The following is a 55,438-nucleotide window of genomic DNA, read 5'->3' as shown; positions in this document are numbered from 1 at the left end:
TGGGCCGCGCCGCGCCCTCCATCACGCGCTCGGCCAGCGCGTCCCGCTGGATGGCCATGGACAGTGCCTTGCGCACCCGGGGGTCGCGGAACGGGTTCTCCGGCAGCGGACGGCCGGCATGGTCGGTCACCTGCGGATGGTTGCCGTCGATCGAGTAGACGGGGGCCAGGAACATCGTCCGCAGGCTGGCCACTTCGCTGACGGTCACGCCGGGGTCGCGCCGCAGCCGCGCCAGGTCGCTGGTGGGGATCTGGTCGATCAGGTCGACATCGCCGGCGAGCAGCGCGGCGGTGCGCGCGCCGTCATTCGGCAGGAAGCGGTAGTCGACGCGGCTCCACGGCTCGGCGCCGCCCCAGTAGGCGTCGTTGCGCAGCAGCACGGCGGCGCTGCCGGCGCGGTACTCGCCCAGGCGGTAGGGGCCGGTGCCGATGGTGGCGCGGCCGGCATTGAAGTCCTCGGTGCCGGCGCCGGAGGCGGCATGGCGGGCGATGATGCTGACCGAGCCGAGATCGACCGGCAGCAGCGGGTGCGGCTGGCGCGTGTGCAGCCGCAGCGTGTGCGCGTCCACCGCCTCGGCGCGCGCGATCATGCGCAGGAAGGCGCCGAAGCCGCCCGGGCTGTTCGGCACAGCCGGCGCGCGCTCGAAGCTGAACAGCACGTCGTCGGCGGTGAAGGGGCGGCCATCATGCCAGGTCGCGTCGCGGCGCAGCCGGAACTCCCACAGCGTGGGGGAGAGCTGCGTCCAGCTCTCGGCCAGCGAGGGCTGCGGCCGGGCGCGCGCGTCGCGCTCCACCAGCCGGTCGAACAGGTGCATGGTCAGGGCGTTGTTCGGCCCGTTGTTGTGGAAATGCGGGTCGAGCGAGGTGGCGGGCGCGCCCACGCCGATCCGCAGCGTCTCGGCCACGGCCGGCGCGGCGAGGAGCAGGGCGCCACAGGCCGCGGCGCCGATGCGGGCGAAGGGTCCGCGGACACGGACGGGTTCGTCTGTCATGAAGCAACTCCCCGGATGCTTGTGCGTCTGGCCCCCCTGGCGCGCCATCCGGCGCGCCCTGGCCGGCGGAGCGGCGCGGTGCCGGTGGGGCAGCGGAACGAAGTATGGGTCATGCGGGTCCCTCCGCCGCAAGGCGGCGATTCCGCTCGCCGGAATTGCGGCGCCGCGCCGGGCACGCAGGGGTGAGCGGCGCCGGGCTCCCGCCCCGCCGGCGGCGCTGCTAGCCTCCGCCCCAAGGCAACCGGGAGGAAAGACGTTGAAGCATCACCTGGCCGTTCTCGCGCTCGCGCTCGGCATCGGCGCCGCGCAGGCCCAGACTCCCTCCACCGCCACCCCGCCCACCTCCGCCCCGCCGCTGCAGGTGCGCGAGATCGGCAGCCTGCATGTCGGCGGCCGGGTCCGCGCGCTGGACGGGATGCCGGTGCGCGAGATGGTGCCCTCCCCCGGCGCGCCGCCCATCCGGGTCGATCCCAATGGGGAGTTCATGGTCGAGGGGATGTACGCGCAGTATGTGAAGCTGGCGGCGCCGCGCGCGCGCCAGCCCCTCCTGCTCTGGCATGGCGGCGGGCTGACCGGCGTCACCTGGGAGACGACGCCCGACGGGCGGCCGGGCTGGCAGATGTACTTCCTGCGGCAGGGCCACGACGTCTATGTCAGCGACGCGGTGGAGCGCGGCCGGGCGGGCTGGGCCCGTTACCCGGAGATCTTCGCCGGCGAGCCGGTCTTCCGCACCATGGGCGAGGGCTGGGGCCTGTTCCGCGTCGGCCCGCAGGAGGGCTGGAGCCGCGACCCCGCCCGCCGCAAGGCCTTTCCGGACACCCTCTTTCCGGTCGCGGCGTGGGATGCCTTCGCGCGGCAGTCGGTGCCGCGCTGGTCGACCACCGACAGCCAGATCCAGGCGGCCTACAACGACTATGTGGAGAAGGTCTGCCCCTGCGTCATCGTCGTGCACAGCCAGGGCGGCAACTTCGCCTTCAACGCCGCGCTGGCGGCGCCCGGCAAGGTGCGGGCGGTGGTCGCCATCGAGCCGTCCGGCACGCCCTCCGCGATGACCGACGCTTCGCCGCTGAAGGACGTGCCGCACCTGATCGTCTGGGGCGACCATTTCGGGGACTCGCCCTTCTGGCAGCGCATCCGCGGCAATGTCGAGCGCTGGGCCGGCGCCATCCGCGATGCCGGCGGCACGGCCGACATCCTGGACCTTCCCGCCGAGGGGGTGCGCGGCAACAGCCATATGCTGATGATGGACCGCAACAGCGACGAGGTCGCCGCGCGCATCCAGAGCTGGATGGAGCGCCGCGGGCTGATGCGCTGAGCCCGCGGCGGGCCGGGCCTAGCCGGCCCGGCTGCGATGCGCGTGCAGGGCCGGGGCGAAGTCCATCTCGTCGAGCGGGAAGAAGGGGCGTGCCACGGTGAAGGGCAGCTCCTGCACCCGGTAGGAGGTCATGCCCGGCGTGTCGACGGTGATGCACTCGCCGGTCGCCGCGAAGTTCAGCGTGAAGTGGTAGCCGGAGCGGGTGACGACCACGCCCATCCGCGCCGGGTCCACCCCCATGGCGCGGAAATAGTCGGGGTCGAGGTAGGAATAGGGCTGGTCGGTCAGCAGCACCTGCACATTGCCCAGGCCGAGCAGGGCATAGGCGCCGAGCCGCGCCTTGTAGCCGGCATCGGCCGGGCCGTCATAGGTGATATGGGCCTCGGTGCCGAGGCCCAGCACCTCGCCGGTCACCTCCAGCGGCGGCGCCACGGTGGAATGGCGGCCGCCGACCGTCAGGGTCACGCGGGCGCCCTGGCCGGCGGCGTGGCAGGCGCGCACCGCCTCGGGGTCGGTCAGCGGCACGACGGAGGGCGGCAGCTTCGGCCGGGCCAGCAGGGCGCGCAGGACATGGGTGCTGTCGCCGGGGCCGCCGCCGGCCACGCGGTCGCCCTGGTCGCCCAGGATCAGCGGCCGGGGCGTACCCTGCTCCGCCCGGTCCAGGCAGGAGTCCAGCGAGGGATAGGTGCCGATCAGCGCCCGGCGCTGGTCCCACAGGCTCTGCGCCAGGTCCAGGGCCAGGGCGTCCGGCGCGGCATCGCGGCCGTTGCCATAGGCGAGCACCCACTGCCCCAGCCCCGGCACGTCGAGGAACTGCTGCGCGTTGAAGATCGAGACGTCATAGGCGGCGCCGCTCTCCACCGCCGCCCGCGCGCGGGCCTGCAGGCCCTGCAGCGGCTCCTCGTCGGTGCGGTCGTTGCCGAGCGTCAGCATCGGCACATGCACGGCGGAGAGCACCGGGCGCAGCCGGCCCGAGAGGATGTCGAGCGCGGCGCGGGTGGCGCGGCGGCCGGTGGCCCCCTGGTCGCCATGCGGGTTGGTCAGGTAGCCGGCCAGCAGGTCGCAGGTGTCGAGGATCTCGGGCGTGACATGGGCGTGCAGGTCGAAGGCCGCCGTCATCGGCAGCTCCGGGCCGGTGATGGCGCGCAGCGCCGTCATCAGCGCGCCCTCGGGGTCGTGCAGCGTCGGCGTCAGCATGCCGCCATGCAGCGGCAGGACGATGGCGTCGAAATCGCCGCGCCGCGCCGCGTCGCACAGGATGTCGCGCATCTCGGCGAAGACCGCATCCTCCACCGGGCCGCCGGACTGGGCGCGGAACAGCGTCGGCACGATGACCTCGACATCCGCCTCGGCCGCCGCGTCCAGGATGCCGCCGAGCAGCGAGTTGCTGCCCCGCGCGCCGGCGATGGCGGCGGCGCCGGACTGGATGTTGAAGCGCTCCCGCCCCGTCGGCACCGGGTTGAAGCTGTGCGATTCCTGCGCGATGCCGCCTGCCAGGATCCGTCTTCTGCCCATTGCCCGTCTCCGCTTCCTGTCCCGTGCCGGCCGTGCCGCGCGGGAGTTTGTTCTGTCGTGGCAGGACAGCCCGGCAAGGCGGGCCGCGCAAGCGGGGGCGGCCGGGCTGGCCACTATCCTGCCCACCCGGCCGCCAGAGCCGCGCTCTAGTAGGTGGGCGGCGTGATGGCGCTGACGATCTCGCTGACGCCGGGATCGACATTGCGGAAGCTGTGCGGCAGGCGGCTGTCGAAATAATAGGCGTCTCCCTGGCGCAGCACCTGGCTGCGGCCTTCCACCGTCACCTCCACCGCGCCGCGGGTGACGATGCCGGCCTCCTCGGCATTGTGCGTGATCATCAGCTCCGTCTCGGCGCCGGGCGCGTAGCGCTCGGCCAGCATCAGCATGCGGCGGTTGGGATAGTCCATGCCCACCAGCCGGTAGGAGATGCGGTCGGCGCGGCCGATCTCGGCCAGCTCCTCGGCCTTGTAGAAGGGACGGCTCGGCAATCCGCTCTCCAGGTCGGCGAAGAAGGAGGAGAAGGTGGTGCCGAGCGCGGCCAGGATGGCGCCCAGCGTGTCCACCGACGGACTCATCCGCTCCCGCTCGATCAGCGAGATGGCCGAGTGCGACACCCCCGAGCGCAGCGCCAGCTCCCGCATGCCGAGACCACGCCGCTGCCGCAGCGCCCGCAGCTTCGCCCCCACCATGGCCATGCCCGTCCCTCCTTTACCTCTGCCCGCGGCCAGGGTGGAGCCGGTCAGAATGCTCGACAAGGCCCTTCCACCCGCCCCAGGGAAGCCAGCAGCGGCAGGGGTGCTCCCTTTCCCCGCTGTTCAGTATTCTCATCACCCCGGCCCAGGTCGGCCTTCCGGCGCGGAAACTCTGCCAGACTGCCGGCAAGCGCCGCGACGACGACGCGGTGGAGGCTGACCGCAACCGGAGGAACCAAGAATGAGCCTGAGACGCCGCAACCTGATGCTGGCCGCAGCGTCCCTGCCGCTGGCCGGCGCCACCCTCGCCCGCCCTGCCCTGGCGCAGAGCCGGCGCGCCGCCACGCTGCGCCTGGTGCCCTCCACCGACCTCGTCTCGCTCGACCCGGTCTTCTCCACCGCCCTCGTCGCCGTGCAGCATGGCTACCATGTGTTCGACACGCTCTACGGCGTGGACGCGAAGATGCGCCCGCAGCCGCAGATGGCCGAGGGCGCCTCGGTCAGCGACGACGGCCGCGTCTGGAGCATCCGCCTGCGCGAGGGGCTGCGCTTCCACGACGACACGCCGGTGCGCGCCGCCGACTGCGCCGCCAGCCTGGAGCGCTGGAGCCGGCGGGACACCTTCGGCCGCGCCTATGCCGCCGCGGTGGACCGCTACGACAGCAGCGACGACCGCGTGCTGCGCATCCATCTGAAGCGCCCCTTCCCCCGCCTGCTGGACGCCATCGGCAAGCCGCACTCCTCGCCCGCCTTCATCATGCCGGAGCGGCTGGCCCGCGCGGCGCCGGACCAGCCCGTCACCGAGATGGTCGGCTCCGGCCCCTACCGCTTCCTGGCCGATGAGCTGGATTCCGGCAACCTCGTCGCCTATGCGCGCTTCGACGGCTACAAGCCGCGCGCGGGCGCCCCGGAATGGACCTCCGGCGGCAAGGTGGCGCATTTCGAGCGCATCGAGTGGCGCATCATCGCCGACAAGGCCACCGGCGTCGCGGCGCTGCAGCAGGGTGAGGTAGACTGGGTGGAGAACCTGCCCGCCGACCTCGAGCCGCTGGTGGCGCGCAGCCGGCAGGTGAAGGTGGAGAATGCCGACCCGCTCGGCACCGAGCTGGTGATGCGCTTCAACCACAGCGTGGCACCCTTCAACAACCCGGCGCTGCGCCGCTTCGTCATGGCCGTGGTGCAGCAGCCAGACTATCTGGCCACCGTCACCGGCGGCAACAGCCAGGATTGGCGCGAGTGCAAGGCGATGTTCCCCTGCACCATCCCGGGCGTCGAGGAGCTGGGGCGCGAGGATTTCGGCAGCCTGGCCGGCGACCCGGCCCGCATGGCCGAGGCGCTGAAGCGCACAGGCTATGCCGGCGAGAAGGTGGTCATCATCAACGCCGCCGACAGCGCCGCCATCGCCCCGCTCGGCCTCGTCACCGCCGACCGGCTGCGCCGGGCCGGGCTGAACGTCGACCTGCAGGACATGGACTGGGGCACGCTGCTGCAGCGCCGCCTCTCCAAGGCGCCGGCCGACCAGGGCGGCTGGAGCATCTACCACAGCACCTGGCCCGGCATCGCCATCGCCAACCCGGTGCTGAACACCACCATCCGCGGCGAGGGCGCCGCCGGCTGGCCCGGCTGGTACGAGAGCGCGGAGATGGAGCGGCTGACCGCCGAATGGCTCTCGGCCACCGCCGATGCCGAGCGGGAGCGCCTGATGGGCGAGGCCCACGCCCTGGCGCTCCGCGACGTGCCGAGCCTGCCGCTCGGCATCTACTTCCCCAAGACCGCCTACCGCGCCGACCTGCAGGGCGTGCTGGGCGGCTCCGTCCGCTACCCCTGGAATGTCCGCCGCGTCTGACCCGCGCCGCGCACCGCCCACAACCGGAACACTGGCATGCCCTTCCCCGATGATTCGCTGACCTACCTCAAGGCGGCGCGGCGCAACTCCTTCCAGGACAATGACGCGCTGGCCGGCACGGTGAAGACCGTGCTGGAGGATGTCCGCGCCCGTGGCGACGCGGCGGTGCGCGACTACGGCCGTGCCTTCGACAAGTCCGACCTCGAGCGCTTCGAGGTCAGCGCCGCCGAGCGCGCCGAGACCGTGGCGCGCATGGACGGCGCCGCGCGCGAGGATGCCGAGTTCGCCATCACCCGCGTGCGGGATTTCGCCGAACGCCAGCGCGCCACCATGCTGCCGCTGGAGGCCGAGGTGCTGCCGGGGCTGCATCTCGGCCACCGCGTCATCCCCATCGCGCGGGTGGGCGCCTATGTGCCGGGCGGGCGCTACCCGCTGCTCTCGGCGCCGGTGATGACCATCGTGCCGGCGCGCGTGGCGGGCTGCGACGAGGTGGTGGCCTGCCTGCCGCCCACCGCGCACCCGGACATGGTGGCGGTCTGCCATCTCTCGGGCGCCGACCGCATCTTCCGCATCGGCGGCGCGCAGGCGATCGCGGCGATGGCCTACGGCACGGAGAGCGTGCCGGCGGTGGACAAGATCTTCGGCCCCGGCAACGCCTATGTGAACGAGGCGAAGCGGCAGGTCTTCGGCACAGTGGGCATCGACCAGCTCGCCGGGCCCAGCGAGATCTACGTGGTGGCCGACGAGACGGGCGACCCGCGCATGATCGCGACCGACCTGCTGGCCCAGGCGGAGCACGACGTGATGACGCGTGTCGGCCTCATCACCACCGACCGCGCCCTGGCCGAGGCCACCATCGCCGAGGTGGAGCGCCAGCTGACCGATCTCTCCACCGCGGGCGTCGCCGGCCAGGCCTGGCGGGACTATGGCGAGGTGGTGCTCTGCGCCGACACGGCGGCGATGCTCGCCTGCTCCGATCGCATCGCGGCCGAGCACCTGCAGGTGCACACGCGCGACCCGCACGCCACGGCGCGGCAGCTGCGCAACTACGGCTCGCTGTTCATCGGGCCGCTGGCCAGCGTGGTCTATTCCGACAAGTGCTGCGGCACCAACCACACCCTGCCGACGCTGGGGGCCGGCCGCTACACCGGCGGGCTGTGGGTCGGTTCCTACCTCAAAGTCTGCACCCACCAGTGGCTGGAGCCGGCCGGTGTGGCGGCGGTGGCCCCGCCGGCCATCCGGCAGAGCGCGCGCGAGGGACTGGAAGGCCACCGCCGCGCCGCCGCCCTCCGCACGGAGCTGAACAGCGTGACGGCCTGACGCGGCGCCAGGGCGCGGTCAGGGCACCGCGCCCGCCTGCGCGACCGCGAGGAAGCGCTCCAGGGTCGGGGAGGTGTCGCCGGCCCGCCAGACGATCCCGGTCTCCAGGCAGGGCGCCGGCCCTGCCAGGTCCACGTATCGCACCCCCGCCCGCGCCAGGTTGCGCAGCGAGGCCGGCACCATGGCGACCCCCATGCCGGCCGAGACGAGGCTGATGATCGTCTGCATCTGGATCGCCTCCTGCACCACATGGGCGCCGCCCACATGCGCGGCGAAATAGCCGGTCACGAGATCATGGAAGACCGGCGCCGAGCGGCGCGGGAAGATGATCAGGGGAAGCCCGGCCAGCGCCTCCGGCGGCAGGCGCCCGGCGGCGAGGGAGAGGCGCCCCTCCCGCAGCCAGCTCTCGGGCAGGGCCATGACCAGCGGCTCCGACACCAGCGGCCGGTAGCGCAGCGCCTCCGGCAGCGCCATGCCGGATGGCGGGATGATCAGGCCCGCATGCTGCCGCCCGGCCAGGAGGGCGGCGATCTGGACGTCGCTGGTCGCCTCCGTCAGCACGATCTCGACGCCGGGGCAGAGCTGCGCGTAGCGGCGCACCAGGTCGGGGAGGATGCTGTAATCCGCCGTGCTGATGAAGGAGAGCTCCAGCCGCCCCGCCTCGCCCTCGCGCAGGCGCCGGGCGATCTCCGGCAGCGCGTTCATCCGCTCGAGCGCGGCCCGCGCATGGGGCAGCCATGCCGCGCCGAACGGCGTGAGGGAGACGGTGCGTTTCGTGCGGGTGAACAGCGCTGCCCCCAGCGCTTGCTCCAGCGACAGGATGGACTGGCTGAGCGGCGGCTGCGTCATGCCGAGGCGCTCCGCCGCGCGGCCGAAATGCAGGGTCTCCGCCACGGTCACGAAATGCCGGAGTTGCCGGACGTCCATCGGTGATACGCCTTGCGACTTAATCGGGCCCCTAAAATATATTTCACAGTCTGAACGCGGCAAGCTACCGCTGCGCCGCTCAACAGATTCGGGGTTCCCCATGCCGGCCTACCGCTCCCGCACCAGCACCCATGGCCGCAACATGGCGGGGGCGCGCGGCCTCTGGCGCGCGACCGGCATGAAGGACAGCGATTTCGGCAAGCCCATTATCGCCATCGCCAACTCCTTCACCCAGTTCGTGCCCGGCCATGTGCACCTGAAGGACCTCGGCCAGTTGGTGGCGCGGGAAATCGAGGCCGCCGGCGGCGTGGCGAAGGAATTCAACACCATCGCCGTCGATGACGGCATCGCCATGGGCCATGGCGGCATGCTCTACAGCCTGCCCTCGCGCGAGTTGATCGCCGACAGCGTGGAATACATGGTCAACGCGCATTGCGCCGACGCGCTGGTCTGCATCTCCAACTGCGACAAGATCACGCCCGGCATGCTGATGGCGGCGATGCGCCTGAACATCCCGGTGGTCTTCGTCTCCGGCGGCCCGATGGAGGCGGGCAAGGTCGTCCATCGCGGCGTCCGCCGCTCGGTCGACCTGGTCGATGCGATGATCGCCGCCGCCGACAGCGACATCACCGACGCCGAGGTGGCGGTGATCGAGCGCTCGGCCTGCCCGACCTGCGGCTCCTGCTCGGGCATGTTCACCGCCAACTCCATGAACTGCCTGACCGAGGCGCTGGGCCTGGCGCTGCCCGGCAACGGCACGGTGGTGGCCACCCATGCGGACCGGCGCGGGCTGTTCCTGGAGGCCGGGCGGCTGATCGTCGACCTCGCCCGCCGCTACTACGAGCAGGACGACGCCGCCGCCCTGCCCCGCAACATCGCGACCTTCGCCGCCTTCGAGAACGCGATGACGCTGGATATCGCCATGGGCGGCTCCACCAACACCGTGCTGCACCTGCTCGCGGCGGCGCAGGAAGGCGGCATCGACTTCACCATGCGCGACATCGACCGCCTCTCGCGCCGCGTGCCGGTGCTCTGCAAGGTGGCGCCGGCGGTGGCCAATGTGCATGTCGAGGACGTGCACCGCGCCGGCGGCATCATGGGCATCCTGGGCGAGCTGGACCGCGCCGGGCTGATCTCCCGCGATGTCGGCACGGTGCACGCCGCCACCATGGGCGAGGCCCTCGCGCGGTGGGACCTGAAGCGCACGGAGAGCCGCGGCGTGCGGGAGTTCTTCTGCGCGGCCCCCGGCGGCATCCCGACCACCGAGGCCTTCAGCCAGTCCGCCCGCTGGGATGCGCCGGACCTCGACCGCGCGGCGGGGGTGATCCGCGACGCGGAGCATGCCTTCTCGCGCGATGGCGGCCTCGCCGTGCTCTACGGCAACCTCGCGGAGGATGGCTGCATCGTGAAGACGGCGGGCGTCGATGCCTCGATCCTGGTCTTCGACGGGCCGGCGCGGATCTTCGAGAGCCAGGACGCCGCGGTGGAGGGAATCCTGGGCGGCCGTATCGTACCGGGCGACGTGGTGCTGATCCGCTACGAGGGGCCGAAGGGCGGACCGGGGATGCAGGAGATGCTGTACCCGACCAGCTACCTGAAGTCGAAGGGGCTGGGGAAGGCCTGCGCGCTTGTCACCGATGGCCGCTTCTCCGGCGGCTCCTCCGGCCTGTCGATCGGCCACGTGTCGCCCGAGGCGGCGGAAGGCGGGCTGATCGGCCTGGTGCAGGATGGCGACCGGATCGAGATCGACATCCCGAACCGCGCCATCCGCCTGGCTGTGCCCCAGGAGGAACTGGAACAACGCCGCGCGGCCATGGAGGCGCGGGGAGCCCAGGCCTGGCAGCCGGTGAACCGGGACCGGCCGGTCTCCGCGGCGCTGCGGGCCTATGCGGCGCTGACCACAAGCGCCGCCCGTGGCGCGGTGCGCGACGTGGAGCAGCAGAGGCGGCGATGATCCGCTACTCCGGCACCACGGCACCGGCGGTGTTGTCATCCCCGCATGCTCGGACAGGGTCATGTCGTTGACGTGGCACCGGTGAACCGTGAGGGGGCGGCCTCCGAGCGCGCTGTACGGGTGGCCTCGTCGGGTGGGTGAACCAGGCCGGAAGTGCGTGGAGGACAGCCTGGGAATCCGGGCCGGAGGCGAGCGTCGTCACGCCAAGGTCCGGACGAAGGCTTTCGCCATGCTGTTGCTCTGCGGGCTCTGGGCGGCGTGATCCGCGAGATGTCGCGGGCGATGTCGCAGTTCCCGTGACTGCCGGAGCATTCGGCCGGGTCCGGCGGGGCTGATGTGGCCGAACCGGCGCTTGGCCGCCTCCACCATCAGGTTGCGGGCATGCTCCGGGGTCGATGCCGCCGGCAGGATCGGCGAAGGGGACGGCTTCCCGGCCGCGGCAGCCGAGGGTGAACGCCACCCGGACCCGCTCGCCGCAGTCGCAGGCGGCGTCGGACTCGTCCAGGCATCCTCGGGGGCTGCGGGCCTTGGCGGCGGGCTTCGCCGGGGGCCATCCGGCGGCAGCACGAATCCCTGCGGCAGCAGGCCTCCTTGCGGTCCGACCCGCTAGAAGGCTTCCTCGATGGAGCCCGCCTCCAGCCTGCTGTGAAGCGGCGCTTCACACCCTTGCAAGCCCGGAGCTTCTGCCCGGCACTGTCGCGGTCGCAGCCGGCTATGATTTGTACGCGCGCCGGGTCGGCCGGCATAGGCGTAAGCCTGCGCCATCGGCGGCTATGTCCGATGCCCCGCCGAAACAGGGGCCACTCCAGGCTCTGCTTCCGCCATCGGCGGAGCATGGGAATGAGCGATTGACATGCATCAATGCCGCTTGAGCATCATTGAATGCATCTAGGCGTAAGCGTCCTGGAGGCTGCTCCGCGGAACCCGGCCTACGATGAGGCAACGGTAACGGTCAGGTCTGGTCCGACTGGCAGATGGCGCCGCTGCCAAGATCAGCCTGCTTCCGTGTGCGTGCCCACTTCGCAGAAGGGCGGTGCACAGGAGCCGCGTCAATCCCGAGGAGAAGATACCGTGGCTATCACGACAATTGCGCTCCATGTCGAACCCGGCGCTTCGGAAGCAGTGGACGCATGCCTTGCGCTGCCGATGTCGATCGCCGAGGCCCACGCCGCGCATGTGACCGCACTCGTGTTCGGAGCAGGCGCGTTTCGCGACGCATCCGGCGCGGACACGACCTTCCTGACTGATCAGGACCTCATTTCCCGCGAGGAGAGGGTGGCCGCGCATGTCCAGAAGGTTCTGGATTCGCGGGGAATCCGGTTCGAGGTGCGTGGCCGCAGCAACTTCGCCTACGGGGTCGGTGAAGTCCTTGCTGACCAGATGCGGGTCAGCGACCTTGGAATCGCGTCGTTCGGCCCGGGCGTCGATATCGGTAAGCGCTTCGTCGTGTCCGGCGGAATCTTCTTGTCCGGGCGGCCGCTGCTGCTCGTGCCGCCCGGCCACGCCGCTTCCTCCTACCCCTCGCGCGTCATCCTGTCCTGGGATGCTTCGCCTGCGGCGGTTCGCTCGGTCCACGGAGCGCTTCCGTTCATCAAGCGCGCGGAAGAGGTGACCGTTGTGAGCGTCACGGATGACAAGGAGTTCCGGCCCGGCCAGTCTGGGGTCGAGTTGGTGCATCTGCTGGCGCGTCACGGTGCGCACGCAACCTTCCGCCCCGTCCAACGAGGCCGCCGCGGCGTGGTTCACGCCGTCATGGATGTTGCACGCGAGATCCAGGCCGACATGTTGGTGATGGGGGCCGTTCGCCACGCTTCTCTGCACAATCTGGTGTTCGGCAGCGCGACGATGGATCTGCTCGACCAGGGCCCCGCACTACCCACGCTGGTGGCAGCGTAGGATTGTCGGCCGGTCGATCCACTGGCTTGGTCCGCCCGGTCGCTCTGGGCCGAGCGGAGGCCAGAAACCGGGCGGCCGCGTTGATTTCTCCACTGCCATGAACAATGGCGGGATGTGCCTCGATAGGCACCCAGCCCATCGTCATCGCCTGCAGATCATGGAAGGCCGGGCGTCAAATTCCTCGGGCTGCCACACCCGCCGGGCCCTCCATGCCGGAGGCGCATATGGCCGGCCGTGGCGGCTCCTCCGGATCGAGTTGCATGAACGGTCCGCAGGGGCCGGCGGCCGCTTGAAGCACCCCCCATCCGAAATGGAAGTACCAGCCGTGCAGCATGAGGTTCCTCTGCGCCACACGCTCGGCAACGAAGGGATAGGCCGCAAGGTTCCGTAGGCTTGCCAGGATTGCCGCCTGCTCAGCCTGGCGCGCGACAGAAGCATGGTCGGCCTCGGTGACCAGACCCTCCATCTCCTCGCGCACCGTCCGTACCACATCGACCCAGTCCGAGACGTACTCGAAGCGCCCGGCCCCGTGATCATGTTCCAGCAGGCAGCGTATGCCGGCGCAGAAGGAATGGCCCAGCACCACGACATGGCGCACGCCGAGCGCCCTGACGCCGAACTCGATGGCTGCGGCGGTGCCATGGGGCTGGCGGTCCGGCGTCGGCGGTGGCACCAGGGCGGCGACATTGCGCACCACGAACAAGTCCCCGGGGCGCGCGCCGCAGATGATCGCAGGGTCGGTGCGGCTGTCCGAGCAGGCGATGACCATCACTTCCGGATGCTGGCCTTCCAGCAGGCGGCTGTAGAGTTCCTCATCCGCCTCGAAATGCTGGTGCCGGAACCGGTTGAAGCCGCTCACCAGGCGACGCAACGCCGCATGGCCGGCGGGCGAGGCGCAGGCGGCGCTGCCCGGCGCCGGGCCGCCGGCGGAAGGAGGCAATGCCCGGCCGGGCTGGCTGCAATCGCAGGCGTCAGGCCAGTGGCTGCTCCGTGCCATGACGATACCGCTCCTAGGCCGGGGCAACGGCAGGCAGGCCCGGTGCCCGGCAGGCCTCGGCCGCCTGCGCCAGCACGAAATCTGCCAGCGCGCCGATGTCGGACGAGGGGAGGAAGGGCACGGGCGCTGCCACCGGCGCACTGCCGGTGACGGCGCAAACCGAGGCGTCGTCCATTGCCTGCAGACGCCGGTCCTGCCCCGCCCGCACGGCCTCCAGCTTGGGGTAGGGCGAGAGCCGGAAGCCTTCCAGCAGCACCACGTCCACCGGCAGCAGCCGCGCCAGCAGGGCATCGACATCCGGCTCCGCCTCCATCGCCGGCAATTCGCGCATCAGGATCTGGCGCGTGCCGCTGGCCAGGATGATCTCCTGCGCGCCGGCCTCGCGCTGCGCCCAGCTGCCCGTGCCCGGCCTGTCGAGGTCGACATCGTCCGGCACGTGCTTGATGGTGGAGACCCGCAGCCCCCGCGCCGACAGCTCGGCGACGAGGTTGCGCGCCAGCCCTGCCTTGGCAGCGCAGCCGCCGATGATCCCGAAGACTTTCATGGCGAGGGTATCTCCAGTGTTGAAGCCGCCGCCCGGTGGGCCACCCGTGGCAGCTCCCCTCGGTGGACGGCCATGCCCAGCTCAAGGCTGCGGGCGATCCGGTGCGCGCGCTCCATCAGGTAGGCCGCCGCCGCAGGTCCGCAGACCGCCTCCGCCGTCTGCCCGAAGAGCGCCAGCCACTGGGCGAAGTGTTCCGGCCGCAACTCCATCGCCGCATGCGCGGCCATGGGCTGGCCGTGGTAGCGCCCGCTCATCAGCGCCACCGAGGACCAGAAATCGCGCAGCCGGGCGATATGGGCCTCCCAGTCCGTGACCCCGGCAAAGAGCGGGCCGAGCAGCCTGTCGCGCCGCGCCTCGGCGTAGAAGGCGCGGAGCAGCCGCTCCAGCATGGCCTCGTCCAGCCCTGCCGGGCGTGGCGCCGGAGGGGCTGCCGCCATCCGGCGAGCGATCAGGGCGGCGGCGCGGGTTGCGGGGCCTTCCGGCCCGTGCGTCGGGCCGCTCATGCCAGCGCCTCCCCTTCCGCGCCGAAGGGCAGCACGTCCAGCGCATCCCCCGGCCGGAGCTCCTGCAGCCCGGCCTCCAGGAAGGCCAGGCCGGACGCGCCCAGCAGGGGCGACAGCCGGCCGGAGCCGTCCGGCCCCGTGCGCGCCGCCTCCAGCACGCCGTCGCGGCTGTGCAGGCGGACGGGCAGGAACTCGGCGCGCCCCGGCCTGCGGCGCAGGGCGAAGCCGGCGCGCGACACCACGGGGCGGGGCGCCGGCGTCCCCGCCATGCGGGCCAGCAGCGGGCGGAGGAAAGCCAGCGCGCCGGCCAGGGCCGCCTGCGGGTTGCCCGGCAGGCCGAGAAAGAGGGCATCGCCGATCCTCCCCGCCGCCAGCGGCTTGCCCGGCTTCATGGCCACCTTCAGCACCGCCAGCTCGCCGCCCAGCGCCCGCAGCGCCTCGCGGACATGGTCCTCGTCGCCCACCGAGATGCCGGCGGTGGTCAGCACGAGGTCGGCCTCGCCCGCGGCCGCGTGCAAGGCATCGCGCATGGCGCCGGCCTCGTCGGCCACGGCCGGGCGGCTTTGCACCGCCACGCCCCAGCTCCGCAGCAGCGCGCGGAGCATGGGCGCGTTGGAATCATGGATCTGCCCGGGCGCCAGGGGCTGGCCTGTCCCGCGCAGTTCCCGCCCGCTCGAGAGCAGCACCAGCCGGGGATGGCGCCGCACCGGGACGGCCTCCACGCCCTGCGCGGCCAGCAGGGTGACGTGCCGCCAGTCCAGCCGCGAGCCGGGATGGATGAGCACCTCGCCCGCGCCGATGTCCTCGGCACGGCGCCGCAGGTTCGTGCCGGGCGCCGGCAGCCCGGCCAGCTGGATGAAACCCTCCCGCAGGACGACATGCTCCTGCGCGATCACCGCGTCCGCCCCCTCCGGCAGCGGCGCGCCGGTGAGGATGCGGTGGGCCGTGGCGGGCGCCAGCCATCCCGGCGCCTCGCCCGCCGCCGTCCGGCCGGCGACGGGCAGCCAGGCGCCCGGCAGGGCCGCGCCCGTGGCGATGGCGTAGCCATCCATGGCCGACTGGTCGAAGCGGGGCAGGTCGAGCCGGGCCTGCAGGGGGGCGGCGGCGATGCGGCCGCAGCACGCCTCCAGCGGCACCGTCTCGGCGGGCAGAGGCGCCGCCGCCAGGGCCAGGACGCGCGCCCGCGCCTCCTCGAACGGCATGCCGCCCCCGGGGCAGGTGAGGTCAGCGCGGGCGAAGCCGGGGGTGATGGCGTTCATGCCGGCACCCGCGTGATGCGGACGCGCACCGGATCGGGGAAGGCCTGGCGCAGCAGGCGCTCCACCGCGGCGGCGGCGGGCTGCGGCGAGGCGGCCATGGCGCCCATCAGGTCCAGCCAGATCTCCTCGCCGCCATGCTCCACCAGGTGCCGGATCCTCTCTGCCAGCAGCGGCCCGGCCGCCACGCCTTCCGCCCGCGCCGCCTGCCCGACGCGCTCCCGCAGCGCGGAGGGGCCGACGATGGCGAGGAACGCCTCGGCCCGGCCGGGATCGGTCAGGCCCTCGAGAATTGCGCCGAGCATGGCGGCCCCTTTCCTCACTGCACCAGCGGCGTCGCCGCGCCCGGCATGTCGAAGCCCTCGATCCGGGCCTGCCCGGCCAGCAGGGCGACATACTGCGCGACGGCGCGGCGCCAGGAATGTTCCTCCAGGTAGCGCGCGATCGTCGCGCGCACCTGCGCGAAGGGCAGCGCCTGTCCCTCCACCTTCCGCTCCAGCCGCAGCACATGCACGCCGTAGCGGGTGCAGACCGGCGCGGCGCAGGTCTCGCCCGGCCGCAGGGCCAGCAGCGCGGCCTCGAATTCCGGCGTGGTCTCGCCGCGCGCGACCTGCCCCAGCCGGCCGCCCTCGGCCGCGGAGGGGCAGTCCGACAGGGCGCGGGCCAGGGCCTCGAAGCGCTCCGGGTGGCCTGCCACCTCGGCCAGCACCGCGCGCGCCCGCGCCTCCGCCACGGCATGGGCGGCGGCATCCTCGCGCGCGGCCTTGAACAGGATGTGCACCGGCTCGAACAGGTCAGGGGCGCGGAAACGGGCGGGGTTGGCCTGGTAGTAGCGGCGGCAGGCCGCCTCATCGGCCTGCGGCGTGCGGATCTCGGCCTGGAGGAGGGCCTGGATCAGCCGCTCCTCCTCCGTCTCGCGCGGGCCCTCGCCCGGCTGGGGCGCGGCGACCACGCCCAGGGCCCGGGCGCGCTGCGCCAGCAGCGCACGGACGACCAGCGCCCGCGTGGCGGCATCCCAGGCCTGCCGGGCGCTCTCCCCGGCATGGTGCTGCACCTCCTGGGCGATGGCGGCATGCGCGATGACATGGCCATTGACGGCGACGGCAGGCGGCGGCGGCGCCGCCTCGCGGAGGGTGACGCGGCGCATGGCTCAGTTCCCCCCGGCCGGCAGGGCAGGCACCTCGGCCACGGGCTTCCGCCCGGTGCTGCCGGCCACGGCCGGCGCGGCATCGGCCATGGCGCGAGCCACCGGGCGCCGCGTGCGGACGACCTGGTAGCCGGTGCGGCCCAGATACCAGACGGGCGCACTCCAGACGTGCACCAGCCGGGTGAAGGGGAACACGACGAACAGCGTCATGCCGAGGAACAGGTGCAGCTTGAAGATCAGGCTGACATCGGCGACTTCCGCCGCCACGCCGGGCTGCAGCGTCACGATGCCCTGCGCCCAGGTCATGAACTTCACCATCTCATGCCCGTCCATATGCTGGGCGGAGACAGGGATGGTGAGCAGGCCGAGCGTCAGCTGCGCCCAGAGCAGCAGCAGGATGGCGGTGTCGCTGACGCTGGAGGTGGCGCGGATGCGCGGGTCCAGCAGCCGCCGGTGCGCCAGCAGCGCGATGCCTGCCCAGCAGGCGATGCCGGCGATGCCGCCCACCAGCATCGCCATGCCCTGCTTGAAGCCATGGCCGATGCCGAGCGCGTCGAACACCGCCACGGGCGTCAGCAGCCCCACCAGATGGCCGCCGAAGATGACGAGGATGCCGAGGTGGAAGAGGTTGGAGCCGAGCCGCAGCTGCTTCCGGCGCAGCAGCTGGCTGGAGCCAGCGCGCCAGGTGTACTGCCCATGGTCGAAGCGCAGCAGGCTGCCCAGCAGGAAGACCGCCAGCGCGACATAGGGATACCAGCCGAACAGGGCGTTGTTGATCCAGTTGCCCATGGTGTGTGCCTCCTCAGGCCGCCGCGGCATCGCGCGTCGCCGCCCGCAGGCGGGTGCGCAGCCGGTCCGTTCCACAGCCGTCCAGCGCCTCTCCGGGGCCGAAGCGGACGGCCGCCTCCTCCCAGGCCGCGTCGAGCGCGGCGAGATCGTCCGGGTCCTCGTCCGGGATGGCCGAGGCGCCGGTAGCCGGCGCCCGCGCCAGCGTGGCCACCGCCTCCATCACCGCCGCATAGCCGGCATCGCGCGCCGCCAGCCGCCCGGCCAGCGCGCGCAGGATGGCGGCCGGCTCGGCCAGCAGCGCCTGCGCCTCGGCCTCCGGCAGCAGGGAGAGGAACTCCAGGAAGAGCGGCAGGAAATCCGGCAGCTCGCCCGGCGCCATCTCCAGCCCGTGCTGCGCGTAGAGGCCGATCAGGTCGGCCATGGCCTGGCCGCGGTCGCGGCTCTCGCCATGCACATGCTCGAACAGATGCAGCGAGACGGCGCGGCCGCGATCGAACAGGTCTACGTAGCGCTCCTGCAGCGCATAGATGTCCTGCGCGGCGAAATCCCGCAGCAGGGCCGCCAGCGCGGTGCGGGAAGCCTCAGGCAGCATCGCCTCGGCCTCGAGCGCGGCGGCGATCTCCGGCACGGCGGCCCGCATCGCCTCGGTGGGGTAGGAGAGCAGTGCCGCGAGGGCGCGATAGGTGCGGGCCATCACTCGACCTCCATCGGGGTCTTGCCGGCAGATTTGCCGCCGAACAGGCTGAAGCCGGTCTTGCCCGAGCAGCCATCGCCGAAGGAGAAGCCGCAGGAGCCGCGCAGCTGATAGGCATCCTCCCCCGTCTCGCGGTGCGCGGTGGGGATGACGAAGCGGTCCTCGTAATTGGCGATGGCCATCAGCCGGTACATCGCCTCGATGTCGTTCCCGGTCAGGCCGACACGCTCGGCGAGGCTGTCGTCCAGCACGCCATCGACGGTCTTGCCGCGCATGTAGGCGCGCATGGCCAGCATCCGCTCCAGCGCCAGCTCCACGGGCTTCGTGCGCCCGGCGGTCAGCAGGTTCGCCAGATACTCGACAGGGATGCGCAGCGACGCCACGTCCGGGATGCCGCCCACGGCACCGAGGTCGCCCTTGGCGGCGGCGGACTGGATCGGGCTCAGCGGCGGCACGTACCAGACCATCGGCAGGGTGCGGTACTCGGGGTGCAGCGGGAAGGCGATCTTCCAGTCCATCGCCATGCGCCACACGGGCGAATGCTTCGCGGCTTCGAGCCAGGCGTCGGAGATGCCGTCCAGCCGCGCCTGGGCCTGCACGCGCGGGTCCGCGGGGTCGAGGAAGACCTTCAGCTGCGCCTCGTAGAGATCGCCCTCGTCCGGCACCGAGGCCGCCTCCGCGATGCGGTCGGCATCATACAGCACCACGCCGAGGTAGCGGATGCGGCCGACGCAGGTCTCGGAGCACACCGTGGGCAGCCCTGCCTCGATGCGCGGGAAGCAGAAGGTGCACTTCTCCGACTTGCCGGAAGACCAGTTGTAATAGACCTTCTTGTAGGGGCAGCCGGAGACGCACATGCGCCAGCCGCGGCACTTGTCCTGGTCGATTAGGACGATGCCGTCCTCCTCGCGCTTGTAGATGGCGCCGGAGGGGCAGGCCGCCGCGCAGGCCGGGTTGAGGCAGTGCTCGCACAGCCGCGGCAGGTACATCATGAAGGTGTTCTCGAAGGCGCCGTAGATCTCCTTCTGCACGCCCTCGAAATTGGCGTCCTGGCTGCGCTTGCTGAACTCGCCGCCCAGGATCTCCTCCCAGTTCGGACCCCACTCGATCTTCTCCATCCGCTGCCCGCTGATGAGCGAGCGCGGGCGGGCGGTCGGCATGGCCTTCGCCTCGGGCGCCTTCTGCAGGTGCTCGTAGTCGAAGGTGAAGGGCTCGTAATAGTCGTCGATCTCCGGCATGTCGGGGTTGGCGAAGATCTTGCTCAGCACGCGCCACTTGGCGCCGATGCGCGGCTCGATCCGGCCGTCCTCGCGGCGCACCCAGCCGCCCTTCCAGCGCTTCTGGTTCTCCCAGTCCTTCGGGTAGCCGATGCCGGGCTTGGTCTCGACATTGTTGAACCAGGCGTATTCCACGCCCTCGCGGCTGGTCCAGACGTTCTTGCACGTCACCGAGCAGGTGTGGCAGCCGATGCACTTGTCGAGGTTCAGCACCATCGCGATCTGCGCGCGAACCTTCATCACACGATCTCCTTCGCGGCGGTATCCTCGAGCCAGTCCACCTTGTTCATCTTGCGGATGACGATGAACTCGTCCCGGTTGGCGCCGACCGTGCCGTAGTAGTTAAAGCCGTAGGATTGGTGCGCGTAGCCGCCGATCATGTGCGTCGGCTTCAGCACCGCGCGGGTGACGGAGTTGTGGATGCCGCCGCGCTGGCCGGTGACCTCGCTGCCCGGCATGTTCACGATCTTCTCCTGGGCGTGGTACATCATCACCATCCCCGGATTGACGCGCTGCGAGACCACCGCCCGCGCCACCAGCGCACCATTGGCGTTGTAGGCCTCCACCCAGTCATTGTCGGCGATGCCGGCGCGCTTCGCGTCCTCCTCGCTCATCCAGATCACCGGGCCGCCGCGGTTCAGCGTCAGCATCAGCAGGTTGTCGGAATAGGTGCTGTGGATGCCCCACTTCTGGTGCGGCGTGATGAAGTTCAGCACGATCTCGGTGTTGCCGTTGCCGTGCCGGCCGCGCACCGGGGCCACGGCCTTGGTGTCCACCGGCGGGCGCCAGGTGACGAGGCTCTCGCCGAAGCCGCGCATCCACAGGTGGTCCTGGTAGAGCTGCTGGCGCCCGGTCAGCGTCCGCCACGGGATCAGCTCATGGACGTTGGTATAGCCGGCGTTGTAGCAGACCTTCTCGCTCTCCAGACCCGACCAGGTGGGGGAGGAGATGATCTTGCGCGGCTGCGCCTGCACGTCGCGGTAGCGGATCTTCTCGTCCTCCTTGGGGAGCGCGAGATGCGCGTGGTCGCGGCCGGTGAAGCGGCCGAGCGCCTCCCACGCCTTCACCGCCACTTCGCCATTCGTCTCCGGCGCCAGGCTCAGGATGGCCTCGATGGCGTCTAGATCGGCGTCGAGCCTGGGCTGGCCGTTCGGCGCGGTGCCGTTCAGCGCACGGAGGAACTCCACCTCGTGCCGGGTGTCCCAGCCGATGCCCTTGCCGCCATTGCCGAGCTTCTCCAGCAGCGGGCCCACCGAGGTGAAGCGCTCGTACAGTGCCGGATAGTCGCGCTCGACGATACTGACGGCCGGCATGGTGCGGCCGGGGATGGGCGGCACGGCGCCGGTCTTCCAGTCCTGCACGTCATAGGGCTGCGCCAACTCGCCCGCCGTGTCGTGCTGGATCGGCGTCAGCACGACGTCGGTTTCCTTTCCCAGCACCTCGGGCGCCACCTCGGAGAAGCTGCGGGCGATGCCCTTGTAGATCTCCCAGTCCGAGCGCGCCTCCCAGGCCGGGTCCACCGCCGCGGAGAGCGGGTGGATGAAGGGGTGCATGTCGGAGGTGTTGAGGTCGTTCTTCTCGTACCAGGTGGCCGTCGGCAGCACGATGTCCGAGTAGACGCAGGTGGTGGACATGCGGAAGTCCAGCGTCACCAGCAGGTCCAGCTTGCCCTCGGGCGCCTTGTCGTGCCAGCGCACCTCGCGCGGCGTCTCGTGCCCTTCCTCGCCCAGATCCTTGCCCAGCACGCCATGGCTGGTGCCCAGCAGGTGCTTGAGGAAATACTCGTGCCCCTTGCCGGAGGAGCCCAGCAGGTTGGAGCGCCAGACGAACATGTTGCGCGGCCAGTTCGCCGGATCATCCGGGTCCTGGCAGGAGAGCTCGAGCTCGCCGGACTGCACGGCCTGCGCCACATAGTCCTTGGGCTCCATCCCCGCCGCGCGCGCCCTGGCCGCGATGGTCAGCGGGTTCTGCCGGAGCTGCGGCGCGGAGGGCAGCCAGCCCATCCGCTCGGCGCGGACATTGTAGTCGATCAGTGCACCGCTCCAGTCGCCCTCGGGCGCGGTGGGCGAGAGGATCTCGGAGACGCCGAGCGTCTCGTAGCGCCACTGGTCAGTGTGGGCGTAGAAGAAGGAGGTGGAGTTCTGCTGCCGTGGCGGGCGGCTCCAGTCCAGCGCGAAGGCGATCGGCGCCCAGCCGGTCTGCGGCCGCAGCTTCTCCTGCCCCACATAATGCGCCCAGCCGCCGCCGGATTGCCCGATGCAGCCGCAGAAGACCAGGAGGTTGATGATCCCCCGGTAGGCCATGTCCATGTGGTACCAGTGGTTCAGCCCCGCGCCGAGGATGACCATGGAACGGCCCTTGGTCTTCTCCGCGTTGGAGGCGAATTCCCGTGCCACATGGATGATCTGGTGCCGCGGCACGCCCGTCACGCGCTCCGCCCAGGCGGGGGTGAAGGGCTCGTCCGTGTCGTAGGAATGCGCCACATGGCCGCCGCCGAAGCCACGGTCCAGCCCGTAATTGCCGCAGAGCAGGTCGAAGACGGTGGTGACCAGCGCCTCGCCGTCACGCAGTTGCAGGTTGCGCACGGGGATGTTGCGGACCAGCACGTCCGGGTGCTCGGTCGCCGTGAAGCCGTTGGTGGCGGCGCCGCCGAAATAGGGGAAGGCGACGCGCGCGGTGGGGCCATGCCCCGCCAGCGTCAGCGCCAGGGTGACATCGGCGCCGCCGCTCTCGCGGGCTTCCAGGTTCCACTTGCCCTGCTCGCCCCAGCGGAAGCCGATGGAGCCGTTCGGCACCACCGGATTGCCGGCGGCGTCGAAGGCCACCGTCTTCCAGGCGGGGTTGTTCGCCTCGCCCATCCCGTCCACGAAGTCGTCGGCGCGCAGCAGGCGCTCGGCCACGTAGCGGTCGCCCTGCCGCACCAGGCGCACCAGCATCGGCATGTCGGTGTAGCGGCGGGCGTAATCGTCGAAATAGGGCACGGTGCGGTCGAGGTAGAACTCGCGCAGCATCACATGGCCCATGGCCAGCGCCAGCGCCGCGTCGGTGCCCTGCTTGGGGTGCAGCCAGAGATCGGCGAACTTGGTGGCCTCGGCGTAGTCGGGCGAGACGACGACGCTCTTGGTGCCCTTGTAGCGCACCTCGGTGTAGAAATGCGCGTCCGGCGTGCGCGTCTGCGGCACGTTGGAGCCCCAGAGCATCAGGTAGCCGGCATTGTACCAGTCGGCGCTCTCCGGCACGTCGGTCTGCTCGCCCCAGGTCATCGGGCTGGCGGGCGGCAGGTCGCAGTACCAGTCATAGAAGCTCATGCAGACGCCGCCGAGCAGCGACAGGTAGCGCGAGCCGGCGGCGTAGGAGACCATCGACATCGCCGGGATCGGCGAGAAGCCGATCACGCGGTCCGGCCCATAGGTCCTGGCGGTGTAGGCGTTGGCGGCGGCGATGATCTCGTTGACCTCGTCCCAGCCCGCGCGCACGAAGCCACCCAGGCCGCGCTTCTTCGTGTAGCTCGCGCGCTTCTCCGCATCCTCCACGATCGAGGCCCAGGCGGCGACGGGGGTGCGGATCGCCCGCGCCTCGCGCCACAGCTTCAGCAGGCGGCCGCGCACCATCGGGTGCTTCACGCGGTTGGCGGAGTAGAGATACCAGGAATAGCTGGCGCCGCGGGCGCAGCCGCGCGGCTCGTGGTTCGGCAGGTCCGGGCGCGTGCGCGGGTAGTCCGTCTGCTGCGTCTCCCAGGTGACGATGCCGCCCTTCACGTAGATCTTCCACGAGCAGGAGCCGGTGCAGTTCACCCCATGCGTCGAGCGGACGACTTTGTCGTGCTGCCAGCGCTTGCGGTAGCCGTCCTCCCAGGCGCGCGGCTCGTTGGTGACCACCCCGTGGCCGTCGGCAAAGGTGTCGACCTGCTTCCGGAAGAAGGTCAGCCGGTCAAGGAAGTGGCTCATCCCTGGATTTCCTGCGGTATGCGGTGCCTCGGGCAGCGAGGACCGCGAAGCGTGCCCAGGTTATGGATGAGCTCAGGCGTGGCATTCATTGATCTGAGTCAAGGAACCGGAGTGATCAAAATGCATAATCGGATTGATACAAATCACGCCAACGGGCCCGACGATCAGCGCTCCGCGGCACAGCGAAAGACCTCTTCGGTGGATGCCACGATGCCGCATGACCCTGCGGAGACCGCAGGGGCGGCCCTGTCCGAGAGCGGCACCGAGCCCGCGACGCCCCGGGAGGCCCTGGCCGCCACGCCCTGGCTGCGCGCCGTGCCGGAGGCGCTCCTGGACCGGCTGGCGAGCCTGGCGATCCTGCATCGGCTGCCGGTCGGCAGCGTGGTGTTCGAGCAGGCCGAGACGCCGAGCTTCGCGCAGGTCCTGATCGGCGGCAGCATCGAGCTGCTGGGGATCCGTGGCCGCGAGGAGGCCTTTGTCGAGCTGGTCCGTCCGGTCGACCTGCTGCTGCCGGCTGCCGTGCTGAACCGCCAGCCCTACCTGCTGCGGGCCCGCGTGCTCGGCGAGGCGCGCCTGCTGCTGATCCAGGCGGAGATCTTCCGCGAGGCGGTGGCCTCCGACCACGCCTTCTGCCTGGCTGTCCTGGCCTGCCAGGCGGCGCAGTTCCGCCGCCAGGTGAAGCTCGCCAAGAATGTGCGGCTGCGCTCGGCCGAGGAGCGGGTCGGCTGCTATCTGCTCCGCCTCGCCGAGGCCACGCCGCCCGGCCAGGCGGCGCGCCTGCCCACCGAGAAGCGCCTGATCGCCTCCGAGCTCGGCATGACGCGGGAGACCTTCTCCCGCTCCCTCGCCGCGGTGGCCCGCCATGGCCTGCGCGTGGAGGGAGACCTCCTGCACGCCGAGGACCTCGTGGCGGCCCGCGCCCGCTTCGCCCTCGATCCGCTGATCGACGGCCCCGAAACCCTCCATCCGCTCCTGGCAAGGGGAGTTCCAAGATGACGACCGCTCCGGTCGCCCCAGCCGATCAGGGCCGCGCCCTGTGGCTGTCCACCTTCGCCTTCACGGTCTGCTTCGCCGTGTGGACGATCTTCGCCATCATCGGCATCCAGATCCAGAAGGATCTGGGCCTGACCGACACGCAGTTCGGCCTGCTGGTCGGCACGCCGATCCTGGTCGGCTCGCTGATCCGCCTCATCCTCGGCGTCTGGGCCGACCAGTATGGCGGGCGGGTGGTCTTCACCCTCACCATGCTCTCGGCCGCCGCGATGACGGTGCTGCTGACCTTCGCCTACGACTACCCGACCTTCCTGCTGGCCGCGCTCGGCGTCGGCCTCTCGGGCGGCAGCTTCTCGGTCGGCGTGGCCTATGTGGCCAAGTGGTTCCCGAAGGAGAAGCAGGGCACCGCGCTCGGCATCTTCGGTGCCGGCAATGTCGGCGCGGCGGTGACGAAGTTCGCCGCCCCCAGCGTCATGGTGGCCTATGGCTGGCAGAGCGTGGCGCTGATCTGGGCGGCGGCGCTCGCCGTCACGGCGGTGCTGTTCTTCCTGCTCACCCGCGACGATCCGGACCTGGAGCGCCGCCGCGCGGCGGGCGCCCGCCCGGAATCCCTGGCCGCGATGCTGGCGCCGATGGCCAATGTCCAGGTCTGGCGCTTCTCGCTCTATTACTTCTTCGTCTTCGGCGGCTTCGTCGCCCTGGCGCTGTGGCTGCCGCGCTACCTGATCGGCGTCTACGGGCTGGACATCAAGACGGCCGGCATGATCGGCGCCGTCTACTCCATCCCCGCCTCGGTGTTCCGCGCCTATGGCGGCCACCTGTCGGACCGCTATGGCGCGCGGCGGGTGATGTACTGGTCGCTCCTTGTCGGCGTCGCCTGCGCCTTCATCCTCTCCTACCCGCCCGCGCACTATGTCATCCAGGGCATCCGCGGCCCGGTGGCGTTCTCGGCCCGCCTCGGCATCGCGGGCTTCATGGTGGTGGCCTTCGTGCTCGGCTTCTTCATGAGCCTGGGCAAGGCCGCCGTCTACAAGCACATCCCCATCTACTACCCGGACCGCGTGGGCGCGGTGGGCGGCATGGTCGGGCTGGTGGGCGGGCTGGGCGGCTTCCTGCTGCCGATCGCCTTCGGCCTGCTGAACGACCTCACCGGCATCTGGCAGAGCTGCTTCTGGCTGCTCTTCCTCGTCGTCGCCTCGGCCCTGCTCTGGATGCACCTGGCCATCCGCCGGATGGAGCAGGCCGCCGCCGAGGCCGGGCTGCCCGCACGCAGCCTGCCCGAGCTGCCCGAGATGCAGCCGATCCACGGCACCGCCCAGCAGGGCGCGCTGGCCGCGAGCGGCGCCATCCGTGACTGGCGGCCGGAAGACGCCGATTTCTGGGCCACGGCCGGCCGCCGCATCGCGCGCCGCAACCTGTGGATCTCGGTGCCCTGCCTGCTGCTCTCCTTCGCGGTGTGGATGGTGTGGTCCGTGGTGGTGGCCAAGCTGCCCGCCATCGGCTTCGCCTTCAGCAACGAGCAGCTCTTCTGGCTGGCCGCGCTGCCCGGCCTCTCGGGCGCCACGCTGCGCGTCTTCTATTCCTTCATGCCCGCCATGTTCGGCGGCCGGCTGTGGACGACGCTGACCACCTGGTCGCTCGCCCTGCCGGCGCTCGGCATGGGCTTCGCGGTGCAGGAGCCCTCCACCCCCTACTGGATCTTCCTGGCCCTGGCGCTGCTCTGCGGCCTGGGCGGCGGCAACTTCGCCTCCTCCATGGCCAACATCTCCTTCTTCTTCCCCAAGGCGGAGAAGGGCAACGCGCTGGCCATTAATGCCGGGCTCGGCAATCTCGGCGTCAGCGTGGTGCAGTTCGTGGTGCCGCTGGTCATCACCACGGGCGTCTTCGGCTGGCTGGGCGGCGCGCCGCAGGCCGCCCTCGCGGGCGGCGCGCAGGCCTCGCTGTGGCTGCAGAATGCGGGCTTCGTCTTCGTCCCCTTCATCGTGGCCAGCGCCATCGCCGCCTGGTTCGGCATGGACGACATCGCCACGATGAAGGCCTCCTTCGCCGACCAGTCGGTCATCTTCCGCCGCTCGCACAACTGGATCATGTGCTGGCTCTACACCGGCACCTTCGGCTCCTTCATCGGCTTCTCGGCCGCCTTCCCGCTGCTGACGAAGATCCTCTTCCCCGAGGTCAACGCCCTCTCCTATGCCTTCCTTGGCCCGCTGGTCGGCGCCCTGGCGCGCGCGGCGGCGGGGCGGCTGACGGACCGTGTGGGCGGCGGGCGCATCAGCCTGTGGGTGTTCGTGGCGATGAGCCTCGGCACGCTCGGCATCCTCTACGCCATCGGCATGAAGGGCAGCGCCTCGGCCTTCCCGGCCTTCTTCGGCAGCTTCCTCTTCCTGTTCGCCGCCAGCGGAGTCGGCAACGCCTCCACCTTCCAGATGATCCCGGCGATCATGCGCAAGGAGGTCGCGCGCCTGAACCCGGGCCGCCCGGCGGCGGAGCTGGTGAAGCAGGCGGACAAGGAATCGGCGGCGATCATCGGCTTCACCTCGGCCGTGGCCGCCTATGGCGCCTTCTTCATCCCGAAGTCGTTCGGCAGTTCCATCGCGGCCACCGGCGGGGCGGAGCTGGCCCTCTACGGCTTCCTCGGCTTCTACGTCAGCTGCATCGCCATGACCTGGTGGTTCTACACCCGGCACGGCGGCCTGCTGCACGACGTGGAGCGCGGCGGCCGCAAGGCGCCCGTGCCTGCGCCCTCCCCGGCGGAGTAGGCACGCCCGCGCGGGAGGATGGCGCCACGCCTCCCCCACCAAGGGAACATCGCGCCGGCGGGACATTGCAGCCGCCGGCGCCGCATCAGCCAGAACCGGCCCCTTCCGGGGCCTCCAGGAGAGCCGCCCGATGAGCGCTTCCACTGCTTCCGTCTTCGGCCCGCGCAGCGTCGCCGAGATCGCCGCCGCCCTGCCGGGCGCGACGGCCGTGTTCCGCCGCCACAAGCTGGATTTCTGCTGTGGCGGGCAGGCTCCGCTCGCCGAGGCGGCGGCACGGCGTGGCGTCGACCTCGCCACGGTGGAGGGCGAGCTTGCCGCCCTCCACCCCGATGCCGCCGCCGCCACGGTGCCGCAGGAGACGGGCGCGCTGATCGCCCTGATCGAGCAGCGCTACCACGCGACGCACCGGCGCGAATTGCCGGAGCTGGTCCGCCTCGCACGCCGGGTCGAGGCGGTGCATGGCGAGCATCCCCTCGCGCCGCGCGGCCTGGCCGATCTGCTGGAGCGGATGGCCGCCGAGCTCGAAGACCACATGCAGAAGGAGGAGCGGATCCTCTTCCCGCTGATGCGCCAGGGCGGCCACCCGATGATCGGCCAGCCGATCAGCGTCATGCGCGCCGAGCACGACGACCATGGCGGGCATCTGCAGGCGCTGGAGAAGCTGACGCAGGGCGGCGTTCCGCCGGAGGGCGCCTGCAACACCTGGCGCGCCCTCTACGCCGGCACGCGCAAATTCGCTGATGACCTGATGGAGCACGTCCATCTGGAGAACAACGTGCTGTTCCCGCGCTTCTCGGCCTGATCCGCCATGCCGGCCTCCGTCCCGATCGGCATCGTCACCGTCTCCGACCGCGCCAGCCAGGGCGTGTACGCGGATGCGGGCGGCCCCGCCATCCACGCGGTTCTGGCGCGCATCCTGGCCACGCCCTGGCGCGCCGCCGCGCGGCTGGTGCCGGATGAGCAGCCGCAGATCATGTCGGCGCTGACGGCGCTGGCCGACCGGGAGCGATGCCCCCTGATCATCACCACCGGCGGCACGGGGCCGGCCCCGCGCGATGTCACGCCCGAGGCGACGGAGGCGGTCTGTGACCGCCTCCTGCCCGGCTTCGGGGAACTGATGCGCGCCGTCTCGCTGCGAGCCGTGCCGACCGCCATCCTGTCGCGCCAGACCGCCGGCACGCGGGGGCGCAGCCTGATCGTGAACCTCCCGGGCAAGCCTTCGGCCATCGCCGAATGCCTGGAGGCGGTCTTCCCCGCCATCCCCTACTGCATCGACCTGATCGGCGGCCCCCGGCTGGAGACCGACCCTGCCATCTGCAAGGCCTTCCGCCCGCAAGGCGCCTGAAGGACGTTCCGGCGGCCAGGTCCTGGCCCCGGAAGTGCCGGTGGTGCCAGGGGCCTCTCATGCCTGCCATCGCCTGCCACGGGCAGGCCCCCGCAAAGCCGGCGTCCTTCCCCGGACTCACCCTGCGCCTGTCTGTCCTTCGCGGAGATTCGCCCTCGCCGCGGCCATGACCTCTCCGGACAGCATGTCGAGGAGCCGTGCGCCGATGCGGGCCGCCTGCCAGTGCAGCGCGACGCCGAGCCGGCGTTCCGGCACCAGCTCGACCAGGCGGCCGGAGCCCAGATGGTCCGCGACGAGAGGCAGCGGGTTCATGCCCCAGCCCAGCCCGGCGAGCGCGCCATCCACGAAGCCCTGCGTGGACGGCACCCAATGCACCGGCGCATCCAGCGCGGCGGCGCCGAGGATCTCGCCTGCCCAGCGTGCCTGCAGGCCGTCCCGCCGGTCGAAGCGCAGCATCGGTGCCCGCGTGATCGCCTCGGCGTCCACGCCGCGCGGGAAGTGGCGGCGGACGAAGTCCGGGCTGGCCGTCGCCGCATAGCGCAAGGCGCCGAGCGCGACGGTGCGGCAGCCCTGCACGGGGGCGGGATCGGTCGTCACCGCCGCCAGCACCTCGCCCGAGCGCAGGCGGCCGGCCGTGTGCTCCTCGTCGTCCAGCACGAGGTCGAGCAGCGCTCCGGTCCGTTCCGCGAAGCGCGCCGCGGCCGGCAGGAACCAGCTTCCGAGGCTGTCGGCATTCACGGCGATGCGCAGCGTGACCCGGCTTTCACTCCGCTCGCCCCTGCCGGCGATGCCGGGGAGCTGCGCGGCCAGCTCGCCTTCCAGCAGCCGGACCCGCTCGGCATGCGCGCAGAGCTTCGCCCCGGCCTCGGTCGGCACCGGCGGTTGACCGCGCATGACGAGCACCGCGCCGAGACGCTCCTCCAGGCCGCGGACGCGCTGCGACACCGCCGAGGGCGTGACGCCCAGGGCGGCGGCGGCGCGCTCGAAGCCGCCTTCGCGCACCACGGCGGCCAAGGCAGCAAGGGACGGATAGTCGAGCAGGTTTAGCTCCGCTTCATCGAGGTTAGGAAGATGATCTGGCCTACAGGAAGGCGTGGCGGCAGGAAAGCGCCCATGATCACCGCCACCCCCTTCCTGACCGGCTTTGCCCTTTCCGCGGCCTTCATCGTCGCCATCGGCGCGCAGAATGCCTTCGTGCTCCGCCAGGGCCTGCGGCGCGAGCATGTCGGGCCGGTCGTCCTCTTCTGCGCCCTGGCGGACGTCATCCTGATGGGTGCCGGCGTCGCCGGTCTTGGCGCAGCGCTGGAGCGCCTGCCAGGCCTCGTCACGGTTCTCACCCTGGGCGGGGCCTTGTTCCTAACCTGGTACGGGGCCGGGGCGCTCCGCCGTGCCTTGCGCCCGGCCGGGGGCCTGTTGGCGGACCAGCCGGCCGCGGCCCTCACCCTGCGGGCGGCACTGGCCCGCACGGCAGGGTTCACCCTTCTCAACCCCCATGTCTATCTCGACACCGTCCTGCTGGTCGGCGGGATCGGCGCTGCGCAGCCGCCGGGCGGGCAGCCTGCCTTCCTGGCCGGAGCAGGCATGGCCAGCGCGTTCTGGTTCGCCGCCCTGGGCTATGGCGCACGCCTGCTGGCGCCGCTCTTCTCGCGCCCCGCGGCATGGCGCGTGCTGGATGGAATGATTGGGCTGACGATGCTGGCCATGGCTGCCGGGCTTGTTGTCCACGGCCTGGCGTGAGCACGGCCTGCAGGGCTGCGGAACCCGATCATCCTCTCGTCAGCGTGCCGAGCCGCGCTCAGGAGCATCACCGCCATGATGCTCCGTTCCCCTTCCGGCAGGGGGTGGGCCGGCAGTGGTCAGGCTTCTGCGATCATGGCCCTGACGCGGGTGGCGAGCCCTTCCATCGAGAATGGCTTGACCATGACCTGCATCCCCTCGGACAGATGGCCATGGCTGAGCACCGCGCTGTCCGCGTAGCCGGTGATGAACAGCACCTTGAGGCCGGGACGTAGCACGCGCCCCGCCTCGGCCATCTGCCGCCCGTTCATGCCGCCAGGCAGGCCCACATCCGTCACCAGCAGGTCGATATGCGCGTTCGAGCGCAGCATGTTCAGCCCTTCGGCGCCATCGGCCGCCTCGATGGCCGTGTAGCCCAGCTCCCCCAGCACCTCGGTGACCAGCATGCGCACAGTGGGCTCGTCGTCCACCACCAGCACCGTCTCGCCCTGCTGCGCCCGCGGTGCCTCGGCCAGCTCGACGGGGGACTCCCCGGTGACCGGCCTGCCGGCATGTGGGGGCAGGTAGAGGCACACCCTGGTACCCTGCCCCGGCTCGGAGGCGATGTGCACCTGGCCGCCGGACTGGCGCGCGAAGCCATAGATCATGCTCAGGCCCAGGCCGGTGCCCTCACCGAGAGGCTTGGTGGTGAAGAAGGGGTCGAAGGCGCGGGCGATCACGTCGGGCGCCATGCCGGTGCCGTTGTCGGTGACGCAGAGCGTCAGGAAATCGCCCGCCGGGACGCCGAGGTCGTCCGCCGCGCGCGCGTCCAGCCCCTGGCGGCCGGTCTCGATCACGAGCCTGCCGCCGTCCGGCATGGCGTCGCGGGCGTTGATGCAGAGGTTCAGCAGAGCGTTCTCGAGCTGGTTCGGATCGATCAGGACGGGCGGAAGCCCCGGCTCGCCCACGATATCGACCGTGATGGCCGGGCCAACGGTGCGCCGGATCAGGTCCCCCATATCCCCGACCAGCCAGTTCATGTCCGTGGGCTTCGGGTCCAGCGTCTGCCGCCGCGAGAAGGCCAGCAGCCGGTGCGTCACCGCCGCCGCGCGGTCGGCGGCACCGCGGGCGGCGCCGATGTAGCGGTCCAGGGCGCCGATCCGGCCCTCCGCTACCCGGGCCTGCAGAAGCTCCAGGCTGCCGATGATCCCGGTCAGCAGATTGTTGAAATCGTGCGCGAGGCCACCCGTGAGTTGCCCCACCGCCTCCATCTTCTGCGCCTGGCGCAGCTGCTCCTCCGCCTTGCGCAGCGCGTCGGCGGTTGCCTTCTCCTCGGTGATGTCGCGTCCCGCGGCGATGATCAGGCCATCGCCCGGCCCGCCCGTCCAGGCGATCCAGCGGTAGGTGCCGTCCGTGTGCCGGTAGCGGTTCTCGAAGCGCCGGAAGGCCTGTCCTCCCGCGATGGCGGAGGTGCACTCGGCCGTCCGCTCATGATCCTCCGGATGGATGAGGTCGAGCAGGTTGCGCCCGACCAGATCGTCCTGCGTCCAGCCCAGCGTCGCGGCCCAGGCCGGGTTCGTGGCCTGGATGGTGCCGTCGAACCCGGCCACCAGCATGATGTCCTTCGATAAGGTCCAGAGCCGGTTGCGGTCGGCGGTGCGCTCGGCGACCTGCTGCTCAAGGCTCTCGTTCAGGCGGCGAAGTGCCTCCTCCGCCACGCGGCGCGCGGTGACGTCGTTGGCGGTGCCGAACCACTCCGTGATCTCGCCCGCCGGGCCAAACAGGGGCACGGCCTTCGACTGTGTCCAGCCGACGCCGCCCGCCGCGAGCCGGACCCGGTGCTCGAGCGAGAACACCGTCTGGTTCCGGATCGCCTCCTGGATCGCCGCGGTGACACGCGCCTGCTCGTCTTCCGGGATGTAGTCGGCCAGCCAATGCGGGTTGGCCGAGCCGGTGTCGACCAGGAAACCGTTGCCGGTGAGCTGGTGCATCTCGGCCCAGTCGGCACTCATGGAGTACAGCACTTCCGAGGAGGCGCTCACCACGGCGGCCAGCCGCGCCTTGCTGGCCTGCAGCGCCTCGTTCTGCTGCGCGAGTGCGGCGTTGGCCTGGAGCAGGTCGCGCTCCGCCACCACCTGGCGCGTCGTCTCGGTCACCACCAGGAAGATGCCCGCGATCTTGCCATGGTCGTCCCACAGCGGGCTGTGGCAGTGCGTGAAGTAGGCGTCCTTCGGCGCCCCGTCACGGTCGGGCGTGTATCTGGCGTTCTCGACGAAGAAGGACTCGCCGGACAGCACGCGGTTGAAGATGGGCGTGAGCTGGTCCCACATCTCCGACCACCATTCGTAGGCAGGCCGGCCGAGGTTCCCTGGGTGCTTCCGGCCCAGGCTGGGCGCGTAGGCATCATTGTAGAAGGTGACCAGCTCCGGGCCCCAATGGATCATCATGGGGAAATCGGAACTGAGGATGATGCGGACAGCCGTCCGCAGCGAGAGTGGCCAGCCCTCGATTAGGCCGAGCGGGTTGCTGGCCCAGTCGACCGCGCGCAGCCGTGCCCCAGCTTCCCCGCCGCCGGCGAGACACATCTCTTCCGGCACGGCTCTCTAGCGCTCCATCTCGGCCGGGCAGGCTGCAAGCCTCAGGAGCCGCTCCTGCTCGACGGCCTCCTCCCGTTCCAGGACCCGGAGCGCTGCCCGAACGACCTCGCTGGCGTTCTGATAGCGGCCGGAGGAGACCCGCTCCAGGATGAAGCGGTCCATGGCCGGAGTGATGGAGACGTTCTTGCAGATCTGGCGAGGCATGCGGCAAGGAATGATAATTCAGGCGGAATGTCAAAGATTGATAGGCGCTGCCGAGCATGGCGGCTCCCCCCGGCTTTGGGGGTGACGAATGTGGTCCTGGCCCTCGAAACCGCTCCACTCGGGACGCTACTCTCCCGGGCTCAGCGGCCGGCCGCGGCCCTGGTCCGGCTAGCGGCGCCTGCCCGTGCCGCTCCGGCGGGAAGGCTGGCCGGAGGACCGGAAGGGCGGCCACCGGCTCTGTGCCGAAGAAGGCCATCGGCTCTATGCCGAAGAAGGGCTGTCGCTCCGGGCCAGGGGCTGGAGCGCCCGGCGGTGGGTGGACCAGCCGGCGCCGGATGATCGGCGTTCCGTTGCCCGGTCGGCGGCGTCCTCATAAGCCCGGATGTGGGCGCAGCTCTTCACATTGCTGGTCCCGGGCTGGTCCCGGTCGTATGCCAGCGGCTCTCCGGGGCAGCGGCGCTGCCACCCTTCAGCCCCGCTTTCCGTGGAAGGCAAGGTGCCTGCGGGTGGCGCCAGGGCGGCAGATGCAGGTCCGATGGTCGATCAGCATTTCGAAGCCGTCTCCTGAACAGGAACGTCGGCAGGGTGCCCCTCGGCCGCAGGCTCGATGACCAGCAGGACGAGATCGCGCAGGGAGGCCAGCGTCATCAGCGCGGCGCTGACAGGGATGGCAGCGTACCAGGCAGCGACCGGCAGCTCGAGAATCGGCGAGGTGGCACTGGCGTCCAGCGCCAGGTTCAGGCCGTACCAGCCCAGGATCAGCGCGAAGGCCAGGCAGCACAGCGTGACGAGCAGGCGCAGCACCCGGCGAGCGAGGCCTTGCGGCAACGCCTGCAGCAGCACGTCGACGGCGAAGTGCCCACCCTCCCGCCACAGCTCGGCGGCGCCCAGGAAGACCATCCAGGCGAAGAGGAACTCCACCCCCTCCCCCACCCAGGCGATCTCGGCCATGCCGGCGGCGCGGCCAAGGATGTTCGCCGCGACGAGCAGCATGAGCAGCGCCAGCGCCCCCGCAGCCAGGAAGCGCAGCGCGAAGCCGATGCCGCGGTCGATCGTCTTGAGCTGTTCCATGTCAGCGGGCCCAGTAATGCGGCAGCAGGGTAGAGACCGCGGGGATGAAAGCGACCAGTAGGGTCACGACAAGGATTCCCAGCAGGTAAGGCCAGAGCTCCGCCACCAGCTCCCCCATGCGGACACGGCAGACGGTGCAGATGGCGAACAGCACCATGCCCACAGGTGGCGTCAGCAGGCCGATCGCCGTCGTCAGTACCAGCATGACGCCGAACTGCAGCGGGTCGATGCCGAAATGCTGCACCACCGGCATGAACAAGGGCGTGGTGATGACGATGATGGCCACGCCCTCGATGAACATGCCGAGCACGAGCAGCACTGCCAGCATCAGCATGGTGGCCGCCATGGGGCCATCGGCCACGGAGAGCAGGCCGGAGACCAGCGCGTCCGGCACCCGCTGGTGCGTCAGCATCCAGCCGAAGAAGCCGGAGGCCGCGATGACGAACATGATGACGGCCGTGGAGCGCGCGGTGGACCACAGGATGCCCGGGAGGTGGCGCCAGGTGATCTCCCGGTACACCACCATGCCGAGGAACAATGCATAGGCGCAGGCGACCACGCCGGCCTCGGTCGGCGTGAACAGGCCGCCGAGCAGGCCGCCGATCAGCAGCGCCGGGGCACCGAGCGGCAGCACGCCGCCCAGCACCGCGACGGTTGCCTCCCGCAGGGTCGGCCGTGCCTCACGCGGGTAGTTGCGCAGCCGCGCGGTGACGGCGACGACGACCATCATCACCGCCGTCATCAGCAGACCCGGCACGACGCCCGCCAGGAACAACTGCACCACCGAGACCCCGGTGATGCCGCCATAGATGACGAAGGGCACGCTGGGCGGAAAGATGGGCCCGATGGTGGAGGAGGCGGCGGTGACGGCGGCCGAGAAGCCGAGGCCGTAGCCGCTCTTCTGCATGGCACGGATCTCGACCTGGCCGAGGCCTGCGGCATCGGCCACCGCAGCGCCGGACATGCCGGAGAAGAGCAGGCTGGCCAGCACGTTCACCTGGCCGAGCCCGCCCCGCATCCGCCCGACCATCACGCTGGCCAGCCGGAACAGCCGGTCGGTGATGCCGGCGGTGTTCATGATGGTGCCCGCCATGACGAAGAAGGGGATGGCGAGCAGGGTGAAGCTGGTGCCGGCCGCGTACATGCGCTGCGGCAGCATCGGCAGCACCATGGCCTGGTCGGCCAGCAGGTAGAGGACGATGCCGGTGCCGCCGATGGCGACCGCCACAGGCAGGCCCAGCGCGATCAGCGCCACCACGGCACCGAGGATGAGGAAGGCGGTCATGGCGGCGCCCCTGCCTCAGGCCCTGGCGCTCTGCACAATTTTCAGCATCCGGTCCATGTTGGCGCGGCCCGCATAGGCGGCGACGCGGTCATAGGCCGGGCCCATCGCGGCGCGGAACGGCTCCAGCTCGGGCCGGGTGATCCTGACGCCGGCCGCCTCCAGCTTGCGCAGCTCCTCCGTCTCCTGCTCCGCCACCAGGCGGCGCATCAGCGCCGCGGCGTTGGCGCTTTCCTCGCGCAGAAGCTCCTGCTGCTTCTTGTCGAGCTTCTGCCAGCGGCCGCGGTTCATCACATGCACCAGGCTGTTGTAGCAGTGCCGCGTCAGCGCCAGGTGCGGCTGCGTCTCGTGCAACTTCATGTGCCAGATGACGCCGACCGGGTTCTCCTGCCCGTCCACCACGCCCTGGTTCAGCGCGCTGGGAAGTTCGGTGAAGGCGATCTGCGTGGCGCGGCCGCCCAGCGCCTCGATGCAGGCGACCAGTTGCACCTCGGGCGGCGTGCGGATGCGCAGTCCCTTGACGTCGTCCGGCGTCAGGATCGGCCGGCGCGAGTTGGTGATGTTGCGGAAGCCATAGTCCCAGGTGGCGAGCTGCACCAGGCCCTGCTTCTCCAGCAGTGGCGCGCTCCACTCCGCGAAAGCGCCATCCAGCACGGCGAAGGCGTGCGCCGGATCACGGAAGATGAAGGGCGCCATCACGGTTGCGAAGGCCTTCTCGTACTTGTCGAGCGCCCCCTGCGTGGGCAGGTTCATGTCGATGACGCCCAGCTTGGTCTGCTCGAGCTGCTCGGGTGGCGCGCCAAGCTGGTTCGACGGGAAGATGTCGATCTTCAGGGCGCCGTCGGAGCGGCGCTCGACCGCCTCCTTCATCTGCAGCGCCGCCTTGTGGCCGGGATGGCTGTCGGCGGCGAGGTGCGCCAGCTTCAGCGTGGTGGCGGCGGCGGCCGAGCGGCCAAGCAGGGCCGGTGCGGCCAGCACCGCGCTGCCCAGCAGCAGCGCGCGACGGTTGGTGTTCATTGCCTTGGACTCCCCTTCGATGCGGCCGGTCTCAGCCGGCTTTCGCGCCATCCGGCAGCGTCGCCTCGATGCCGGTGAAATGTTCGTAAGCCTTGATGACGGCCGCGCAGTTCTCCTCGGAGAAGCCCAGCGCCTCGGCCATCGCGTAGGTCTGGTGGATGCTGTCCGCCATGAAGCCCGGGAGGCCGGCGCTCTCCAGCCAGCGCGCGTAGTACTTCACGTCCTTCCGGGCCAGTGCGATGCTGATGCCGGGGTTGAAGTCGCGCGACAGGGTCTTGCGGCCGTAGAGGTCGAGCATGCCGCTGCGGCCGCCGGCGGCGGAGATGATCTCGACCGCGCGCCCCAGATCCAGTCCGTCCTTGGCGGCCAGCGCAAAGCCCTCGCACCAGGCGGCGACATTGGCGAAGGCCACGTAGTTGTGGATCAGCTTCAGACGGATGGCGTGGCCGACGGGGCCGATATGGAACACGTTCTCGGCGTAAAGCGCGAAGACCGGCCGCAGCGAGTCCAGCAGCGCCGCCTCGCCGCCGAACAGCACGTTGACGCAGCCCTGCTCGGCATGGACAGGGGTGCGGGTCATCGGCGCTTCGGCATAGGCGATGCCGCGCCCGGCGGCCGCCTCGCTCATCCGCCGCACCGCCTCCGGGTTGGTGGTCGTGTGGTCCAGCAGGATGCTGCCGGGGCGCATCGCCGCCAGCAGCCCGTCAGGGCCGAGCGACAGCGCCTCCACATCCTCGGCGGTGTTGACGCAGATGGCGAGGATGTCGGCTGCGGTGGCCATCGCGGCCAGCGAGGGGGCCGCAGTCGCCCCGAGCGCCACATGTTGCGCCACGGCTTCCTCGCGCCGGTCGGCCACCATGACCTGGCGGCCCTTGCGCAGCAGGTTGCGGACCAGCCCGCCGCCCATGCCACCCAGTCCAATGAAGCCGATGCTGCGCGCGTCGTCGGACATGCCTGCCGTCACCCTCCCCTGCTCTGCTCCTGAAGCCCGGAACAGTCGTGCTTGGCGTGGACGTCAGCACACCGTAAGATGTCTTACAAGTGGATTTGCGATGCGCGACGCCTTGATGGCATCGGGCCGCCAGATCCTCCATCGCATGGGATACTACGTGACCCGAACCTCCTTCCCGTCTCTGCGCCGCCGTGGCCCGACCCTACCGGAGGCCGTGGCCGGTGAACTGACACAGGCGATACGCGCCGGACGCCTGGGGCCCGGGGATCGCCTGCCGGGCGAGCAGCAGCTCGCCAGCGAGTTCGGCGTCAGCCGCCCTGTGGTGCGCGAGGCGATCTCCCGTCTGCAGCAGGAAGGGCTTGTCGAGAAGCAGCAGGGACGCGGCGCCTTTGTCGCCGATCCGGCCCGTTCCGGCGTTTTCCGCATCTCGCCGGCCTGCTTCGCCAAGCGGCAGGAACTGGCGAAGCTGCTGGAGATGCGCACCGGGCTGGAGGCCGATGCCGCTGCCCTCGCCGCGCTGCACCGGCGCCCCGCCGACCTGCAAGCGATGGAGGCGGAACTCGCAAACCTGGTCGCCGCCGATGCGCGTGGTCGGGACGGCGCCGCCGACTGGGTTGCGGCGGAGAATGCCTTCTACGCTGCCATTGCCTCAGCGGCAGGGAACGAGCACGTCCGGGTGTTCCTTGAGATGATGTCGGTGCAGATAAGCATGCACCTGTCCTCCGTGGTGGTGAAGAACGCCATGGCGGTGGAGCTTGGCGGCGCGGTCCTGGCCGAGCACATTGCGGTTCATGCCGCCATCGCCGCCGGTGATGCGGAAGCCGCACGCAGCAGTGCGCGGCGCCATTTCACGGCCGCCGCAGCCCGTTTGGTGGCCCGCGCCGATTTGGCTGATATCTGATAACCCATCTGCGCGGCTGCGCGCTCCCGGTGCTGCTGGCGCGCTCACTGGCTGACCGGGCCGGGCGCCTGCTCACCCTGACTGCCTCGCCGGCCACCCAGCTCGGCTACACGCGCCGCGCAATCCAGCACGCCTACCACCAGCTGCGCGCGGCCGGGTACCTGGAGCACCGCCACGACGTCCAGCGCGGCGTGGTGGTGCTGGAGCTGCTGGAGGCGGTACTGCCGCCGCCGGAGGCCGTGCAGGCAGGCTGGGAAGAGCGCCGCGCGCCAGCGCGCCCGGCACTGGCTGGCGCGAGGCCTGGAAGCGCCGTGTGCAGGCCCTCAACGCCCTGGCGCATCGGTGGGTGCGAAATGTCGTTCGCCCATTAAACACCGCCCGGATTCAGAGGGGCAGCGAAGGGCAGCCGCTCTCCAGCCTGATGGTCACTGCGAACTGGCCTGCAGGAAGAGAGGCCAGGAGGCCTGGGTAATTGCAGGGGGAGCACTCCGGCGGGGTGGATTTCAGACGAACAGATCGCAGCCCGCCAGGGTGATACGAAGGCCGGTCTGGCGGTCACTGTATGCCTTGAAGGGGTGCGGGCGTCGCGCTGGAGGAGCTGCTCCTGTCAAAGCCAGGGTCTGCGAGATCACCAGGCACAAACTGGCCTGCCTGTCGCGACCGGCTTGCGCAGAAGAGGCTGCTTGGACGACCCAAGAGCTGACACTCATCGAAGAGTGCAGCACTTCAGAGCCGGTCCGATCCTGCACCAGGACAATACCCTCCTGCCGGGGATCTGCTGCCGCGCATCGCTCTCGCTCGTAGACGCTGACCAGGGAGGGCCGCAGCCAGGGCGAGGGTGTTGCCGCACCGGCTGGTTCAGCCAGGGACTTCGTGAAAGCGCCTGCGGCCCAGAAGCGGGCACGCGTGGGAGATGTCGTGATGACCCAGCAGGGGCCCTGGAATGGGCTGCCGTGCCAGGCTTCGTCCATCAAGCCATCGGGACAAGGGCGTATTTCATAGAGTGAATACGGCATGGAAGCATGACGTCCTGGCATTCGCTGGATCGCTGCGCCGGTTCGGCGCCCTCACAATACTCAAGGCAGAGCTGGTGACGCGCAATCCAGAGTTGTGTCGTCAGACTTCAATGGTTTGTTATTAAAATATTAATCTTATTTTTTGGACGATTGGTAAACCGCCTCTGGTGGCTGCGCAGCGCTATAGCGCGCGGCCGGCTGTACATCTCGTCTGATGCCTGCAGAGTTCCGGCAGTACCTGGCCGATCTCCATTGGAAGCCGGCAGAGGTGGCTCGTGTCCTGGGGGTGGAGCAGATCACCGTCAGGCGCTGGTCCTGCGGAACAAGCGGCATCCCACCCGAGATCACGGCGTGGATGCAGAGGATCGCTGCTGAAGTGCGCGCTGTGTTCGCCCGCCATCCGGTGCCGGTGATCCGTCGCAGCCGCGCGCAGCGCCTCAGGCACGATCCGCACTTTCTGGACTGACTGGCAGGCCCGCCCGCCGCTTCATGGCAGAACCAACACATGCCCGATAAGCCGGCGGAAAAAGGTGGCGGCCTGCTGGGATCGGGGGCAGGCCGCCAGTTGCGGTGGATATTATTTCGATCCTATTCTCATAATTAATACATTCCTGCTAGAGGGAAATTGGCAGCGCAGAACCTCATCAGGCAAGATTCGGCTAGGTTTGGGGCAGAGTGCCCGTCGGGCTGCCGGCCGACACGGGCCGTGATTGGTCGCTATGCGCCCATCCCGGTCGCCGGCTGCATGCGCCGCCCTTCCGGTAGGCGGATATGGCGCACTCCGCTTCGACGGACCGAGGTGACGGTTTCTGCCACGGCTGCTGGAACCCGCCCAGATCTCGGGGCTTCGCGGTCAGGCCTGCATGACCTCCAGGAAGGCACGGAATGCAGCGCCCGGCTGGCGGCGGCTTGGGTAATAGAGGTGGTTGGCCGCCAATACCGGTGCCCATCCCGGTAGCACCTGAGCCAGCGACCCGGCGCCGAGATACGGGGCAGCCTGGAGACGCAGCAGACATACGATTCCAAGCCCGGACAGTGCCGCGCCACGCATCAGGTCGACATCGTTGGTAATGAAGGTCTCGGGGACCGCACGCCCGAACATCTCGCCGTCGCGCACGAAATCCCAGCGGTGGAGCGCCCCCGACGAAGTGTGGCGGCAACTGATGCAGCGATGTGCGCCGAGGTCATCCGGCGTTGCAGGCACACCGTGCGAGGCAAGATAGGCTGGTGCCGCCGCGAAAACGAGTTCCATGGGCTCGCTGATCCGCACCGGGATCATGTCGCCCTGTAGCCCGCCCGCGTGCCGCACGCCGCAATCGAACCGCTCGGCCACGATGTCGACGAGCCCGTCGTTGATGACCGGTTCCACCGTCACCTCCGGGTAGCGCTGCGCCAGCGTCGCCAGGCGGGGCAGGACCACATGCACGGCAGCTGGCCGATGCGCATTGATGCGGACCCGACCCATCGGCCGGTCGCGCGCCTGGTCCAGCTCGGCCAGCATGTCCTCCACGGAGGCCAGGGCCGGGCGCAGCCGCAGCAGGAGTTGCTCACCCGCAGAAGTCGGCGAGAGTGAGCGGGTGGTGCGGTCCAGCAGGCGGATGCCCAGCCTGCCCTCCAGGGCCCGCATGGCATGGCTCGGCGCCGGCGCCTCTGACCATGCTCCACTAAAATCTTGCCCGGACCAGTTGATGGGGGCTGGTCAGGCCGCCCTGCTCAAAGGTGTCCTGGCATCAGCACTAGCCAGCAACTGGTCCAGGAGCGCATCCGGGACCCGAGGGTGCGCCGCGCCAAACCATCCAGATCGCGGCGCCTGTTTTCGTGTACAAGAGCCATATCGGCATCGACCGGCTACATGCCCTGATCCGCTGCTGGACGGTGATCGATGCGGCTCACCAGGACAGCCGTAGCTTTGCTGGCGTGCTTGATCCTGAGAACGCCGCCAGCCATGTCTGGACAGACACCGCCTACCGGGCGAGGCGCAATCTGGAGACCCTGGAACGCCGTCGGCTGCGTGAACGCATCCAGTTCCGCCATCCCCTGCGGCGTTCACTCTCCAAGCGGCTGGCGAAAGCCAATGCGTCGCGCGCCTGGATCCGCTCCGGCATCGAGCATGTCTTCGCCGCGCAGAAGCACCGCATGGCGCTCTTCGTCCGCACCATCGGCATCGCCCGGGTGCGGGTGAAGACCGGCATGGCCAATCTCATCCACAGCGTCAGCCGCCTGACTTGGCTCCGCGCCCGAGATTGCCTCCGATCGGGCGCACCGATGAATTCTTCGGAGTGTCCAACCGCATTAAATTTGGTGATCTTGCCGCTGCTCACCGGTCCGTGCGTTCACTTAAAGCCTAGGAGGGGGACCGGGGTGTCATTTTTTGGCATTGTCCCAGCAACCTAGCTGAAGGGGCGCTGTTATCGCTGTGCTGACACACAACAAGGGAGGATCAGCACAATGCGCAGCGTCATCAAGCTTGCGGGTGTTGGCGTATTGGTGTTCGGGCTGGCAGCGTGTGGTGATAGCCCTGGTGGACGTGCTGTGTCTGGCGGATTGCTGGGAGCGGGTGCCGGCGCTGGTGTTGGAGCTCTAACCGGCGGCAGCGCAGGCACAGGCGCACTTGTTGGTGGCGGTCTTGGCGCAGCAGGTGGTGCGCTTACTGCGCCTAGAAACCGATACTGATCACTGGCCGCAGAAAAGGGGAGCAGAAATGCTCCCCTCTTTCAGGGTCGGCAAACTAACAGCGCATTGCTGTGCCGGAAGCCTGAGTTACAGCGCCTTTCAAAACCTGGGCTACAGAACCCACGAGCAGATGGAGAACGCTGCCGCCTGATTCCTGTCCATCAAATCAGGGGAAGATCACCATCTGCAGTGACGCAGGCTCACTTGGCTAAAGGTTTCCAGGCTCAGGGTGTGGCCAAGCTCCGCCGCAGCCGTGCCAGCGCGCCAGGCAGACCGCGCACCTTCAGCACCCGGCCGGCTTCGTCATATTCTTCGGACAAGACCCGCACGCTGTCATAGACCTCGCCGATCAGGCCCTGGGTGGCATAGGGCAGCACCAGCACATCCTCCACCATAGCCGCCTCAAAGAAGGCGATGATGATGTCCCGCAGCGCACTGACATCCTCGGGCCTGTGGGCAGAGAGCAGGACCGCATCGGGATGTTTCTCGGCCAGGGCGGCGCGCCTGACATTGTCCACGCGATCCATCTTGTTCAGCACCAGCCGGGACGGCACGGTCTCCGCGCCGATCTCACGCAGCACGCTGCGGGTGACCTCCAGCTGCGCCTCATAGGTCGGGTCCGACGCATCGACCACGAAGAGCAGCAGCGAAGCCTCCAGAGCCTCCGTCAGGGTGGAGCGGAACGAGGCGACCAAGTCATGCGGCAATTGCTTGATGAAGCCCACCGTGTCGGAAACGAGCACGCGTGGCCGGGTTTCCGGCTGCAGGATGCGGATGGTGGTGTCCAGGGTGGCGAACAGCTTGTCCTCCACCAGCACCTCGCTACCGGTCAGCGCCCGCATCAGCGAGGACTTGCCCGCATTGGTGTAGCCGACCAGCGCCACGCGCAGCTGGTCGCGCCGGGCGGAGCGGCGATGGTCGCTGTCACGCTGCACCGCTTCCAGCTGATCCTTCAGCTCCGCCAGCCGGTCTCGGATCTTGCGGCGGTCAAGATCAAGGGTGCTCTCGCCCGCGCCCGGCCCCTGCCGCCGCTCGCCGCCCCCCGAGGATTCCCGCAGGCGGGGCGCGACATATTTCAGGCGCGCCATCTCCACCTGCAGCTTCGCCTCACGTGTATTGGCATGGCGGTGGAAGATCTCAACGATGACGCCGGTGCGGTCCAACACCTCGGCGCCGGTGGCACGCTCCAGGTTGCGGATCTGGCTGGGCGAGAGTTCATGGTCGACGATGACGAACTCCGGCTTGTTGCTGGCTCCCAGCTCGGGCTCGGCATTTTCAGCTGCGTTTTCGGACCGTCGCGACGCCTTGGATTTTGGGGCGCCCGCCATCGACGCGACCACACCGGGGCCGCCGGTCAGCGCCGCCAGTTCCGCCAGCTTGCCGCTGCCCAGCAAGGCACTGGCGCCGGTGCCCTCGCGGCGCTGGGACACCGTGCCGACCACCTTGTAGCCCAGCGTCTTCACCAGACGTCCGAGCTCCTCAAGGCTGGCCTGGTGCGCGATGTCATCGACCTCCGGGGTCTGAATGCCGACAAGGATGGCGCAGGGGATAGGGGGTGTGGTCTCCATGGGCACTTCAGTAGCATGGATCGGGCCGCATCCTCGACGTCCAGGAACGGTGCGAAGTCCGCCTTGTGCCGCGGCCCGCCGCAGCGACGCCAATCAGGAGGGATCAGGCCTGATAAAATGATAAGCTTATCCTTGTCACAGCACGCAAAATAATACTTGTAAAACGGAAGACCATCCTCTACATAGGATTTGTCAGTTTCGTTGTTCCGGTTTGCTGGTCCTGCCCATTGATTTGGGTTATGAGCTTGTTTCCGTTTCAAATTGAAGATGATCCGTCGCGCAATACTGCTCGGCGGCTTTCCGTTTTGATCGGAAATATCCTCATGTCTATCGGCACCGTTAAGTGGTTCAACAGCACCAAGGGCTACGGCTTCATTCAGCCCGAGGACGGCTCGAACGATGTCTTCCTGCACATCTCCGACGTGCAGCGCGCTGGCATGGACGTGCGTGAGGGCGACAAGCTCGAGTACGATGTTCAGCGTGGCCAGCAGGGCAAGCTCTCGGCCGGCAATCTTCGCCAGGCCTGAAGGCAGGAGCGGCAGTCTTGCCGCTCCCCCTATAGCCATCGCAGCGCCTGCGCTTTGATGGGCCTCGAGCCCCGGTCGGATCCCCGACCGGGGCTTTTCTGTTTTTTGGATTCGGCAGATTTGTGTCTCTGGACCTTCCCCAGCAGCGATCATGCGCCAATTCTCTGCCTTTATCGGCGAGGAGTAGCGCCTTTTGAACATCGGCATACCCGATGAAGACGCAGTTCAAGGCAGGGAAGAAGCACCCAGCAGGCCGCCGCCGGCGGCGTTGAGGGCAGAGCATGATCTGACCTGACCGGGTCGGACAGGGATTCCCGGGCGGCTGGTCTTCATTGATGAGACCAGCGCCCCGGCCAAGATGGCGCGGCTCCATGGCCGCTCCAAACGTGGCGCCCGCTGCCGGGCACCCGTGCCTCACGGTTACTGGAAGACGACCACCTTCACCGCTGCGCTTGCCTGGCCTGACCGCGCCGATGGTGCTGGACGGCGCGATGACAGGCGAATGGTTCACCGCCCATGCCCGGCAGATCCTGACATCCACCCTGCGCCCCGGTGACATCGTCATCCTCGACAACTTGGCCGCCCACAGGGGGCGCTGCGGTCCGGGAAGCCATCCAGGCTGCGGGCGCGACACTGCGGTTCCTGCCGCCCGCACCATCGGCGCGCTCTGGGACATGATCCGAGATGCGCTCCCGCAGTTCCCGCCCCAGGAATGTGCCAGCCACTTCACCGCCGCAGGATATGAACCAGACTGACCAGATTATGCTCAAGCCCCCGTTTGCGGCAACAGCCAGCCGGCGACGCTATGAGCGCAGGGGGCAAGACATGCATCGGGTTGTTCGGCATCGGCGCGAGCCTGGGCGATTGTGGCTATGCGCCGTGTCCGGTTGAAACAGGAGCCACGCCAGGCTGTGCATGCGCATCATCGCGCCAGGGCGTGGGTGAGGACCGGTATTGCCGATCTCGCCTACAACTTTCGGCCTCGCCTGGCTCACCACATGAGCTGCGCCCTTATAGGCTCACAGCCCACGCGAGGAACGTCACCGGCCGCATCCAGCCAGTCCCCCGACGCTCGTCAGCGTCGGAGCGTCATGAACTGAAGCACGTTCCTGTTCTCGGATACCGCGCAGCAGCAGACAGTTCGAAGTCTCATCTGCCGCCGGAGGCTACAGCATCGGCTGTCGAGTTCGCGCTATAGCCGCGGGCCTTGGCATCGTCACTGCCTGCTGTGTCATCCAGCAGGTTGAGAGACCGGCCTCAGCCCCGCGGCGCTCAGGCAGGATTAGTTGACCGAAGCCCCGGAAGCTTTAACGATAGGCACCCAGAGGTCGACCTCGTCCTTCACATATTGCGCGAAGCGTTCTGGCGTATAGCCACGCATCATCGGTGTACCCATCTCCTCCAGTCGCCGCCCGATCGTGGCATCCCCGAGCGCAGCATCCACCGCCGCCGCCATGCGCTCGACGATGGGCTTGGGCAGGCCGGCAGGTCCGAAAATGCCGTACCAAGAGTAGGCCTTGTAGCCGGGCAGGCCAACTTCCGCGGCAGTCGGCACATCCGGCATGATGCTGGAGCGTTCGTCCGTCGCCACGAACAGCGTCTTCATCTGGCCATCGCGGTTATAGGGCAGCATCAGGCTGGGGATGTCGCTGTTGAACTGGATCTCGCCGGAGAGCAACGCGGTAAAGACCTGCCCGGCGCCACGATAGGGCACATGCACAGCCTCGGCACCGATGCGCTGCAGGAAATTGGCCGAGGCCAGGTGCCCGGTCGATCCGATGCCGCTGCTGCCATAGGAGTATTTGTTGGGATTGGCCTTCAGCTGCGCGATCCAATCCGCCGTATCGCGCACCACAAGCCCCTTGGTGACGACGCTGTGGCAGATGGGAATGAAGTTGGTGGGCGCGATCGCCGTCAGGTCCTTCACCGGGTCATAGGGCAGGTTCCGGTACAGCCCCGCCGCCACGCCGGTGGAGGAGAGCGTGGCCAGCACGAAGGTGTAGCCGTCCGGCCGTGCCTTGGCGACGAAATCGGTGCCGAGGACGCTGCCCGCTCCCGGCTTGTTCTCGACGATGACGTTCTGCCCCAGCAATTCGCTCAGCTTCGGCGCCAGCAGGCGCATGGTGATGTCGGTGCCACCTCCGGGCCCGAAGGGAACAATCAGGGTGATCGGCCTGCTCGGCCAGCTGCCGCCGGTCTGCGCGCGCAGCACGGCCGGCGCCATCAATGCGGCACCTGTCAGCGCCATCAGGCCGCGCCGCTGTACCGCAAGCATCGGGTGGCCGCTTTTCATCTGGGTCATGTCTCTTCGCTCCTGCGTGGTTCGCAGCGTTTCGGGCGTATCCGCCGGCTGTTCCGCCGGCCAGTGGTCAGGCCGGTGGTCAGAATGATCCGCCATTGACGGGCAGGAGCTGCCCGGTGACGAACTTCGCGAGGTCCGAGGCGAAGAACATCGTCGCGTCGGCGATGTCCTGCGCCTCGCCGAGACGGCCGAGCGCGATGCCGGAGAGGGCGGCGGCGCGCCGCTCTTCCCCCTGCGTCTCCCAGCTGTGCAGCTTGCCGGCGTCGGTCAGCACCAGGCCGGGCGCCACGCTGTTCACCGTGATGCCGTAGGGCCCGAGTTCCATGGCCATCTGCCGCGTCAATCCCAGGACCGCGTGCTTGGCGGTGCAGTAGGCCTGGATGCGGGTGCGGGAGGGCCGGAAGGCGGCGCCGGAGCTGATGTTCACGATGCGCCCGCCGCCGGCCCGCTTCATGCCCGGGGCAGCGGCGCGGATGGTGGCAAAGGTGGCGCCGAGGTTGAGGGCCATGATGGCGTCCCAGTCCTCGTCCGGCACCGCCTCCACCGGGCGGTGATGCTGGCCCATCATGCCGCCGGCGTTGTTGACCAGCACGTCAATGGCACGCCCCGCCGACTGTTCCACCTGCGCGATCCAGCCGGCCGCGGCGGCCCGGTCGGTCAGGTCGGCCGGGGCCGCTCGGATCGTCGTGCCTGCGGCGGTCTGCTGGAGGCCCGCCGTATCCAGGTCGGTCGCGTGAACCTCCGCGCCACGTTCGGCGAAGCTTCTGGCGATGGCGCGGCCGAAGCCCATCGCCGCCCCGGTGACCGCCACAACCTTGCCGCTGAAATCCAGTGTCATCCTGCCCGTTTCTCCCGCGTGGTGTTCTTCGCTTCCGCCTGTTCCAGGATCCGCAGCGCCAGTTCCGCCCCGGCGTCGTTATGGGCCGCGCAGAGCGCTTCCGCCTCGGCTGCGCGACCACCGGCAATGGCGTCCCGGATGGCGGCGTAGGCCGCCAGCCCCTCCCGCACCCGGTGCGGCAGCGCCATCGACAGGTTGCGCAGCAGCACCAGCCGGTTGTGCACCGAGACCAGCATCTGCTGCAGCACCGGATTGCCGCTGCCCTCGCCGATGGCCGCGTGGAAAGCGTCGCCGGCGCGGACGATGGCGCGATGGTCCTGCGCTTCCGCGCCCTGCTCCAGGGCCACCGTCGCGGCGGCGATGGCGGCGAGCGCCGCCGCCGGGCGGGCCTCCGCGCAGAGCCGGGCGGCGTAGCCGACCAGCACGCCGCGCACGCCGTAGAGGTGGCGCGCATCCTCCGCCGTCACCGCCGTGACCGAGGGGCCACGATGCGGGCGCAAGGTCACCAGCCCTTCGGCCTCCAGCTGCCGCAGGGCCTCGCGGACCGAGGTGCGGCTCGCCCCTGTCAGGGCGCAGAGCTCACGTTCCACCAGCTTCTGCCCCGGCGCGAAGCGGCCGGAGACAATGGCGGCGCGCAAGGTGTCACTGAGCACCGAGCGAAGGGTGACGACCTGTGCGGCCACCTGGAAGGACATGCTGTCGTTGACGGGTTCCATCCGGGACAGGATGAATTATTGTATGACAAACAGTCAAGTTCTTGACCCGCCTTCCGCTCTCCCCGATGACTGGGAGCCTGAGCGGTGGAGGAAATGACCGATGGCGGAACCCGTGGTGATCTGGGGCGCAGGGGCGATCGGCGGCACGATCGGCGCCTTCCTGCGCCGTGCCGGGCATGAAGTGCTCTTCGTGGACGTGGTGCCGGAGCATGTGGCCGCGATCCGCGAGGGAAGGCTGCACATCGAGGGGCCAGTCGCCGATTTCATGACCGGCGGCCCTGCCGTTCTGCCCCAGGATGTGCGGGGCCGGCACCGGCTGGTCATTCTCGCCGTCAAGGCCCACCACACGGAAGCCGCAACCCGGGCTCTCGCCCCGCACCTCGCGGAGGACGGGGCGGTGGTGTCCTGCCAGAACGGCCTCAACGAGCTGACCATCGCCGAGATCGTCGGACGGGAACGCACGATCGGCGCCTTCGTGAACTTCTACGCCGACTATCTGGCGCCCGGCCACCTGGCCTATGCCAAGCGTGGCGCCGTGGTGGTGGGCGAACTGGACGGGGCGCGGACTCCTCGGCTGGAGGCCCTGCACGCCCTGCTGCGGGAGTTCGACGAGGACGCGGTGCTGAGCGGCAACGTCTTCGGCTATCTCTGGGGCAAGGCGGGCTATGGCGCCATCCTCAAGGCCTCGGCGCTGACCAACGACACCATCGCCGATTTCATCGCCGCGCCGGAGCGTCAGCTTCTCATCCGCCGCCTGGTGCAGGAGATCCTGGCCGTGGCCGCGGCGGAGGGCGTGGACCCGCTGGGCTTCGATGGCTTCGACCCGATTGCCTTCCTCCGGCGCGACGACGCGGCCATCGCCGCCTGCATGCAGCGGATGGAAACCTTCAACCGCGGCTCCGCCAAGCCGCGCAGTGGGATCTGGCGTGACCTCGCCATCCGCAAGCGGCAGACCGACGTGGCGGCACAACTGGCGCCGGTGCGTGCCGCCGCGCGGCGCCATGGCCTCGCCACCCCCATCGCCGATGCGCTGGTCCGCCTGATCGGCGAGATCGAGCGCGGAGAGCGCGCCATCGGCCCGGAGGCCGCCGACGCGCTGGCCCGGGTCGCCGCGCAGCACTGAAGCCCGGAGGAACGACGACGATGACCGAACCGCAGCACCATCCCGCCGGCGCACCCTGGGACTGGCCGGAGCATGTCTGGCGCGGCGTGGTGGAGCGCGCGCGTGCCGGCCGCAACCTGCGGCCGCGTGCCTGGCCGAATGGCGCACGCTGCGCCGTCGCCCTCTCCTTCGATGCCGACCATGAAACCATCCCGCTGCGCGACGCGGATGAAAGCCCGATGCGTATCAGCCAGGGCCAGTACGGCGCGCGTGCCGCGATGCCGCGCATTCGCAGCCTGCTGGCGCGGGAGAACGTCAAGGCGACCTTCTTCTATCCCGCCGTCTCCGCCATGCTGCACCCGGAGGAGGCGCGCGGCGTGGCCGGGGATGGGCACGAGATCGGCATCCACTCCTGGATCCATGAGCGGAACACGGCTCTGCCCTACGAGGTCGAGCGCGACCTCGCCTTCCGTGCCGCCGATGCCCTGGAGCGCGTCACCGGCCAGCGGCCCGTCGGCATGCGCACGGCGAGCTGGGACTTCTCGCCACGCACCCTCGACATCATCCGCGAGATGGGCCTGCTCTACGACAGCTCGCTGATGGCCGATGACGACCCCTACGAGCTGACAGCGAATGGCGAGCCCACCGGCATCGTGGAGTTGCCGCCGGAGTGGATCCGTGACGACGCCGTCTACTTCAACATGAACCGCTTCGGCGGGCTGCGCCCCTACACGCCGCCTTCGGCCGTCGCCGAGGTCTTCCTGGCGGAGCTGGAGGGGGCTTATGCCGAGGGCGGCCTCTATCTGCTCACCATGCACCCGCACCACATCGGCCACCGCAGCCGCATGCCTGTCCTGGAAAAGGTCATTGCAGCCGCCAAAGCGAAGGGGGATTGCTGGTTTGCGACCCATGCCGAGGTGGCCGCCTGGTGCAAGCAGAACGCCGTGTGATCGCCGCGCACCAACGGAACCGTCCCGGATTTGATCATGCCGAAGCAGGCCGGACCGGGGCCACATCAATAACCCATCGTTTCCTGCCAAGCCTCTGGCTGCTCTCGGCGCCGCAGCGGTCGATCTGGTGCCTTGCCGCACCGGAGGCAGGCACGGCGGCTGCGGCGTCAGACATCTTGGCAGCCTTTTCTTAATTCGGTCGCCCAGGTGATGGGCATGACCGGCGGTGCAGCGGGTAAGGCTGTCGGCGCCATGGCTGTCCGGCAGGCAAGCGAGGTTCCCGGTGGGATGCAGGCCCGGCACGCGGCGTAGGGCACGGGCAGCCGCCTGGCGCAGATGCCTGCCAGCGATCTGGTGCGCATGAGCCTGCAAACCGGGACGCCTCTGGCCGGGAACCAGTTCGGCGGGCATTGAGCGGATTGGGTCGGGAAGGCCCCTCCCCGTCCGTCACGAAGCCAGCTTCGAAGCCTTCCGCAGAGCCGCGTTCGCGCGGCTCTGCCATCCGGGTCCGGACGCACGGAGAGCATCAAGCACATCACGGTCTGGCCGCAGGGAGACCATCTCTTTGTTCGGCGCCTTCTGGGCACCCCTCACCTTCCGCTCGGCGAGGAATGCGGCAGGCAACACCTCTGCGGCAGGTCGAGCGGCGGCAAGGTCCTGCTCGGTCCATTCCGGGTTGCCGGCATCAGCCGCAACACCAGTATCTTCAAACCAGCACTAGGAAATGCTTCGCCACCAGCGGCGCGTCAGCCAGAGTGCCAGCAGGCCCTCGGCGGCGGAAAGCGCCACGGCGTAGTGCGCGCCGATCGCATCCGCCAGCAGGCCAAGATGGATGAAGCCGACCGGCCCGACGCCGATGCAGACGGAAAGCAGGCCGAGCACGCGGCTGCGCATCTCCGGCGGCGTGGCGAGAAACACCAGCGTGGTCTGCATGATGCTGAAGCCCGAGCCGCCCAGCCCCGCCAGCAGCAGCGCCACTCCGGAGGGCAGGACATGCGGCAGCAGCGCGAAGAGCGCCATCAGCGCGCAATAGGAGGCGACGCCGCCGACATAAAGGCGGCCATAGCGGTCCGGCCGCGCCAGCCAGGCAATAAGAAGCGCACCGAAGAAGGCGCCGACGCCGTCCATGCTGGCCAGGAAGCCGACGCCCTCCGCGCCGAGCAGCAGCCGGTCCTGCCCGATCACGGGCACCATGCTTGTCGTCGGCCAGGCGAAGATGTTGTAGATCAGCGTGACGATCATGATGGCGGTCAGCCGGCGGTCGTCCAGCACCAGCCTGACGCCGGCGGCAACCCGGCCCAGCACGCCCTCGCCGGAGGGCGCCTGCGCCTCGTTGCGGTAGGTCAGGCGCAGCGTCGCGCCGATCGCCACGAGGTAGAACAGCGCGCTGAGCAGAAAGGGGCCCTGGATGCCGGTCGTGGCCAGCAGCACCCCGCCCAGCGTTGGGCCCAGCATGCGGCTGGCATTGTTGGTGCCCACATCCACCGACATGGCGATGCTCATCCGCTCGGCACCGACCACCTGCCCGAGCATCATGCGGCGCACCGGGTTGTCCGCCGCCCAGCTGACGCCGTTGATGAGGCTGGCCACCGCGAGGTGCCAGACCTGCAGCGCCTCCGCAATCGCCAGCAGCCCCAGCGCCAGGGACGTGGCGAAGGAGGCGAGCACGATCAGCAGCAGCGCAGTGCGCCGCTCCATCCGCTCCGCCCAGGCGCCGAGAAAGGCACCGAGCAGCGCCATCGGCACCAGCCGCAGCAGCATCATGGTGGCGACCAGCAGGGCCGAGCCGCGCTCCTGGTAGACGAAGACACCGACTGCGATGGTTTCGATCCAGCGGACGCCGAAGATCACCAGCCCGACGATCCAGAGGCGACGGAAATCGGGCTCGGCAAAAACAGTCAACAACGGCACGCCGCGCGACGGCGCGGCTGCGGCATCAGACATCTTGGCACCCTTTTCCCCCAACCTTGTGCCAACGGTCTGATGGCAACATCCTTGTCATCAGACCAGGCACAGCACGTCAGTGCCACATGCTCGACGTTCTGGTGAGGTTCTGGCCGCTACACCTTTGTGATACCGGCGTAGCGGTACCGATCACCCATCGGCCCGGTGTCGAGGCAGGTGACTGCGGCGTGGGTGACGGAATTCTCGATCAGCTGGAACAGCATGACGAACGGACTGGTCTGCTGCCCTTCCCGCTGTAGCGCCTCATACATTGCGGCACGCTTGGCGGCGTCAGGCTCCTTTCGGGCAGCCAGGTTACGAGCGCTGATCTCCGGGATGCTCCAGTTGGCGCGCCCGGGCGAAGTTCTGTTCCGGGCATCATCGGAGTTGTCGGTGTTGATCAGGAAGGCCTCGGCATTGGTGTTGGGGTCGAAGTAGTCGCTGCCCCACTGCACCTGGGCGAGGTCATGCTGCCGGGCGCGTGTCCGGCTGACGACTTGCCGGCTGCCCCCCCGGGTTCATGCACAGACCGATGCCGATCAAAGCGAGGTTGGCTTGAATGGCCTGGGCGATGTCTGCGAAGGGTGGCTCGGCCGTGTAGTCGAGGTTGACCTCGAAGCCCTTCGCCAAGCCGGCCTTGGCCGGCTGTTCATCAGGAATTGCCGCATCCAGGTCGTACGTCATGTGGCTCACGGCCAGTTTGGCGGCTGAGCGATTGGTGGCGCGGCTGAAGGAGACGGCTTGCGGGCTATTGAAGACGAGATCTGGGCAAATCCCTGGCGCAGGACGATGGAAAAGCCAGCCGATCAGCGGGCTTTTCTTGCTCGTACTCACGGTGCTCAGGTTGGCCACACCTCGGTTTTTTCTGCCCGCCGCTGCCCCGTCTGAGATGCACCAGAACCTGATGCGGGCCGCAGCTGGCTCTCTTGCATGACGCGCTCCACACCGTCCTTGCCGCGAACCCTGTAGGACCGGAAGCCGCCCTCCTGCGGCATAACCCGGGTGATGGTAAAATCACCGGCTGGAATGTGGGCGTCCCCGGTGCCTCGACCAAAGGCTACGGCCTGGCCGACCTCAAACTTCGCATCGCTCATGGTAACTAATCCTATCGGCGGCACCGCTGCCAGCAGTGCCTGGGGGTCTCATGCCATCTGCTGATGCAAGATATCACCTCAGGGCGTTCGACCGACAATGGCAGGTAGCATGGAAGAAGCTTGATCTGGCACATCAAACCAAGCCTTGGGCTGATGGCCTGCTGCGTCGCGGGCGGCAGCGCCCGTGGGGAGGCCGTCTTGCTCCTGGATCGACCTGCAAAGATCAGAACAGGGCAAAAAGAGAAGCTCAACCTTTTGGGATCACGTCATAATCAATCTTGTAAAATAGCATACGCCATTCTAGATAAGTGGCGTCAGTTTCGTTGTTCCGGTTTACTCCTCCTGTCCAACCATTTGGGCTTTGAGCTTGTTTCCGTTTCAGAGCGAAGATGATCCGCCGCGCAATCGTGCTCGGTGGTTTTCTGTTTTGATGGGAATATTCTCATGCCGATCGGCACCGTAAAGTGGTTCAACAGCACCAAGGGCTTTGGCTTCATCCAGCCTGAAGACGGCTCCAAGGACGTGTTCCTGCACATCTCCGACGTGCAGCGCTCCGGCCTGCAGGAGCCGCGTGAAGGCGACCGGCTGGAGTTCGAGTTGGTGAAGGGTCAGCAGGGCAAGGTCTCGGCCGGCAATCTTCGCAACGCCTGAAGGTTGAGTGGCCGCCGCGCCACTCCCTGAACAACCATCGCAGCGCCTCCGCTGTGGTGGTCTGAAGCCTCGGATGGACCTGTCCATCCGAGGCTTTTTCTGATGCGGGCTCGATCATGCTGAATCCGCGTCATGTCATCGCCGATCATCCCGACCGGCCTTGCTTCAGGGCAAGCAGCACGACAGGAACAATTTGTGCAATCCAAAAACATGAAGACCGACAGCGTCAGTCCGGTTGCTGACGCTGATCAGGAGGTCGAGGTGCTGTACCTCGCGAAGCGGCACCGGGTATCACCTGCCATTATCCGCGAAATCATGCGCCGCGCTGGATCCACAGAGCGGAGTGCTGTTGAGCGGGAGCTGCAGAAAGGCAAGGCGCGCCGCTAGCCGCGGATCTTCACACCATAAGCTGTTCTGTTGTTGAAGCTTATGGTGTGGCGCTCAACGTTGGCGAGCCTTCCGCGCTGCATACCGCGCGTCGCGTGCCGCCTTCTGCTGTGCCGGCAGTTCAGCGGCGTGCTTGGCCGCCGCCTCGGCTTCCAAAGCCTGTTGAACAGCCAAAGCCCGCTTCTCCTCAGCCTTTGCCGCCGCCTCAGACTTGAGACGCGCGGTCTCGGCGTCACAGGCGATCTTGCGAGCGGCATTCCTGGCGTCGCGCGCTTCGCTGGTGGCCTTGCGTGCGGCCGCCTGTGCGGCAACCGCAGGATCGTTTGGTCCTGGACGCGCCCGGAAGCGCTCCAGCATAGCCTCCTTCGCCCGGGCTGCTGTTGTCAGCCGTTCGCCGAAAGCATCGCTTTTGTGGGAGATCATACTGCCATTCTAGTCGCGATTGGCCAGAACACCTAATCATCTTTGTGATCCAGCAGTGATCCGTGCGGGTTCATCCGGCCTCGATCGAACCGTTCCACAGAATGCCTGTCAGGATATCAAGGTATAGTCTTGCCGCATGTGCAGCAGGACACCATGGCCGTGATGGCTGCTCCCACTGCGATTGCCACCCGGCAACCCCTCGTGGTCTAGCCGCCCACAGTCCGCCTCCCTATCTTCCCCCGCATGCTCCGTTCCCCTGCTGCCGACCTGGCTCCTCTCATCAAGCTGTTGCAAGCGGGTGTTTCACCCGAGCGCGCTGCCGCCGAACTCTCTCGCGTCCTGGCAATCTGGACGGCCGAGCTCAAAGACGACGATGAGCAGTTGCAGGAGCGACTCTCGGGCTTGGCCGAGCAGATGACGATGGGGATCGAGGACATGCACGAGGGCATCGCTGAAGCGAGCGACAAAGGCAAACCCACGTTGCGGCGGATCCTGGCGACGCACGAGGCGGTGCTGGATGGGGTGCGGAAGGCGCAGGAGGCGGGTTAACCATCGCACCGCCCCACCAGGGTGGCTACCACAGCACACACCTTGTTCCGGCCCATGCAGAGCCTATCGAGCACACAAACCGGCCGGTTTTGTTGATAGCTGACTGAGGGTTCGCCGTTATCAGGGCCAAAGAGGCGCCCCCTCCAGTCCCGCGGTTTCCGGCAGGCCGCAGATCAGGTTCGCGTTCTGCACCGCCTGGCCGGCCGCGCCCTTGCCGAGATTGTCCACCACCCCCATCGCGATCACCAGGT

The 55,438-nt window shown here is 69.3% G+C and carries 51 protein-coding genes and 2 pseudogenes (1 of these 53 cut by a window edge); 21 read left to right on the top strand and 32 right to left on the bottom strand.

All coding sequences use genetic code 11. The annotated features are described in order from the left end of the window. A protein-coding gene (locus ACFOY6_RS07535) for an ABC transporter substrate-binding protein (protein WP_379649916.1) crosses the window boundary here: on the bottom strand, window positions 1-991 show its 5' portion. It extends 611 nt beyond the left edge of the window; the window shows 991 of its 1,602 coding nt (coding positions 1-991); its start codon is at window positions 989-991; its stop codon lies off the left edge, out of view. A 256-nt stretch (window positions 992-1,247) separates the two neighbouring features. Between ACFOY6_RS07535 and ACFOY6_RS07530 the strand changes: the two genes are divergently transcribed. Further along, entirely contained in the window at window positions 1,248-2,306 is a 1,059-nt protein-coding gene (locus ACFOY6_RS07530) for an alpha/beta hydrolase family protein (RefSeq protein ID WP_379649914.1), read from the top strand. Between the two features lie 18 nt (window positions 2,307-2,324). On the opposite strand, the gene ACFOY6_RS07525 is transcribed toward ACFOY6_RS07530, so the two are convergent. Together ACFOY6_RS07525 and ACFOY6_RS07520 are read right to left on the bottom strand one after the other, a co-directional pair. After that, on the bottom strand, window positions 2,325-3,821 hold the full coding sequence (locus ACFOY6_RS07525) for a M81 family metallopeptidase (RefSeq protein ID WP_379649911.1): 1,497 nt from the start codon (window positions 3,819-3,821) through the stop codon (window positions 2,325-2,327). Window positions 3,822-3,967: 146 nt separating this feature from the next. Next, window positions 3,968-4,516 (bottom strand): cupin domain-containing protein, encoded by a 549-nt coding sequence (locus ACFOY6_RS07520; protein WP_109517166.1) that lies wholly within the window; start codon window positions 4,514-4,516, stop codon window positions 3,968-3,970. A gap of 238 nt (window positions 4,517-4,754) precedes the next feature. Here ACFOY6_RS07520 and ACFOY6_RS07515 point away from each other — a divergent pair, with 238 nt between their 5' ends. Together ACFOY6_RS07515 and hisD are read left to right on the top strand one after the other, a co-directional pair. Next, on the top strand, window positions 4,755-6,359 hold the full coding sequence (locus ACFOY6_RS07515) for an ABC transporter substrate-binding protein (protein WP_379636976.1): 1,605 nt from the start codon (window positions 4,755-4,757) through the stop codon (window positions 6,357-6,359). A 36-nt stretch (window positions 6,360-6,395) separates the two neighbouring features. After that, window positions 6,396-7,679 carry a histidinol dehydrogenase gene (gene hisD / locus ACFOY6_RS07510; protein ID WP_379649908.1) on the top strand — a complete coding sequence of 428 codons (1,284 nt, stop codon included), beginning with the start codon at window positions 6,396-6,398 and terminating at the stop codon, window positions 7,677-7,679. An 18-nt stretch (window positions 7,680-7,697) separates the two neighbouring features. On the opposite strand, the gene ACFOY6_RS07505 is transcribed toward hisD, so the two are convergent. Then, window positions 7,698-8,606, bottom strand: coding sequence for a LysR family transcriptional regulator (locus tag ACFOY6_RS07505; RefSeq protein ID WP_379649906.1), 909 nt, complete (start codon window positions 8,604-8,606; stop codon window positions 7,698-7,700). Window positions 8,607-8,706: 100 nt separating this feature from the next. Here ACFOY6_RS07505 and ilvD point away from each other — a divergent pair, with 100 nt between their 5' ends. Continuing rightward, window positions 8,707-10,560 (top strand): dihydroxy-acid dehydratase, encoded by a 1,854-nt coding sequence (ilvD, locus tag ACFOY6_RS07500; protein ID WP_379649904.1) that lies wholly within the window; start codon window positions 8,707-8,709, stop codon window positions 10,558-10,560. Window positions 10,561-11,631: 1,071 nt separating this feature from the next. Further along, window positions 11,632-12,456, top strand: a complete 825-nt coding sequence (locus ACFOY6_RS07495; protein WP_379636972.1) for a universal stress protein — start codon at window positions 11,632-11,634, stop codon at window positions 12,454-12,456. A gap of 172 nt (window positions 12,457-12,628) precedes the next feature. On the opposite strand, the gene ACFOY6_RS07490 is transcribed toward ACFOY6_RS07495, so the two are convergent. The 10 genes from ACFOY6_RS07490 to ACFOY6_RS07445 all read right to left on the bottom strand — a co-directional run bounded on the left by ACFOY6_RS07490 (window position 12,629) and on the right by ACFOY6_RS07445 (window position 23,610). After that, window positions 12,629-13,315: a carbonic anhydrase gene (locus ACFOY6_RS07490; RefSeq protein WP_379649902.1), complete on the bottom strand. Its 687-nt coding sequence runs from the start codon at window positions 13,313-13,315 to the stop codon at window positions 12,629-12,631. Between the two features lie 151 nt (window positions 13,316-13,466). After that, window positions 13,467-13,997 (bottom strand): molybdopterin-guanine dinucleotide biosynthesis protein B, encoded by a 531-nt coding sequence (gene mobB, locus ACFOY6_RS07485; protein ID WP_379636968.1) that lies wholly within the window; start codon window positions 13,995-13,997, stop codon window positions 13,467-13,469. Further along, window positions 13,994-14,500, bottom strand: coding sequence for a group III truncated hemoglobin (locus ACFOY6_RS07480; RefSeq protein ID WP_379649900.1), 507 nt, complete (start codon window positions 14,498-14,500; stop codon window positions 13,994-13,996). Before ACFOY6_RS07480 ends, mobB begins: the two co-directional genes overlap by 4 nt. Next, window positions 14,497-15,759, bottom strand: a complete 1,263-nt coding sequence (locus ACFOY6_RS07475) for a molybdopterin molybdotransferase MoeA (protein ID WP_379649898.1) — start codon at window positions 15,757-15,759, stop codon at window positions 14,497-14,499. The genes ACFOY6_RS07480 and ACFOY6_RS07475 overlap by 4 nt, the downstream gene beginning before the upstream one ends. After that, window positions 15,756-16,061 (bottom strand): hypothetical protein, encoded by a 306-nt coding sequence (locus ACFOY6_RS07470; protein ID WP_379636964.1) that lies wholly within the window; start codon window positions 16,059-16,061, stop codon window positions 15,756-15,758. The genes ACFOY6_RS07475 and ACFOY6_RS07470 overlap by 4 nt, the downstream gene beginning before the upstream one ends. A 14-nt stretch (window positions 16,062-16,075) precedes the next feature. Beyond that, entirely contained in the window at window positions 16,076-16,903 is an 828-nt protein-coding gene (locus ACFOY6_RS07465; protein WP_379649896.1) for a peptidylprolyl isomerase, read from the bottom strand. 3 nt (window positions 16,904-16,906) lie between these two features. Next, window positions 16,907-17,692, bottom strand: coding sequence for a respiratory nitrate reductase subunit gamma (narI, locus tag ACFOY6_RS07460; protein ID WP_379649894.1), 786 nt, complete (start codon window positions 17,690-17,692; stop codon window positions 16,907-16,909). Between the two features lie 13 nt (window positions 17,693-17,705). Next, window positions 17,706-18,386 (bottom strand): nitrate reductase molybdenum cofactor assembly chaperone, encoded by a 681-nt coding sequence (narJ, locus tag ACFOY6_RS07455; protein ID WP_379649892.1) that lies wholly within the window; start codon window positions 18,384-18,386, stop codon window positions 17,706-17,708. Continuing rightward, window positions 18,386-19,903: a nitrate reductase subunit beta gene (gene narH, locus ACFOY6_RS07450; protein WP_379649890.1), complete on the bottom strand. Its 1,518-nt coding sequence runs from the start codon at window positions 19,901-19,903 to the stop codon at window positions 18,386-18,388. The genes narJ and narH overlap by 1 nt, the downstream gene beginning before the upstream one ends. Further along, the gene (locus ACFOY6_RS07445) at window positions 19,903-23,610 is read right to left on the bottom strand and encodes a nitrate reductase subunit alpha (protein WP_379649888.1); all 3,708 of its coding nucleotides are present in this window, start codon (window positions 23,608-23,610) and stop codon (window positions 19,903-19,905) included. The genes narH and ACFOY6_RS07445 overlap by 1 nt, the downstream gene beginning before the upstream one ends. A 210-nt stretch (window positions 23,611-23,820) precedes the next feature. On the opposite strand from ACFOY6_RS07445, the gene ACFOY6_RS07440 reads away from it, so the two are divergent. The 4 genes from ACFOY6_RS07440 to mog all read left to right on the top strand — a co-directional run bounded on the left by ACFOY6_RS07440 (window position 23,821) and on the right by mog (window position 28,707). Next, window positions 23,821-24,606: a helix-turn-helix domain-containing protein gene (locus ACFOY6_RS07440; RefSeq protein ID WP_379649886.1), complete on the top strand. Its 786-nt coding sequence runs from the start codon at window positions 23,821-23,823 to the stop codon at window positions 24,604-24,606. Continuing rightward, complete coding sequence (locus tag ACFOY6_RS07435) at window positions 24,603-27,362, top strand: nitrate/nitrite transporter (RefSeq protein WP_379649884.1); 2,760 nt, start codon at window positions 24,603-24,605, stop codon at window positions 27,360-27,362. Before ACFOY6_RS07440 ends, ACFOY6_RS07435 begins: the two co-directional genes overlap by 4 nt. Before the next feature lie 130 nt (window positions 27,363-27,492). Next, complete coding sequence (gene ytfE / locus ACFOY6_RS07430) at window positions 27,493-28,164, top strand: iron-sulfur cluster repair protein YtfE (protein ID WP_379649882.1); 672 nt, start codon at window positions 27,493-27,495, stop codon at window positions 28,162-28,164. 6 nt (window positions 28,165-28,170) lie between these two features. After that, a complete protein-coding gene (gene mog, locus ACFOY6_RS07425; RefSeq protein ID WP_379636944.1) occupies window positions 28,171-28,707 on the top strand; it encodes a molybdopterin adenylyltransferase in 537 nt (178 codons plus the stop codon). Window positions 28,708-28,824: 117 nt separating this feature from the next. Here the strand turns inward: mog and ACFOY6_RS07420 are convergent, their stop codons facing one another. Beyond that, window positions 28,825-29,748, bottom strand: coding sequence for a LysR family transcriptional regulator ArgP (locus tag ACFOY6_RS07420; RefSeq protein WP_379637311.1), 924 nt, complete (start codon window positions 29,746-29,748; stop codon window positions 28,825-28,827). 72 nt (window positions 29,749-29,820) lie between these two features. On the opposite strand from ACFOY6_RS07420, the gene ACFOY6_RS07415 reads away from it, so the two are divergent. Further along, window positions 29,821-30,444: a LysE/ArgO family amino acid transporter gene (locus ACFOY6_RS07415; protein ID WP_109517207.1), complete on the top strand. Its 624-nt coding sequence runs from the start codon at window positions 29,821-29,823 to the stop codon at window positions 30,442-30,444. A 119-nt stretch (window positions 30,445-30,563) separates the two neighbouring features. Here ACFOY6_RS07415 and ACFOY6_RS07410 read toward each other — a convergent pair whose 3' ends face one another. The 6 genes from ACFOY6_RS07410 to ACFOY6_RS07385 form a co-directional block, all read right to left on the bottom strand. Beyond that, entirely contained in the window at window positions 30,564-33,020 is a 2,457-nt protein-coding gene (locus ACFOY6_RS07410; protein WP_379649880.1) for a hybrid sensor histidine kinase/response regulator, read from the bottom strand. A 6-nt stretch (window positions 33,021-33,026) separates the two neighbouring features. Continuing rightward, complete coding sequence (locus ACFOY6_RS07405; RefSeq protein ID WP_379636936.1) at window positions 33,027-33,224, bottom strand: type II toxin-antitoxin system ParD family antitoxin; 198 nt, start codon at window positions 33,222-33,224, stop codon at window positions 33,027-33,029. Window positions 33,225-33,767: 543 nt separating this feature from the next. Continuing rightward, window positions 33,768-34,295 carry a TRAP transporter small permease gene (locus ACFOY6_RS07400; protein ID WP_379649878.1) on the bottom strand — a complete coding sequence of 176 codons (528 nt, stop codon included), beginning with the start codon at window positions 34,293-34,295 and terminating at the stop codon, window positions 33,768-33,770. A gap of 1 nt (window position 34,296) precedes the next feature. Then, complete coding sequence (locus ACFOY6_RS07395; RefSeq protein WP_379649876.1) at window positions 34,297-35,580, bottom strand: TRAP transporter large permease; 1,284 nt, start codon at window positions 35,578-35,580, stop codon at window positions 34,297-34,299. A 15-nt stretch (window positions 35,581-35,595) separates the two neighbouring features. Then, window positions 35,596-36,594 (bottom strand): TRAP transporter substrate-binding protein, encoded by a 999-nt coding sequence (locus tag ACFOY6_RS07390; protein ID WP_379649874.1) that lies wholly within the window; start codon window positions 36,592-36,594, stop codon window positions 35,596-35,598. Between the two features lie 31 nt (window positions 36,595-36,625). Then, the gene (locus ACFOY6_RS07385; RefSeq protein WP_379636930.1) at window positions 36,626-37,546 is read right to left on the bottom strand and encodes an NAD(P)-dependent oxidoreductase; all 921 of its coding nucleotides are present in this window, start codon (window positions 37,544-37,546) and stop codon (window positions 36,626-36,628) included. A 100-nt stretch (window positions 37,547-37,646) separates the two neighbouring features. Here ACFOY6_RS07385 and ACFOY6_RS07380 point away from each other — a divergent pair, with 100 nt between their 5' ends. The 3 genes from ACFOY6_RS07380 to ACFOY6_RS07370 all read left to right on the top strand — a co-directional run bounded on the left by ACFOY6_RS07380 (window position 37,647) and on the right by ACFOY6_RS07370 (window position 39,929). Further along, entirely contained in the window at window positions 37,647-38,447 is an 801-nt protein-coding gene (locus tag ACFOY6_RS07380; protein ID WP_379636928.1) for a FadR/GntR family transcriptional regulator, read from the top strand. A gap of 29 nt (window positions 38,448-38,476) precedes the next feature. After that, window positions 38,477-38,818 (top strand): hypothetical protein, encoded by a 342-nt coding sequence (locus ACFOY6_RS07375; protein WP_379636926.1) that lies wholly within the window; start codon window positions 38,477-38,479, stop codon window positions 38,816-38,818. Between the two features lie 859 nt (window positions 38,819-39,677). Next, window positions 39,678-39,929, top strand: a complete 252-nt coding sequence (locus ACFOY6_RS07370) for a MerR family transcriptional regulator (protein WP_379636924.1) — start codon at window positions 39,678-39,680, stop codon at window positions 39,927-39,929. Between the two features lie 387 nt (window positions 39,930-40,316). On the opposite strand, the gene ACFOY6_RS07365 is transcribed toward ACFOY6_RS07370, so the two are convergent. Continuing rightward, window positions 40,317-41,153: a LysR family transcriptional regulator gene (locus tag ACFOY6_RS07365; RefSeq protein ID WP_379649948.1), complete on the bottom strand. Its 837-nt coding sequence runs from the start codon at window positions 41,151-41,153 to the stop codon at window positions 40,317-40,319. 128 nt (window positions 41,154-41,281) lie between these two features. On the opposite strand from ACFOY6_RS07365, the gene ACFOY6_RS07360 reads away from it, so the two are divergent. Further along, the gene (locus ACFOY6_RS07360; RefSeq protein WP_379636920.1) at window positions 41,282-41,857 is read left to right on the top strand and encodes a hypothetical protein; all 576 of its coding nucleotides are present in this window, start codon (window positions 41,282-41,284) and stop codon (window positions 41,855-41,857) included. A 503-nt stretch (window positions 41,858-42,360) separates the two neighbouring features. On the opposite strand, the gene hflX is transcribed toward ACFOY6_RS07360, so the two are convergent. Next, window positions 42,361-43,704: a GTPase HflX gene (hflX, locus tag ACFOY6_RS07355; protein WP_379649872.1), complete on the bottom strand. Its 1,344-nt coding sequence runs from the start codon at window positions 43,702-43,704 to the stop codon at window positions 42,361-42,363. 323 nt (window positions 43,705-44,027) lie between these two features. Here hflX and ACFOY6_RS07350 point away from each other — a divergent pair, with 323 nt between their 5' ends. Next, the gene (locus tag ACFOY6_RS07350; protein WP_109519250.1) at window positions 44,028-44,231 is read left to right on the top strand and encodes a cold-shock protein; all 204 of its coding nucleotides are present in this window, start codon (window positions 44,028-44,030) and stop codon (window positions 44,229-44,231) included. 313 nt (window positions 44,232-44,544) lie between these two features. Continuing rightward, window positions 44,545-44,986: pseudogene (locus ACFOY6_RS07345) on the top strand (transposase); the annotation flags it as partial. A 527-nt stretch (window positions 44,987-45,513) separates the two neighbouring features. On the opposite strand, the gene ACFOY6_RS07340 reads toward ACFOY6_RS07345, so the two are convergent. The 3 genes from ACFOY6_RS07340 to ACFOY6_RS07330 all read right to left on the bottom strand — a co-directional run bounded on the left by ACFOY6_RS07340 (window position 45,514) and on the right by ACFOY6_RS07330 (window position 48,087). After that, on the bottom strand, window positions 45,514-46,533 hold the full coding sequence (locus ACFOY6_RS07340; protein ID WP_379649870.1) for a Bug family tripartite tricarboxylate transporter substrate binding protein: 1,020 nt from the start codon (window positions 46,531-46,533) through the stop codon (window positions 45,514-45,516). A gap of 79 nt (window positions 46,534-46,612) precedes the next feature. Then, a complete protein-coding gene (locus tag ACFOY6_RS07335) occupies window positions 46,613-47,371 on the bottom strand; it encodes an SDR family NAD(P)-dependent oxidoreductase (RefSeq protein WP_379649868.1) in 759 nt (252 codons plus the stop codon). Continuing rightward, window positions 47,368-48,087, bottom strand: a complete 720-nt coding sequence (locus ACFOY6_RS07330; protein ID WP_379636918.1) for a GntR family transcriptional regulator — start codon at window positions 48,085-48,087, stop codon at window positions 47,368-47,370. The genes ACFOY6_RS07335 and ACFOY6_RS07330 overlap by 4 nt, the downstream gene beginning before the upstream one ends. Before the next feature lie 100 nt (window positions 48,088-48,187). On the opposite strand from ACFOY6_RS07330, the gene ACFOY6_RS07325 reads away from it, so the two are divergent. Both ACFOY6_RS07325 and ACFOY6_RS07320 read left to right on the top strand, forming a co-directional pair. After that, window positions 48,188-49,210 (top strand): ketopantoate reductase family protein, encoded by a 1,023-nt coding sequence (locus ACFOY6_RS07325; protein WP_379649866.1) that lies wholly within the window; start codon window positions 48,188-48,190, stop codon window positions 49,208-49,210. Between the two features lie 20 nt (window positions 49,211-49,230). Next, complete coding sequence (locus tag ACFOY6_RS07320) at window positions 49,231-50,139, top strand: polysaccharide deacetylase family protein (protein ID WP_379637295.1); 909 nt, start codon at window positions 49,231-49,233, stop codon at window positions 50,137-50,139. 447 nt (window positions 50,140-50,586) lie between these two features. Here ACFOY6_RS07320 and ACFOY6_RS07315 read toward each other — a convergent pair. The 5 genes and pseudogenes from ACFOY6_RS07315 to ACFOY6_RS07295 form a co-directional block, all read right to left on the bottom strand. After that, window positions 50,587-50,805: pseudogene (locus tag ACFOY6_RS07315) on the bottom strand (BrnA antitoxin family protein); the annotation flags it as partial. Window positions 50,806-50,856: 51 nt separating this feature from the next. After that, window positions 50,857-52,083 carry an MFS transporter gene (locus ACFOY6_RS07310; RefSeq protein WP_379649864.1) on the bottom strand — a complete coding sequence of 409 codons (1,227 nt, stop codon included), beginning with the start codon at window positions 52,081-52,083 and terminating at the stop codon, window positions 50,857-50,859. A 116-nt stretch (window positions 52,084-52,199) separates the two neighbouring features. Next, window positions 52,200-52,538, bottom strand: a complete 339-nt coding sequence (locus ACFOY6_RS07305; protein WP_379649862.1) for a hypothetical protein — start codon at window positions 52,536-52,538, stop codon at window positions 52,200-52,202. A 10-nt stretch (window positions 52,539-52,548) separates the two neighbouring features. Continuing rightward, window positions 52,549-52,935: a hypothetical protein gene (locus ACFOY6_RS07300; protein ID WP_379649860.1), complete on the bottom strand. Its 387-nt coding sequence runs from the start codon at window positions 52,933-52,935 to the stop codon at window positions 52,549-52,551. Further along, complete coding sequence (locus tag ACFOY6_RS07295) at window positions 52,923-53,177, bottom strand: hypothetical protein (RefSeq protein WP_181378338.1); 255 nt, start codon at window positions 53,175-53,177, stop codon at window positions 52,923-52,925. Before ACFOY6_RS07295 ends, ACFOY6_RS07300 begins: the two co-directional genes overlap by 13 nt. Window positions 53,178-53,621: 444 nt before the next feature. Here ACFOY6_RS07295 and ACFOY6_RS07290 point away from each other — a divergent pair, with 444 nt between their 5' ends. Both ACFOY6_RS07290 and ACFOY6_RS07285 read left to right on the top strand, forming a co-directional pair. Next, window positions 53,622-53,828, top strand: a complete 207-nt coding sequence (locus tag ACFOY6_RS07290) for a cold-shock protein (protein WP_109519260.1) — start codon at window positions 53,622-53,624, stop codon at window positions 53,826-53,828. Window positions 53,829-53,960: 132 nt separating this feature from the next. Further along, a complete protein-coding gene (locus ACFOY6_RS07285; RefSeq protein WP_379636907.1) occupies window positions 53,961-54,215 on the top strand; it encodes a hypothetical protein in 255 nt (84 codons plus the stop codon). A gap of 54 nt (window positions 54,216-54,269) precedes the next feature. Here the strand turns inward: ACFOY6_RS07285 and ACFOY6_RS07280 are convergent, their stop codons facing one another. After that, complete coding sequence (locus tag ACFOY6_RS07280; protein ID WP_109519261.1) at window positions 54,270-54,638, bottom strand: DUF6481 family protein; 369 nt, start codon at window positions 54,636-54,638, stop codon at window positions 54,270-54,272. A 243-nt stretch (window positions 54,639-54,881) separates the two neighbouring features. Between ACFOY6_RS07280 and ACFOY6_RS07275 the strand changes: the two genes are divergently transcribed. Further along, complete coding sequence (locus tag ACFOY6_RS07275; protein WP_379636905.1) at window positions 54,882-55,187, top strand: hypothetical protein; 306 nt, start codon at window positions 54,882-54,884, stop codon at window positions 55,185-55,187. The last annotated feature ends 251 nt before the right edge of the window (window positions 55,188-55,438 follow it).

The sequence above is a fragment of the Teichococcus aestuarii genome (assembly GCF_042651065.1).
GTDB lineage: Bacteria > Pseudomonadota > Alphaproteobacteria > Acetobacterales > Acetobacteraceae > Pseudoroseomonas > Pseudoroseomonas aestuarii.
Note: the sequence above shows the minus strand (reverse complement) of the source record. Positions and strands in the feature narration are given on the sequence as shown.

Coding starts and splice junctions, on each gene's coding strand:
- ACFOY6_RS07525 (WP_379649911.1), bottom strand. CDS start 3,821: ATGGGCAGAAGACGGATCCTGGCAGGCGGCATCGCGCAGGAATCGCAC.
- ACFOY6_RS07520 (WP_109517166.1), bottom strand. CDS start 4,516: ATGGCCATGGTGGGGGCGAAGCTGCGGGCGCTGCGGCAGCGGCGTGGT.
- ACFOY6_RS07515 (WP_379636976.1), top strand. CDS start 4,755: ATGAGCCTGAGACGCCGCAACCTGATGCTGGCCGCAGCGTCCCTGCCG.
- hisD (WP_379649908.1), top strand. CDS start 6,396: ATGCCCTTCCCCGATGATTCGCTGACCTACCTCAAGGCGGCGCGGCGC.
- ACFOY6_RS07505 (WP_379649906.1), bottom strand. CDS start 8,606: ATGGACGTCCGGCAACTCCGGCATTTCGTGACCGTGGCGGAGACCCTG.
- ilvD (WP_379649904.1), top strand. CDS start 8,707: ATGCCGGCCTACCGCTCCCGCACCAGCACCCATGGCCGCAACATGGCG.
- mobB (WP_379636968.1), bottom strand. CDS start 13,997: ATGAAAGTCTTCGGGATCATCGGCGGCTGCGCTGCCAAGGCAGGGCTG.
- ACFOY6_RS07480 (WP_379649900.1), bottom strand. CDS start 14,500: ATGAGCGGCCCGACGCACGGGCCGGAAGGCCCCGCAACCCGCGCCGCC.
- ACFOY6_RS07475 (WP_379649898.1), bottom strand. CDS start 15,759: ATGAACGCCATCACCCCCGGCTTCGCCCGCGCTGACCTCACCTGCCCC.
- ACFOY6_RS07470 (WP_379636964.1), bottom strand. CDS start 16,061: ATGCTCGGCGCAATTCTCGAGGGCCTGACCGATCCCGGCCGGGCCGAG.
- ACFOY6_RS07465 (WP_379649896.1), bottom strand. CDS start 16,903: ATGCGCCGCGTCACCCTCCGCGAGGCGGCGCCGCCGCCGCCTGCCGTC.
- narI (WP_379649894.1), bottom strand. CDS start 17,692: ATGGGCAACTGGATCAACAACGCCCTGTTCGGCTGGTATCCCTATGTC.
- narJ (WP_379649892.1), bottom strand. CDS start 18,386: ATGGCCCGCACCTATCGCGCCCTCGCGGCACTGCTCTCCTACCCCACC.
- narH (WP_379649890.1), bottom strand. CDS start 19,903: ATGAAGGTTCGCGCGCAGATCGCGATGGTGCTGAACCTCGACAAGTGC.
- ACFOY6_RS07445 (WP_379649888.1), bottom strand. CDS start 23,610: ATGAGCCACTTCCTTGACCGGCTGACCTTCTTCCGGAAGCAGGTCGAC.
- ACFOY6_RS07440 (WP_379649886.1), top strand. CDS start 23,821: ATGCCGCATGACCCTGCGGAGACCGCAGGGGCGGCCCTGTCCGAGAGC.
- ACFOY6_RS07435 (WP_379649884.1), top strand. CDS start 24,603: ATGACGACCGCTCCGGTCGCCCCAGCCGATCAGGGCCGCGCCCTGTGG.
- ytfE (WP_379649882.1), top strand. CDS start 27,493: ATGAGCGCTTCCACTGCTTCCGTCTTCGGCCCGCGCAGCGTCGCCGAG.
- mog (WP_379636944.1), top strand. CDS start 28,171: ATGCCGGCCTCCGTCCCGATCGGCATCGTCACCGTCTCCGACCGCGCC.
- ACFOY6_RS07415 (WP_109517207.1), top strand. CDS start 29,821: ATGATCACCGCCACCCCCTTCCTGACCGGCTTTGCCCTTTCCGCGGCC.
- ACFOY6_RS07405 (WP_379636936.1), bottom strand. CDS start 33,224: ATGCCTCGCCAGATCTGCAAGAACGTCTCCATCACTCCGGCCATGGAC.
- ACFOY6_RS07400 (WP_379649878.1), bottom strand. CDS start 34,295: ATGGAACAGCTCAAGACGATCGACCGCGGCATCGGCTTCGCGCTGCGC.
- ACFOY6_RS07395 (WP_379649876.1), bottom strand. CDS start 35,580: ATGACCGCCTTCCTCATCCTCGGTGCCGTGGTGGCGCTGATCGCGCTG.
- ACFOY6_RS07390 (WP_379649874.1), bottom strand. CDS start 36,594: ATGAACACCAACCGTCGCGCGCTGCTGCTGGGCAGCGCGGTGCTGGCC.
- ACFOY6_RS07385 (WP_379636930.1), bottom strand. CDS start 37,546: ATGTCCGACGACGCGCGCAGCATCGGCTTCATTGGACTGGGTGGCATG.
- ACFOY6_RS07380 (WP_379636928.1), top strand. CDS start 37,647: ATGCGCGACGCCTTGATGGCATCGGGCCGCCAGATCCTCCATCGCATG.
- ACFOY6_RS07370 (WP_379636924.1), top strand. CDS start 39,678: ATGCCTGCAGAGTTCCGGCAGTACCTGGCCGATCTCCATTGGAAGCCG.
- hflX (WP_379649872.1), bottom strand. CDS start 43,704: ATGGAGACCACACCCCCTATCCCCTGCGCCATCCTTGTCGGCATTCAG.
- ACFOY6_RS07350 (WP_109519250.1), top strand. CDS start 44,028: ATGTCTATCGGCACCGTTAAGTGGTTCAACAGCACCAAGGGCTACGGC.
- ACFOY6_RS07340 (WP_379649870.1), bottom strand. CDS start 46,533: ATGACCCAGATGAAAAGCGGCCACCCGATGCTTGCGGTACAGCGGCGC.
- ACFOY6_RS07335 (WP_379649868.1), bottom strand. CDS start 47,371: ATGACACTGGATTTCAGCGGCAAGGTTGTGGCGGTCACCGGGGCGGCG.
- ACFOY6_RS07330 (WP_379636918.1), bottom strand. CDS start 48,087: ATGGAACCCGTCAACGACAGCATGTCCTTCCAGGTGGCCGCACAGGTC.
- ACFOY6_RS07325 (WP_379649866.1), top strand. CDS start 48,188: ATGGCGGAACCCGTGGTGATCTGGGGCGCAGGGGCGATCGGCGGCACG.
- ACFOY6_RS07320 (WP_379637295.1), top strand. CDS start 49,231: ATGACCGAACCGCAGCACCATCCCGCCGGCGCACCCTGGGACTGGCCG.
- ACFOY6_RS07310 (WP_379649864.1), bottom strand. CDS start 52,083: ATGTCTGATGCCGCAGCCGCGCCGTCGCGCGGCGTGCCGTTGTTGACT.
- ACFOY6_RS07295 (WP_181378338.1), bottom strand. CDS start 53,177: ATGAGCGATGCGAAGTTTGAGGTCGGCCAGGCCGTAGCCTTTGGTCGA.
- ACFOY6_RS07290 (WP_109519260.1), top strand. CDS start 53,622: ATGCCGATCGGCACCGTAAAGTGGTTCAACAGCACCAAGGGCTTTGGC.
- ACFOY6_RS07285 (WP_379636907.1), top strand. CDS start 53,961: ATGTCATCGCCGATCATCCCGACCGGCCTTGCTTCAGGGCAAGCAGCA.
- ACFOY6_RS07280 (WP_109519261.1), bottom strand. CDS start 54,638: ATGATCTCCCACAAAAGCGATGCTTTCGGCGAACGGCTGACAACAGCA.
- ACFOY6_RS07275 (WP_379636905.1), top strand. CDS start 54,882: ATGCTCCGTTCCCCTGCTGCCGACCTGGCTCCTCTCATCAAGCTGTTG.